Source organism: Bacillus sp. HSf4 (assembly GCF_029537375.1).
Taxonomy (GTDB): Bacteria; Bacillota; Bacilli; order Bacillales; family Bacillaceae; genus Bacillus; species Bacillus sonorensis_A.
In genome coordinates this window covers 628,306-677,500 of sequence record NZ_CP120679.1, presented here as the reverse complement: position 1 = coordinate 677,500, position 49,195 = coordinate 628,306, and the positions used below count along the sequence as shown (strand labels likewise).

Below are 49,195 nucleotides of genomic sequence, written 5' to 3'. Positions count from 1 at the left end.
CGCTGCGGCTCCGTCTTTTCAAACTTAACCTTGCACGGGATCGTAACTCGCCGGTTCATTCTACAAAAGGCACGCCATCACCCGTTAACGGGCTCTGACTACTTGTAGGCACACGGTTTCAGGATCTCTTTCACTCCCCTTCCGGGGTGCTTTTCACCTTTCCCTCACGGTACTGGTTCACTATCGGTCACTAGGGAGTATTTAGCCTTGGGAGATGGTCCTCCCGGATTCCGACGGAATTTCACGTGTTCCGCCGTACTCAGGATCCACTCAGGAGAGAACGAAGTTTTGACTACAGGGCTGTTACCTCCTATGGCGGGCCTTTCCAGACCTCTTCATCTACCTCGTTCTTTTGTAACTCCGTATAGAGTGTCCTACAACCCCAAGAGGCAAGCCTCTTGGTTTGGGCTGTTCCCGTTTCGCTCGCCGCTACTCAGGGAATCGCATTTGCTTTCTCTTCCTCCGGGTACTTAGATGTTTCAGTTCCCCGGGTCTGCCTTCTCATATCCTATGAATTCAGATATGGATACTGCTCCATTACGAGCAGTGGGTTTCCCCATTCGGAAATCTCCGGATCAAAGCTTGCTTACAGCTCCCCGAAGCATATCGGTGTTCGTCCCGTCCTTCATCGGCTCCTAGTGCCAAGGCATCCACCGTGCGCCCTTTCTAACTTAACCGTTAAAAAGAATCACTACAGAAAATTCTTGTGAATGTCTACTTTCGTTATCTAGTTTTCAAAGAACACGCTCTGAAGGAATGATCCTTCAAAACTAAACAAGAGCTTAACGTACCTGTCTATAAGACCGCAAGGTCTTATATTCCGTATAATATCCTTAGAAAGGAGGTGATCCAGCCGCACCTTCCGATACGGCTACCTTGTTACGACTTCACCCCAATCATCTGTCCCACCTTCGGCGGCTGGCTCCAAAAGGTTACCTCACCGACTTCGGGTGTTACAAACTCTCGTGGTGTGACGGGCGGTGTGTACAAGGCCCGGGAACGTATTCACCGCGGCATGCTGATCCGCGATTACTAGCGATTCCAGCTTCACGCAGTCGAGTTGCAGACTGCGATCCGAACTGAGAACAGATTTGTGGGATTGGCTTAGCCTCGCGGCTTCGCTGCCCTTTGTTCTGCCCATTGTAGCACGTGTGTAGCCCAGGTCATAAGGGGCATGATGATTTGACGTCATCCCCACCTTCCTCCGGTTTGTCACCGGCAGTCACCTTAGAGTGCCCAACTGAATGCTGGCAACTAAGATCAAGGGTTGCGCTCGTTGCGGGACTTAACCCAACATCTCACGACACGAGCTGACGACAACCATGCACCACCTGTCACTCTGCCCCCGAAGGGGAAGCCCTATCTCTAGGGGTGTCAGAGGATGTCAAGACCTGGTAAGGTTCTTCGCGTTGCTTCGAATTAAACCACATGCTCCACCGCTTGTGCGGGCCCCCGTCAATTCCTTTGAGTTTCAGTCTTGCGACCGTACTCCCCAGGCGGAGTGCTTAATGCGTTTGCTGCAGCACTAAAGGGCGGAAACCCTCTAACACTTAGCACTCATCGTTTACGGCGTGGACTACCAGGGTATCTAATCCTGTTCGCTCCCCACGCTTTCGCGCCTCAGCGTCAGTTACAGACCAGAGAGTCGCCTTCGCCACTGGTGTTCCTCCACATCTCTACGCATTTCACCGCTACACGTGGAATTCCACTCTCCTCTTCTGCACTCAAGTTCCCCAGTTTCCAATGACCCTCCCCGGTTGAGCCGGGGGCTTTCACATCAGACTTAAGAAACCGCCTGCGCGCGCTTTACGCCCAATAATTCCGGACAACGCTTGCCACCTACGTATTACCGCGGCTGCTGGCACGTAGTTAGCCGTGGCTTTCTGGTTAGGTACCGTCAAGGTACCGCCCTGTTCGAACGGTACTTGTTCTTCCCTAACAACAGAGTTTTACGATCCGAAAACCTTCATCACTCACGCGGCGTTGCTCCGTCAGACTTTCGTCCATTGCGGAAGATTCCCTACTGCTGCCTCCCGTAGGAGTCTGGGCCGTGTCTCAGTCCCAGTGTGGCCGATCACCCTCTCAGGTCGGCTACGCATCGTCGCCTTGGTGAGCCGTTACCTCACCAACTAGCTAATGCGCCGCGGGTCCATCTGTAAGTGATAGCCGAAGCCATCTTTTATGATTGAACCATGCGGTTCAATCAAGCATCCGGTATTAGCCCCGGTTTCCCGGAGTTATCCCAGTCTTACAGGCAGGTTACCCACGTGTTACTCACCCGTCCGCCGCTAACCTCAGGGAGCAAGCTCCCATCGGTCCGCTCGACTTGCATGTATTAGGCACGCCGCCAGCGTTCGTCCTGAGCCAGGATCAAACTCTCCATGAAAAGTTTGATAATGACTACGCACATTCGCATGTGCGATTTATTTAAAAATGAATTAACAGGTACGTTTTGTCTTGTTTAGTTTTCAAAGATCATTTTTCAAAAAATGGAGCGGGTGATGAGAATCGAACTCACGACATCAGCTTGGAAGGCTGAGGTTTTACCACTAAACTACACCCGCATTATTGTTATGGCGCGCCCGAGAGGAGTCGAACCCCTAACCTTTTGATCCGTAGTCAAACGCTCTATCCAATTGAGCTACGGGCGCTTTATCAGCGACTTAACTATAATACTATGAAAATCAGTTAAAGTCAACAGGTTTTTATATTTTTTCGTGTAAGGATCATGGCTTTTGTTTCGGCCTTATCTATTATACACATTTTAATTCATTTGTACACCCTTCAGATGAAAAACATCAACTGTTGTAATCTGAAGAATCATTCCGCTGTCATCAGCGACGAATAATAATATATCATGTACTCAATTCGATAGTCAATACTTTTTTTGATTTTTTTATTCAAAATAAACATGCCCTTCTCCGAGTCTTCATGCTCTAAGTTCAACTTGGCTTTTATTTATATGTTTATTCTCATAAAATGTTCCCTTTTATTATACCGATGTTCCACGTTCTAATCAAAGGCAGCGGCACATCTTATCAATGCATTTAATGAAGCTTTTATTTTGCAGCATCTTTTTCGACAGCTGTTTTCAACTGTGCGCACGCCGCAAAAGCTGGATTGTACCTCCAACTTGCGAACGGAGCTGTTCTGCCAGCTCTTTAAGTTTTCGCCTCTTATTATTGATCGCTTATATACATTGAACAAAAATAGGCGGGAGTACATCTTCTCCCGCCTGCATTCCACCTGCTATTGTTTTACTTGATCTGTTATCCGCTAACTTTCACACTGTTTTGTACATTTTCATCCTGGTAGTTGCGGAAATTATGTTCGAGCTGCTCAAGCGTAAGTCCCTTCGTTTCCGGCAGGAATTTTTTCACGAATGTGATCGAGAGAATTCCCAGTCCAACAAAGATGTAGAATGTCGAAGACAGCCCGATTTTATCAAGAAGAATCGGAAATAAGAGTCCGACAAAGAAATTGGCGATCCATAAACAAAATACGGTAACTCCCATTCCAAGACCGCGCAGGCGCAACGGGAAGATTTCTGAAAGCATCAGCCATGTGACCGGCGAAATAGCTCCCTGTTGAAATGCGAGGAACGTTACGGTTAAAGCAAGCACAACATACGGAAGAGCTGTTGAGCCTTCAAGCACAGTTGAGAAGATTCCAATAAGCAGAAGCGCTGATGTCGTTCCTACTAAACCAGTTAAGAGCATGGGCCGCCGTCCGACTTTGCCGAGCAGCCAAATCCCAACAAATGTTGCCAGAACCGAAATGACACCGTTTGCAATATTTCCGATAAGTGCTGCTTTCGTTTCAAAACCTGAATTTTTAAGGATTTCGGTTCCATAATACATAATGGAGTTTACACCCGTAACCTGCTGAACGATGGCGATTCCGATTCCAAGGAATACGATTCGGCGCACCCAAGGAACCGCAAGATCTTTATATGTTGCCTTCTTGATCTCCGATTCTTTCGTGATAGCGGTTTCAATTTCTGCCAATTCTGAGTTGGCGCGCTTGTCATCACGGATTTTTTTCAAAACGTTTAAGGCAAGTTCATTTTTTCCCTTTGAAACAAGCCAGCGTGGGCTTTCAGGCATTCTTAACATCCCGAAGAACAAAAAGATTGCGGGAACGGCAGCAATGGCCAGCATATAGCGCCAAACATGAGAGCTGTCACCCATTGTCGTGCCGAGAATGGCATTAAATGTAAAGGCAGCAAGCTGTCCGCTTACGATCATTAATTCGTTCTGGGTTACCATCCGCCCCCTTCTTTCTGAAGGAGACATTTCCGCTAAATAAGTCGGCACCGTGACAGACGCTCCCCCTACAGCAAGCCCCAGAAAGAAACGAGAGAGAATCATGACAGTTACATTTGGTGCAAGTGTACAACCGAGCGTTGCGATAAAGAAAAGAACGGCAAGAAAGATAATGTTTTTACGACGGCCGACATAGTCAGACAGCCTGCCTCCAAACACAGCGCCAAGTGCAGCGCCTAAAAGGAGAGAGCTCGCCACAAGCCCTTCGGTAAGTGCGGTTAAATTAAGCTGATCCGGCTCGGCCATGTATGGCAAAGCGCCATTGATAACTCCGGTGTCATATCCGAAAAGCAGCCCGCCGAATGTCGAGACGATAATAATAGTGCGCAAAAATGACTTTTGATTTCCGTGTTCATTCATACTATTTCTCCCGCCTTTGTTTGTCATGTTTATTTGCAAAGGTATCGATAACTCATTCCTTAATCGAGATTTAAGTATCAAATTCAAACCTTGTTCATCGCCTAAGTCATCCCCTCCTCTTTTTAAAACATCCTTTCTTATTAGAAAAAGAAGATACCTGAGTTAACGGAAGAATAAAACGTTCTCTTCCGACATCACACAGCTGAAGAATGATGCCGCCAGTTTTTGGAATCGTTTTCATTTTAACGGTTGAGGCTAATCCATTCATTCTTTTTGATACATTGTTATGTTGTAGTGATGTTTTTGTGATCTTTTTGTGATGTCTGTTATTATCATAATTTTAAAAGCGCTTTCAGTCAACACAAATTTCAGAAAATTATTTTATATTTTCATTATTTTTTCGCCCTAAACAGAGAAATATCAGGCATTAATACCGGTTTTCAACATTTTCTCTTTTATTTTTAGGCATCAATCCCTCATTTTTTATTTTTGTTATGTTGTAGTGATGTTTTTGTCACTTCTTTGTGAATTGTAGAATCACCGCAAATAAAAAAACACCAAGGATTATTTCCCATCCTTGGTGTATGACCACATAGATTCGCGCAGCCTTAAGCGACCAATCCGGTGTCATCCTCCGCTTTAATGATTCGTCCGTACTTATGTTTGATGATCAGCGACTTGTACCAATGTCCCTTTCACAACGAGGCGTCTGTCGGTTCTTTCTGCTTTGTCGCATGTGATCAGTGTAATCTGCTTTTCCTTTGTTTCAAACACTACGGCTGCGTCCATTTCCGACATCACTTTTTTGGAAGTAACAGAGTAGATATAATCTTTTTTAAAATCGGTGATCACGATTCGAGCTCCCTTTTTTATATCAAGCAAAGGTCCAAACAGAAGGCTTTTCTGCCTTATATGATGGCCGGCCAATGGGTAGTTTCCCTCACCCATTTTTTGATCGGGTCGCATGGTCGCCGCTCCGAAGAGGAGGTTTTGATTGGTTGTGCCTTTTAATATCGGAAGACGGATATCGACGCTCTTGATCGTGATTCGGCCGATGACCGCTTTCGGTTTTTGATCGATACCCGTTTTTAATGTTTCCAAAAAAGAAGGCGGCTGAATCGCATCGAAGTCAAACAATGCTTCTTTTTCATTATTTTTTTGCGCCTGCTCCGCGCTCGGCCAATCTTGCTGATGGCTTAGATAGCCAATGATGCTTTCTTTAATGAAGGGCGAACAGATGAGCATCCCCCCTGAAAGAATCAACAGAGCAATCATCATTTTTTTCAGCATGTGAAAAATCCTTTCAGCCGCCAATCCTGGTTCTGGCGGCGCAACTCGTTCTTAAAAAAGCACCTGATCAGTTTTTCAGGTGATCAGGTGCTGTCAAAGCCTATTGCGTGTTTCTTTGTCTCTTTCTTGCGTGCAGGGCCAATGCTCCTCCTGCCAGAAGCAGCAGAATGCCGGTCATGATCTGGATCATGTTGTCTGTATCCCCGGTCTTCGGAAGCGTTTTGTCTGCTTTCATATGACTTGCTGAACCATCGTTGTCAGAACGGGGGTCGTTGCCACCCGCTGTGTTTTTATCGACCGGTTCCGTTTTGACTTTTGTATTAAAAGCCGTTACTTCAGCCGCTTTTGACTGTCCTTTTTTAATCGTAAAGACTAGCGGTGTGTCATCCAGTTCATAGCCGTCTGGCGCCTTTGTTTCGACCAATTGATAGCGGCCCGGCTCAAGGCCTTCGATCATAAATTGACCGTCCTTATCGGTTTTCCAGACTGAAGGCAGGTCTTTGCCGTAGGCGTTTGTTGTCACAGGCTTTCCATCGGCGTCTAAAAGCTTGAATTCGGCACCTTCCAAAACGGTGTGCTTATCGTTTCGATCGACTTTTGTCAGCTTTACGGCGCCCGGCGTCAATTTGTTTGCTGCGATGATTTCAACCGGTTTCGTATCGGTATTTTTGATCTTGAACGAAATTGGCGTTTGATCCAACTCGTAATGTTCAGGCGCTTTTGTTTCGACAAACTGGTATTCGCCCGGTTTGAGACCGTGGACTGTAATCTGTCCTTTGTCATTGGTGGTCAAGCCGGTTAACAGCACTTTGCCGTTTCCGTCAATCAGATTGAACGTCGCCCCTTGGAGAACGGATTGTTTATCATTCTGATCAACTTTTGTCAGCACGACGCTGTTTTTCGCGTTAACGGCCTTCACTTCAACCTGTTCCGGCTTTCCTTGATCTTGCGCCGTGATGGTGAAAGCGACAGGGCTGGTTTGCAAAAGATAGCCGTCTGGTGCGTGTGTTTCAACAAATTGGTAGCGGCCAGGAGCCAAATCGGCGACCTCAATTGTACCGTCTTTTTTAGAAACAAGTCCGTCTTTGATCGTGTTTCCATTGTCATCAATGATTTTGAAAACAGCGCCTTCCAATCCGTTTCCGTCTTGATCTGTTTTGGTTAATCGAACAGAGCCTTTGTAATTGACGGCTGCGCCGGCATCTACCGCTTCCGGTTTTCCTTCAGCCGCTTCGGAGATGGTGAACGCTTTTCTTTCGCTGTTCAACACAAATCCGGACGGTGCTTTTGTTTCAATGAAGGCGTAGCGGCCAGGTGCGAGATCTGAAGCCGTGATCTTTCCATCTTGATCTGAGATCAGATTGTCTTGAACCGTTTTTCCTTCCTCATCAACGATTTTAAATTCGGCTCCTTCAAGTCCATGTCCTTCCGTATCTTCCTTCGTCAATAGAACAGAGCCTTTGTAGTTGACGAAGATACCGGCATCCGCCGCTTCCGGCTTTCCTTCAGCCGCTTCGGTGATGGTGAACGCTTTTCTTTCGCTGTTCAACATAAATCCGGATGGTGCTTTTGTTTCGATGAAGGCGTAGCGGCCAGGTGCGAGGTCTGAAGCCGTGATCTTTCCATCTTGATCTGAGATCAGATTGTCTTGAACCGTTTTTCCTTCCTCATCAACGATTTTAAATTCGGCTCCTTCAAGTCCATGTCCTTCCGTATCTTCCTTCGTCAAAAGAACGGAGCCTTTGTAGTTGACGAAAATACCGGCATCCGCCGCTTTCGGCTTTCCTTCAGCCGCTTCGGAGATGGTGAACGCTTTTCTTTCGCTGTTCAATACAAATCCGGATGGTGCTTTTGTTTCGATGAAGGCGTAGCGGCCAGGCGCGAGACCAGAAACCTTCACTTTCCCGTCCTGATCTGAGACCAGATTTTCCTGAACCGTTTTTCCTTCCTGATCAACAAGCTTGAATACTGCTCCCGCTAACGAATGACCTTCCCCATCTTCCTTCGTTAGCTGCACACTGCCTTTATAATTGATCAGTTGGCCCAAATTAATATCAGGCACTTGATTCTTGTCATTCTTCGTGACTGAGAATTCAATTGCTTTTGTATTTACGATATATCCTGCCGGAGCCTTGGTTTCAGTCAGGCGATAATCGCCAGCCGGCAAACCTTCTATTTCAACTTTTCCGTTTTCATCGCTTGTAATATTCGTCCTGATCGTCGTAAAAGTGCCGTTGCTGAATTTTTTCTCCAGCTTGAATATAGCTCCTTTTAAAGGGTTGTTTTGTTCATCTTTTTTGATAAGCGTCACCTTGTTTTTCTGATTCACGACTTTATACAGCGCCCCGGCACTGGAGGAGTTGCTGTCAATCTCCACAGTGACTCCGTTTGCAAAAGTATCGCTGATGGTGTATCCCTCAGGCGCCTTTACTTCTTTTAATACGTAAGTGCCGTAGCGGATATTACCGAACGTCATCTTTCCTTCGGCATCTGTCGTTCCTGTGCGCAGAAGCTGCTTTTTGTCTTTGGACCACAATTGAAAATCGGCTCCCTGAAGAGGTTTATTGTCCTCTCCTGTTTTAAAGATGGTCAGGCTTCCTTTCTCCCCTGATCCGGACCCGCCGCCGCTTGAAATCACGACAAAGACGGAACTGCCGTTTTCCTGAGTCTGCTCTTGAACATTCGTACCGGAAATCGACACTTTGTTGCCGACATGGCCGCTCGTGCCCGCTATGTTAATCAAGGAGCGATATTGAATGACATAGGCGCGGTCAATCTGTTTGTAGCTTCCTATGAATTTCAGGGTAAATGATTGTTCACCCGTTGCAGGATCGGTTGTGATGTCCAATGTATAGTCTTTGTCTTTCTGAAGCTGAACATCGCCCGCGACAAGATTTCCGCTGCTGTCTTTGACCACTCCGTTTTCATCGTATTTGGCTTGATAAACTTTAAAAGAATCCCCATCCAACATTTGATTTGCATCCGGGGTGTCAGTGACTTTGACATCGTCCAGCGTCGATTGGCTGGCGTTGACATTGATGTTCCAATCGATATAGCTGCCATTCTGCTTTCCGCCTTTAAAAATCAGGCTTCCGCCGTTTGCGATTGAGACAGAGCCTGTCAAAGTCCGGTCTGTATGACCTTCATTATGGTATGTGGCCTTGTTTGTATACGGACTCTGATGAATGACCTTTCCTTTCAGTGATGTTTTAAATTCAATCAGATACGGGGTAGAGTCATCTGTTTTCAGCAGCACGGTCAATGTATGGTCATTGTCGGCTGACGGTTCCTCCACCTCGTATCGGGAAGGATCAAGCGCGTCTCCTTCTGTGATGGAGCCGTTTTTATTGATCGTATACTTCTTCACAGAAAGCGAACCGGGAACATATCGCTGATCGTCTGCGATCACATCTTTTATATAAGGATTTTTTGCGGACTCTCCATTATAGTTGGTTCCGATTTTCCAGGTGATGTCTTTAGACACTGCATTGTACGAACCGTTTTTGAATCCATTATGGGAAGTCTGGTTATTCGGTGTAAAACCGCTTGATTCCTTATTCTTGCGTTTCGTGCCGCTATGATCCGTCCATGTTGACTCAGCGGTATTTTTTGTATTCTCATTGGAAAAATCAGCGTTCATTTTCGTTCTATACGTGATCTTAAACTGGCTGTCCGTCTTCGCATAATCTCCGATGAATGCCAATGTAAAGCCTTGATCATCAGGTTTCTTTGTCAAGGTATAATCTTTGCCTTCCTCAAGTGTTGCGTTCTTTGTTACATCTTGAATGGCGAGTGAACCGTCAATGAGCGCCAGTCCACCGCTGACAAATTGATCATCCAACGTCCAATTGTTCATCATGTAGTTATTCCTATTAATTGTAATCGTCCAATCAACCGTCTTATTCTCATAGTCAACATTCGAATAGCCTTTGATCAGGTTCTGCTGGACGGCGGTTCCTGAAGACTCCTTTGATTCCCCTGTCCCGGCCGTTGCAGTATTGGTGTATTTTGTCGCTTGATCAATGATCACTCCATTGTTGACCCCTGTTTGGTAAGTGATCTTGTATGCGCCATTGATATCTTGTTTAAATTGAACGACAAAGCCGCTTCCATTGTCTGTCAGCGTGTAGTCCTCGCCTTCCACTAACGGGGTTCCGGCTTTCTCGCTGCCGTTTTCACCAAAGGTAATCGGAACGACCTTCAAGGAATCCGAAACAAGGTGCACATCTTCGGAACCAAACGTGTCGGTGATGCTGGCCTTTGATTGCTCTATCGTTTTTTCTCCGTAGTTGTATAAAACTGCCCAGCTGAACGTTTGTGAATCCGCCTTGTAACCGCTCAGGGATTTGTCGATCATTTTTCCATACTTGGCAGTGAGGCTGGCCTCCGCCGAAGCCGGTTCCAAATTGTCCCCGCTGAATGCCGCCTTGTTCGTCAGCGTCACATTTCCGCCTTCACTCGGTTTTGCACTGTTGTCAATGTCTGTCTCATAGACAAGACGATAAGCTGAATCGATCTGCCCGTCGAATGTGATGTTTCCATTTCCATCGACACTGTAGCCTGAAGTGATTTCACTCCCCTGACTGACAGAGCCGTCAATGTTCACATCAAGTTTATAAACTTTAACCGAACGATAGATCAATCCTTCTGGAAGGCTTTCAGTGAGTTTGGCATTTTTGACCTGGTCTAATTTTTTGTTGATATCGACCGTCCATGTCGCTTTGCCAGGGTTGATGCCTTTATCCAAAGCCCCTGATTTATCAATCGTTTTGCTGACATTCGGTTTAAAATAAACCGTTACTTCCGGCGTATCGGAATGAACCGGGAAAACAATTTTTTGCGTAGTTGAACCTTTAATGTTTTGCTGGTTGAACTGTGTGTTGACAAACAAAGTCCCTTTGACATTGGAATCTGTTTTGACCTGGTCGTTAAATGTCATGACGACATGGCCATTTCTATCGATCGAAAATGAACCATATGTGGTGTCGCCGGCATTCAACGGCTGATTTGTAATGTCATTATGCATGATAAATTCCTTAGGCAAATCAAATTCGTAGCGATCGCCAGCGTTTATTGTTTTGCCCAAATCATCCGGGATCGCCCAGGTGATTGTGATCTTGGCCGGAGAATTCGTATTGGCGCGATTGCTTTGATCGTACGGATTGCCATTCTCATCCGTCAACTCAACGCCTGTCAAAATGTTTTGTGTGATTTGATTTTCTGCGGACGCAAGGCTGCTCCCAGCCGATTGATTTGAGAATGTTGCCGCTTTTGCGCTCTCTGTCTCAGAGTCGTCAGATGGTTTTGCTTGCGAAGCTTCTTGATCCTGTGCGCTTGACTCATCTGATTGATCAGCTGCCTGCTTTCCACCTTTAGATTCCGAAGAATCGTTATCAGCTGTTTCTGATCCGGTGTCAGATGTCTCCTCTTTCTTTAATGGGATTATGACCTGCTGGGTCTTGCCGCCGCCTAAATCAAACAACGCTGTTACCGTTTTGGCATCAGCTTTCACATCAGCGGCAAATTTGGCAGGCAGTTTGATAGCCCCTTTTGCCTCATTCAAATCGCCAGCGGTGCTGTTTAATTTGACCGTCAGGGTATGTTCTGCCGCCGACACTTTAAAGCTGCCGAGCACCTGTTGATCCGCTGTTTTCACTTCACCTGCAGCATCCTGGTCGAATGCGAAATGTTTAGGAATCTGCACAATGATATCTTTTCCTAAATCTGATTTCTGATCTTGTTTTAGTGACCACTCGTATGTCAGTGTCACTTCATCCCCCGGTGTTAATGCGGGCTCTTCACTGATTGAGCCGTCAACGGTTTGGCCGCTGCCGTTTTTGACTGTCACAGAATCGACGAATGACCCGCTATTTGTCGGATCGCCGGCTGCCTGTATTTGCATTGAAAAGCCGAGCACCTGGCTGACAATAAAAAACAGCGTAAGACCTGTGAGCAAAAACGGCTTGAGCCTTCTGCTTTTTCCTGGGCCGGACGGCAATGTTCTCGATCTCAAAATAATTATTCCTCCTTTTTCCATAATCGATATACTCTTGGAATCTTTGCTTGCGGCCTCCTTCCTGAAACAAGGCTTAACTGCCGAATGATTTGGTATTTTAAAATCATTGCTGAATGTTAAGCGGTGATATCAGGGTTATCCCGAGGCGTTGTACGTTGTTTTCCCACTTTAGAAATGACTTCATCCGAACCAAACTACATTGTATGAAATCGAACTATACAATATCTGTACATAAAAAAAGACCGGACATTCCGGCCTTTTAGTTCATTTGATCCTTCATTCGTTTGTAGCGCTGGTATTCCTTGATCGCCTCTTCCACTTTCCCTGTTTTATTAAATAATTGAATCTTGTATTGCATCATTTTACTGTCACAAGGTTCTATTTTGTCGATCTGCATACATACATCCATCGCTTGGCTGTACCGCTTTTCATCTATGAGATACTCGATCAGTTCATAAGCCTTTCCAAGCCACAGCTGGGTAAGCCGCGTCTTTTCAGGTTCTGCCCAAAGATAACCGTGCTCCATAAAGTAATGGTTTTCGTATGCCTTTAAAAGCTCCATGTGGCGATTGACTGCAGATGGATTGAGGGGCGGAATTTCTTTAATCGACTTTTCCCATTCAATGACATCGATTTTTGCGTCGGACAACCTCAAGATATATCCTGTCTCGGTCTTATCGATGGATTGGCTGAAAGGAAGCCGGCCGATTAATTTCCTTATTTGATAAATCGTTGAGTAAAGCTGTGTACTGGCTTTGGAAAAATCGAAATTCGGCCAAAATAAGTCGATCAGCGTGTCCTTGCTGACGACACGTCCTTGATGATGCAGCAAGTATGCGTATACTTCACGAGCTTTGGACGTTCTCCATTTGACCGGCATGTATGTTTTGTCACCTTTGATCACTTCGTAAAATTGCAGGCTGCCAAAACATTGAATAAAAAAGTGTGCTCCGGTCTTTTCCGCGGAGTTCCTGCCGTTCGTTTTGATTCGTTCAACCGTCTTCAGCAGCCGGTCGTAATCCACGGGTTTCAGCAAATAATCAACGGCATTCAGTTCGAACGCTTTAATGGCAAATTCATTATAGGCCGTGATAAAAACGACTTGGATGTCGTCATTCATCGATTGAAGCGCTTCTGCCAGCTCAATGCCGCTGATCCCGGGCATTTCAATGTCAAGAAACACCACATCCACATCAAGAACTGAATATTCCAGTACTTCAACCGGATCTTGAAAGGTTGCAATGGATTGAAAGAAATTCGTCCGTTCAAGCATAACTTTAAAATGAAGCAATGCCAGTTCCTCGTCATCAACAATTAACGCTTTCACGAATCATCCACCCCATTTTTATACAAATCACCCAATTATCATTTCATTATATCATGCCTAATGACCTATTAAGTTGGATTGTTTTGTAGAGGATTGAAATTTTTTAACATATGTGACCACAATATGACTGATTAAATAGGATTTTAGAAGGGCTCAGAAGTTAATCAGGATAAGGAGTGCTGCTGTTTGAAAAAGGTATTCATTTTTATTTCAATTATTCTAGGATATGCTGCCTTCTTTTTTATTTTCGTAGCCGTTAATTCGCTGTCGGAGACAAAATATCCCGAAGCCAGTCAAGGAAGGATCAACCTTGAAAACTGGGATTTTCAAAAAGACGGAAACATGGAGCTGAACGGGGAGTGGACATTATACAAAAATCAGCTTCTGTCGCCGAAAGCCATTCACTCAGGAAAAGGCAAAAATCCGGTATTTGTTGATGTCCCCAGCAATGTCAAATTGTTGAAACCGGAAGAAAATGTGGACTACGGCACGTACAAACTGACCATCCGCACAGATCAGGATAAGCAAACGTTCGGACTCAGCACTTCATTTATTTACAATGCAAATCGCATCTATCTCAACGGAACATTAATCGGGCAAAGCGGAACCCCATCCGACCAAGCTGATTTTCCGGCGCAAAACAAACCGTATACAAGCTTTTTCACGATTCACCGGGGCGAAAATGAACTCATTGTGCAATTTTCAAATTTCGCAAAAGTGCCCGGATGGGGAATCGCAAAGCCGTTGACTTTTGGGACCCAAGAACAAATCCTGCGTGAAAGCAAAATTTCTTTCCTGAATGATGCTGTTATGATCACGGCATTTTTCATTACAGGTTTATACTTTTTGGGCTTTTTCCTGCACAGAAGAAAGGATAAGCATCTGCTGTTTTTTTCTGTGATGTGTCTTCTCTTTTCGTTCATCATTTTGCTGATAGGAAAAGAACGGATGATATTTCTCTTCTTTCCGTCCGTTTCAACTTCTGTGTTGAGTCCTTTTCGTGCGATCACAACGGTGTTTGCCAGCATTGCGGTCTTTCTCTATCTCTATTATGGGTACAGGGAGATTGTCTCAAAACGGTTTTTAATCGCTGCGACCGCCTTCTCTCTGTTGGTGCTGGCCAATGATTTGATAACCATCGATTACACCGATCGTCTCTCATATATTTTGCATTCCGTTCTTGCTGTGACGACTCTCATTTATATTACCTATATTTTTGCGATTGCCGCCGTTCGAAAAATGGCAGGAGGCCTGTACCTGACACTCGCTTCTTTATCGATGAGCGCGTATATCATATTAACGACGATTTCCGCATACACCGGCAAAGCGGTCTTTTCATTCAACTCGATTTATTCATTGCCGTCAGTCATTGCTTTAATCATGATTGTTCTCTTGATGGCCCAGCAATTTGCCGGCGCTTTCCGCGATAATGAAAGATTGTCCCGGAAACTGCTTATCGCCGATCGATCAAAGGATGAGTTTATCGCTAAAACATCGCATGAGTTTAAAACACCGCTGAACAGCATTATTAATATATGTCAGACATTATTGGCAGGCAGAAGAAAGAGAACGGTAGAAGAAGAAAAAGACAATGTCCAGCTGGTCATCCGCATGGGCTACCGGCTGTCAAGTCTGGTGAATGATATTCTTGATTTGGAAAAAATGAAACAGGGCGTACTCACGATTCACCCGGTTCCCGTCGACATCGATTCGGCGATTGATACGGAAATGGACTTCTACCGGCTTTTATCCAAAAATAAAAACCTGGATATCATCCGTCATATTCCAGCCGGTCTACCTCCCGTTTATGCTGACGAAAACCGCTTCCGGCAAATCATGACCAATCTGGTCGACAATGCGATTAAATTTACGCCGGAAGGACAAATCACGCTTTCTGCCAATATGTCGCATAACGGCATGATCAAAATAACGGTAGCCGATACCGGTGTCGGCATCCCTGAGAAAGCTCGTCAAACGATATTTGAGTCTTTTCAGCAGAATGAAAAACATCAAAATGACGGGTCCGGACTCGGCTTAAGCATTGTTAAACAGCTGGTGAAACTGCAAAACGGGGACATATGGGTTGAATCGGAAATCGGAAAAGGATCCGCCTTCCATTTCACACTGCCTGTTGCAAAGGATGGCGATTTGCCCGTCAATAAGTCTGAGCCGTCTGAATTACCATCCGTCAGAGCGACTTCAGATGTTGCAATGAATACGCCTTACTATTCCAAGAAAGTTGACGCCGCAACGGTTCTGATTGTCGATGATAACATCGAGAGCTTAAAAATTTTAGCCGATATGCTTGAAGGTGTCCCCTATAATGTGATAGCTGCGAAAAGCGGAAAAGAGGCATTGGAAGTCGTTTCCCGCTCCAAGCTTGATCTCGTGATTTTGGATCTGATGATGCCTGATATGACCGGCTTCGACGTCTGCATGAAAATCCGTGAACGGTTCAGCCTGGTTGATCTCCCCGTCCTCATCATAACGGCGGCGATCATTGATTATGACAAATTCAAGGCCTTTCATTCAGGCGCGAATGACATTTTGCAAAAGCCTTACAATTACTCTGAGTTTACGGCGCGCATCAAAAACCTGATCATGATGAAACATACAGCCAATCAAGCGACAAATATGGAGATGGCGTTTCTCCAGTCGCAGATCAATCCGCACTTTCTTTATAATGTATTAAACACAATCATTTCCCTTACTCACATCAATATTGAAAAAGCGCGTGAGGTAACGGCTGAATTTACAAACTATTTAAGAAAGAGTTTTGACTTTCAAAATACATCTGCCATCAGTTCATTCCGGAATGAACTGTCGATTGTCAGCTCCTATCTTTCTATCGAAAAAACGCGCTATGGTGATCGGCTCGAAGTCATCTTCGATATTGATCAAGACATTGATTTCAATCTCCCGCCTCTCATGGTTCAGCCGCTGGTGGAAAATGCCGTCCATCACGGCATCAGCAAAAAAAGGGGCGGAGGCTGGATGAAGGTGACGGCCAAAAAAGAAAGCGACACCCGGTATTTGATCAAAGTGGAAGACAACGGAATCGGCATGTCTCCGGAAAAGCTGAATGGTCTTTTTGATTCGAATTCAAGCCAAAGCGTCGGCCTGAAAAACATCAATCAGAGACTGAAGCACTTTTGCGGAAGCGAGCTTGAGATTCAAAGCGCTCCGGATGCAGGAACCGTCGTTTCGATGACCATTCATATCAATGAAACGGCAGCAGAACATCGTAAAATAGTAAAATCGATTTAAACAGCCCTACGGAATGATTTTTAAGAAAAACGGTTTTTCCTTACATTTTATATATTTTAGTAGAAAACTGTTCTCAATTGAAAAATGTCAGCTCTTATCATCCAGTGAACAAAGATGACATCCATGCGATTCTCCGCGCATCGCTTTAAACAGACAAAGGACGGAATCAGTTGATTCCGTCCTTCTTTCCATTCTATTAACCTTCATTCACTCCAAGCCGGCTTTGTCCGCGCTTTTCCTTTGTCAAAACAAAGAAAGCAAAAGAACCGATGACCGCGGTGATAAACATGATCGCGCCCATCGGGACGGCGGTCGTCTCATTCATTCCGACAAGCGGTGACACGATTGAGCCGAGCAGCAATGGAAGCATGCCCAGCATGGCGCTCGCACTGCCCGCCCGGTGCCCCTGGTTTTCCATCGCCAGCGTAAAGGTGCTGGTCAAAACCATTCCTATTGTGATCATATAAATAAAGATGGAAACTACCAGTGTCACAAGCGGCCCTTTGATGATCGTCATCACCAGCAGGACGGCTGTGGCGATTAATGCCGTCATGACTGCGATCCGCAGCAGTTTCTTCTCATGAACGATTCCTCCGAAACGGCCGATAATGAAGCTTCCCGTAATTATGGCCAGACCATTAATGCCGAACAGCACACTGAAAACTTGCGGTGACACACCGTAAATATCCTGATAGACAAAAGGTGTTCCCGATACGTAAGCAAAGCTTCCACCGTGAATGAACCCGACAGTCAGCGCATAGCCGATAAAAGAGCGATCTTTCATCAGACTGCCCATCGTCCTCACAGACGAACCGATCGAGCTTGGAATCCGCTTCTCCGGCGGCAATGTTTCTTTCAGCCTCAGGGCAATAATCAGAACGAGAAAAAATCCGATGATTGACAGCGTGTAGAATATCGTGTGCCATGTCGCGAACGGCAGCAGCAAAATCGCGCCCCCTGTCATCGGCGCAGCCATAGGCGCGACTGCGGTAATGACCATCAAAAGCGAAAAGAATTTCGAAAGCTCCCGTCCTGTAAAGACGTCGCGGACGATGGCGCGCGAAAGGACAATCCCGGCGGAAGCCGTAAATCCCTGCAAAAAACGGGCCAGTATCAATACCGCAATATTCGGTGAAAGCGCACAAAACAGTGAAGACAACGCAAACAAGAAAATCGAAATCAACAAGGGTTTCCGTCTTCCCTGAGCATCACTGACCGGCCCGATAATGAGCTGGCCGATGGTCAACCCGATCAAGCAAGCCGTCAAACTGAGCTGCACAAGTGAAGCGCCGCTAGACAAATCGTCAGCGATTTCCGGAAAGCTCGGCAAATACATATCTATGTTAAGCGGGCCGAGTATCGCAAGCATCCCAAGGAGAAAAGCCAAGGCCAAGCGTTCTTTCCCAGTTGGATTATGAAGCATGTCATATCAAAACCTTTCTTTCAACCTAGCAAAATCTTTTTTTCATTGACTGAGTCAACAAAACATTTGTATATTGTACCATATTTTTTGCAAGGTGAAAGCAGGTGTGAAGCATGACATTTTCTTTGACAATCATGAAACGGCGTGAAAGAAATGTCCACGCCGTCTTTTTGCCCGGGTGATGTTTAAACAGACCTTGATCGCGATTTTCCTGTTATTGACCGACCCTTTCGCCTGCTCCGTGCAGCATTTTTAAATATTCGTAAGTTGAAGGAAGTTTCGTTTTAAGCTCTGCCGTTCTTTGTTTCAGGGCGGCGAACATTTCCTCTGATTCCTGAATCGCTTCCGAACGATAATTGAGCTTTGGCAAAGATTGATCCGGGAGCCAGCCCATGCCGGTGAACATACAGTAATAGTTGCTGTTTGTCCAGAAATTGCGAAACTCAGTCTCGAAATTGCTGTAGTAGGAGGATTCATTGGTGGTCAGCGGCGGACAGACAACAAGCCCGGATTGATAGGTCTTGAGTTTTTGCTTCAGCTCATCTGACAGCTTCAAATCGCTTTTGTTGGCGCGCCAAAATTCGGTATCGTCACGGGTGGTTGTGAAATAATGCGTTTGGATAAAATCCCGGCAATCGTCAAACATTCCGTCAATCTCTTCATTGAAATGATCAATCAATGCAGGGTTAAAGGACTTATCCGGAAAATGCTTGACGAGCTGATATATGCCCGAATAGATAAAGTACAGACCGGTAGATTCCAACGGCTCCAGAAAGCATGAAGACAAACCGATTGAAACGCAGTTTTTCACCCAGGCCCGGCGGTTCCGCCCGGTTCGAAAGCGGATTTGATTGAGCTGCACTTTGTTCGGATCTAAATCCCAAAGCTTGATAAACTCTTCGGTCGCCTCATCCTGAGAGACGAACTTGCTTGAGTAAACGTAGCCCGATCCAAAGCGGCCGAGCATCGGTATTTTCCATGTCCAGCCATGCTTCATGGCAATCGCTGATGTATAAGGCTCGATTCCATACTGCTCATCATCGTGAGGGACTGAAGCGGCCACCGCACTGTCGCAGAAAAGCTGGTCGCTCATTTCGATAAACGGCTCACCCAGCGCTTGATTGATCAGCAGACCGCGAAAGCCGGAGCAATCCACAAACAAATCCGCCTCATACCGGCCGCCCTTGCGCGTTTTCAGCGCGGAAATACTGCCGTCAGGCGCCAGCTCAACGTCAACGAGTTCATCCAGGATATGACGGACTCCCCAGCCGGTCGCGAGCTTGCGAAGGTAATCCGCCACCAGATGCGCATCAAAATGCCAGGCATGACTCATCACTTGAGTGCCGTCCATCATCCGGGGCGACAATTTTTCGTCAAGCAGCGGCGCCTGGTGGTAGCACGCATACGCCATCGGCTCTTTGTCGTTTTCCTCAAACCGGCGGCGGAGCCAGTAATGAGTAAGCGGGACATTGTCACAGTTTTGCACTTGTCCAAAGAGGTGGTAAAAATAATCATCTTTGTCCTCTTCAGGCGGTTTGCGCCAATTGACAAACTTGATCCCCGCCTTGAAAGAGGCATTGCATTCCCGCATCCATTCCTCTTCTGGTATCCCCAAAAAGTCGAAAAACACCCGCTGAAGATTGGGGATCGTCGCCTCTCCGACGCCGATCTTTGGAATCGTTTCGGCCTCGATCAGTGTAATATTCATTTGACTCCCGAACGCTTTTGACAGATAAGAGGCGGTCATCCAACCTGCAGATCCCCCGCCTAGAATCACGACATCCCGAATCGCTTCTCCCATTATTAACGCCTCCAATCATTTTTAACACATAGTGAATTCACGACATCTCTGTTGAACCTCATTTCAGTACACTTTCGCTTTGAACATAGCTGCTGCAAGGGGCCCACTCGCTGACCGGACAACCGTCGCAATGTTCAGGAGCCATGACCGCTTTATTCATTCTGTATTCTTCTTTAATGAACAAACACTCCGGATCAGACGCCCGCCCGCAATGAAACGTACTGTTGGCATTGCCGCGGCATCCTCCCTCACAGCCGATTAAGTGATATAATTCACAAACGGAACAAGGCCCCGCTATATATGTTTCTTGCTCACTAAAGATGCGCGATTGGATTTTCTGATTGACGATTTCCTGCAAACTGTTCTTTTGCATGTTTCCATGCGGAATCGACTGGCCGACGCAAGACAGCGCTTCACCAAAGCCATTTTGGTTATATTTTACATGGATTCCCGTCTGTGTCATGGAACAGGCGTTGGCGGAAGCAGGGGTAATCAAATATTCGATTCTTTTCAGCAAGACGTCCTCTTCCTGAACATCGTCCGATTTAAAGATCAGATGCGGATAATGGGTCTTATCATACTCAAAGATTTGATTCAGCAGTTCTTTTATTTCGTCACGGCCGGGAGCAAGATGGTGATTTCTTTGATCATCGGAAATCCTCATCCGTTCGAAAAATGGGTTAATCCCATTCTTTCTGCAAAATTTGTGCACTTCAAACGCATACGGAAGTGTTTGCTTGCTTAACACAAAGTCGCCGACAAATTCAAAATCCTGACCGACGGCATTCAGCTCTTTTCTGATCGTCAACATATTTTGGATCGCTGTCTCCAATGTTTTCGTGTAGCCCGGAAATCTGGTGATTTTATCATGTTCCTTATCCCCTTCTTCATCAAGATAAGGCAGGTGGGTGACAATAACCGTTCCGGGGAGACACACCTTTCTTGCATAATCGATTTTTGCCAGCTTGACTGCGTTGGTGATCAGTATCGGTGTCAATCCTTTGCTTAAGGTATATTCCAAGAGACTTGGCAAATGGCGGTGCAAAGTCGGTTCTCCGCCGATGAATCCAATTTGGCCAAAAAGCGTTTTCCCTGTGGCTTCATCAATTTCTGCCGCTTGATCAATGATGCTCATAATGTCTTCAACCGGGACCGGTTTAATCGACTCGCTTTTCGTATCCAAAGCGATATAACAGTATTCACATTTCAATTGACAGTGCAGCTGATGAACGATTTCAATCCCTAAGCATTCAAATAAAGCCGTTCCTTTCTCCCTAAAATTGTCGGCGTAGTAAGATTCCTTTCTGCGCACATGCCCCTTGTAATCACGCAATATGGAAACATACTTGTAATAGTCATCCGTAAAATAATCGATATTTCTCTCTTGAAAGGATTTCTTTATATCTAACATTGTTCTCACTCCCCATGATTTTAAGAGCTTTGTCGCAAAGTCTAAAACTAAGAAGTGGATGTTAAACTCTTATTTGATAGATCACCTAAACGCATTTCACAATTAGCCCGCTTTTTGTCACAGAGGAATTAATTCATCTACAAACCCCCTTATACGATGTAATCCGTCGGAGTAGGTGTTTGAATGCTGCAGCAAAGCAAGGTTTTTCTCAATCGTATGAACGATCGCGCTGCCCACCACGACCCCGTCACAATGAGATGAAAGCTTTTTGAACTGCTCGGCATTGGAAACGCCGAAGCCCACGACTAAAGGCAAAGCAGTCGCCTTTTTGACGGCGGCTAAAAACCCTTCGATATCATTGTGAAAGTTTTGCCGTTCACCGGTAACTCCCAAAGAAGAAACACAGTAAACGAATCCGGAAGCCTGATTGACGATTGATTCAATCCGCCCCTCGGAAGTAGGAGCCACCAAGGGAATGTAATGGATGTTCTTCTCTGTGCAAATACAACGTATTTCCTCAACCTCCTCTACCGGAAGATCCGGAATGATGATTCCGTTTATGCCCGAGTCCTCCATCATCGAAAACGCCTTTTCAATCCCAAGCTGCAAAAGCGGATTAAAATAAGTAAACAACACGAGCGGCGTATGGATTTGTTCTTGCCTGGCCAGTTTCGCAAGGCTGATGACATCCGATATGCTGATATCGTTTTTTAAAGCTCGCAAGGTTGCTCTTTGAATAACCGGGCCGTCAGCCAAAGGGTCTGAAAAAGGCACGCCTAATTCAATGACGCTGGCACCGGCGGTTTGCAGTTCTTTCAAAATATCAAGGGACGTGCGAATATCAGGGTCGCCGACTGTCACATACGGAATAAAGGCCGGCTTGCCTTCCCGTTTTAATCTTGCAAAGGTCTGATCGATCGGATTCAATGAACCTCACCTCCGGAATGTTTCATGATCGTATCCATGTCTTTATCCCCTCTTCCGGAGATATTGACGACCATCAGATGGTCTTGGGAAAGCTTTGGCGACAGCTTCATACATTGCGCCAAGGCATGAGCGCTTTCCAAGGCCGGTATAATTCCCTCAATACGGCTCAGTAAATGAAGCGCATCAATCGCTTCTTTGTCTGTGACAGCCTTATATTCCACTCTGCCTGAATCCTTCAAATAAGCGTGCTCAGGTCCGACCGCCGGATAATCCAACCCGGCTGAAATCGAATGCGCCGGCTGCACTTGGCCGGAAGCGCTTTGCAGAAGATAGCTCATCGATCCTTGAAAAACGCCTGGCGAGCCCTTGGACAAAGTGGCGGCGTGCTCATTCGTATCCAGTCCTTTCCCCCCCGCCTCGGCGCCGATTAAACGAACTTGCGAGTCGCTTAAGAACGGGAAGAAAATTCCTATCGCATTGCTGCCTCCGCCTACGCACGCAATAATGGAATCGGGCAAACGCCCTTCTTTCGCCAAAATCTGCTCCCGGGTTTCATCACCGATGATTCTTTGAAAGTCCCTTACCATCATCGGATACGGATGCGGACCTGCGGCTGTTCCAAACAGGAAAAAAGAATCTTCCACATTGGCAACCCAGTAGCGGAGCGTCTCATTGCCGGCATCCTTCAAGGTTTTGGAACCTGAATAAACGGGCACGACCTCGGCCCCGAGCAGCTTCATCCGGTAGACATTCAGCTGCTGCCGATGGATATCCTCTTCTCCCATAAAGATCTTGCATTCCATTCCTAAAAGCGCGGCAACTGTGGCGGTGGCTACCCCATGCTGTCCGGCTCCGGTCTCGGCGATGATTTTTTTCTTTCCCATCCGCTTGGCCAAAACAGCCTGTGCAATCGCGTTGTTAATCTTATGAGCCCCGGTATGATTGAGATCCTCGCGTTTCAGATAAATTTTCGCTCCGCCCAAATGCCGGGTGAGCCTTTCCGCGTAATAAAGCGGGGTCGGCCTGCCGGAATAACCTTTAAGCAGCTGACTGACTTCCTTTACGAAATCAGGGTCTTCCCTGTACCGCAAATAAGCCTCTTCCAGCTCCACCAGGGCGCTCATCAGCGTTTCAGGGACAAACCTGCCCCCGTACTTTCCAAACTTCCCTGCAACTTGAGTTTTCATGATATATCCCCCCGTCTTTCTGCAAGAATTTCTTTGATAAAAAAAAGAAATCCTCTACAATGAAGTAGAGGAATAGAGCAGAAAAACGAACGACCCGAAGGTGCGGCTGAAGTGTTTCACGACCAATCGGCGCCTTTCGGTATTGCTTGATTATTTACTCTGCTCTGCTCAATTCCACTCTACTCTGCTCAACTAGAAAAATTTTCTTGCACGTTTATTATATCTCCTCATCGAACATAATTTCAAGGGTGAACATTTGTTCAAGGGAAAGAGAGGTTCAAAATGCCGGACATCAATGAAGAAAAAATTCGTCAACTTGTCAAAATCAGCACATTTTACTATCTTGATGGATTGAGCCAGCAGGAAATCGCCGAGCAGCTTTCTGTTTCCCGTTCACAGGTCAGCAGGATGCTGAGCGCGGCCAAATCGGAAGGAATCGTCCAAATTACAATTAAAAATCCTTATGGCGACGAACAGCAATACGAACGACGGCTGAAGGAAACTTTCGGTATAAAAAACGCGGTCGTCATCAATATGCCGGACGCCGAACAGCAGATGATCGACCTGCACCTTGCTAGAGCCGGTGCTGTATTGCTGGAATCCATCATCAAACATCACGACATTATTGGGATTATGGCTGGAAAGAGCGTCAATCTGCTCGCCCAGGAACTGCCTTTTTTTTCGCGGAAAAATCTGCGATTTGTTCCCCTTGTCGGCGGCTGGGGCGCCGAAGGGGCGACATGGCATGCCAACTCAAATACAAGATTATTCGGTGAAAAATTAAAATCAAAATACTTTTTGATCAACGCACCCGCCGTTGTCGTCTCCAAACAGGCGAGGGATATCATCACGGCTGAACGGGAAATCGCTGACGTCATTGAACTTGCCCGTCAAGCCGCAGTTTCTGTGGTGGGGATCGGAACCGTATCAGAAGAAGATACGATTGTCACTTCGGGATATTTCAGCAAGGAGGACCTTCATCGCTTAAGGGACAAAGGCGCTGAAGCGGTTGTGTGCACATCATTTTTAGATCGAAACGGAAACGTGATCAAGTGTGAAGAGGCATCCAGAATGATCGGTTTATCGGTCCATGAATTAAAAAACACCCAAAATGTAGTGGCCGTCGCAAGCGGCCAAAAAAAAGCGGCGGCGATCGGGGCGGCACTGCGCGGGGGATGGATCGATTTTCTCGTAACGGATATGGCTACCGCAAAGGAAGTATTATCGCTGCATCACTCTGGTTCACATTCTTAAACATGAAAAAGAGGCGCTGTCAGGCAGGCCTCTTTTTTTATTTCACCGCTCGAACGATGAGGTTTGTTAAAGCTTCGGCTCCTTCAGGCACAAGGTGAACGCCGTCAGAGGTGAAGTATTCGGGATGTTGAAGAGCTTCGCTGTGCCAATCGATCAAGGTCACGTTTTTCCGTTTTTTCGCCTGGCTGCGCAATGATTCGTTCACCTTGCTTTCCCATTGGCGGGGTACACGGGTATTGACGAGAAAAACATTTGCGTTTGAAAAGGCGTCAAGCAATTCGTCCATTTGGCTGTCCGTAAAATATCCATTTGTGCCGAGCTCAATGATCACAGCTTTATCCGGCTGATTATATGATGCATACGCTGAGGTCAATTGAAGCGCTTGCGACACCTGGCGGCCGACCTTTCCGTCGATCGTGATCCCGGTCATGCGCTTCTTTAGATTTGAAGCGATGTCAAGCATGACGGAATCGCCGATTGCCAAGACATCTTTTACAGAATGAGCCGGTGTCTGATCCGTTGTTTGCTCTTCTTTCTGTTCTTGATTTTCTCCGCTTGATTTCGACTGCTCATCATCTTTCGTTTCATCTGTTTTCGCCTTTTCCTCTTGTTGATCCTGTTCTTGTTCAGAAGACTGTTCAACTGCAGCACTTGTTTTCACATGAGACTCGGCATAAGGCCATTCCCGCTTTTTCTTTTCGTCCGCCAGTCCGGACAATCCGCCCATAAAGACAAGTAGGGCTGCTGCCATGAGTCCCACCGACAGTTTATTGAAAACGGACGATGTTTTCCATTCCAGCATCCTGTTCAGAAAAACGCGGCGGAAAAATCGGCGAAACCCGTTCTCTCTGATCGGCTTCTCAATGAAGCGATACGAAGCCTCGGCGATGATCAAAGTAACGACGACTTTGACTGCAGCATGCCAATACACCGGATTTCCAATTTCATGTACGGGTGTGCTCAAGACGATCACGGGATAATGCCATAGGTAAATGCCGTAAGACCTTGTTCCAATCCAGCGCAAAGGTTTCCACGACAGCAAATGGCCGATAAAGCTGCTCGGATGACTCACACAGCCAATAAAAATGGCTGCACAAATGCTGATCAAAAGCATTCCGCCCTGATAGAGAAAGGGTTCGTATTCATCAACCAAATAAATGCAGAGGATTAAAAAAAGAAAAGCGGTGAGTTCCGTTCCGTGCAATGCTTGCTTCAATTTTTTCGGCAATCGGTTTGAAGAAAGTCTTTTCATTGGCCACACAAGAGCTAAAGCACAGCCGGCCAAAAGTTCAAATGAGCGTGTGTCCGTTCCGTAGTAGACGCGGCTGGGATCTGCGCCGGGAACATACAGAACGGTCATCAGAATAGCTGAACAAAACGCAAGCACGACAACCGCGGCCGCCAGCCGGTCCCGCTTTTTCCATATGTACATTCCCAAAAGTAAAAGGATGGGCCAAACGATATAAAACTGCTCTTCAATCGCCAGTGACCACAGGTTTTTTAAAGGTGACGGCGCTCCGAAACTATCAAAATAAGATTGATTGTGAAAAATAAACCACCAGTTGCTGGCATATAAAAGAGAGGAGACCGCATCTCCCCGCACGGTATGAATCAGCTCTCTGTTAAACAGGACGGTCCAGATGACGGTGATGATAATCATGAGCGTTGCCGCAGGAAGCAGCCGTCTGACCCGGCGCAGCCAAAATTCGCGAAAATTCAGGGCAATGTCATTTCCATAGGCAGGCAATATGATGGATGTAATGAGGTAGCCGGACAACACAAAAAAGATGTCAACCCCAATAAAACCCCCGTTTGCCCAATGAAAGTCGAGGTGGTAGGCAATGACCGCCAAAACGGCAAAAGCCCGGAGCCCGTCCAACCCCGGTATATAGCGTTGATGGTGTGTCTGATCTTGCATGGTATTCCTCCAATGATATGTACGGTTATCTTGCTGTATACGGTACGGCGACCGCCAAATCAATAGACGTAATCGGGACCGCTTTTTGTTTCAAAAATATCAATTCTTTTAGAATGCACTCTCTTTAGTATAAAAGTTTCCAGACGAATCTGCAGTTACAAATTTATAAAAAAGGAAGAAAAAAAGCAAAATCCATGATTTCAAGGAATTTGTCTAATGAATATAGCGGATCCCGGCCGGAAAATCCGCAATGACCCCAGTCGGTTTTTCAAACGCTACGGTCCCCATGTACCCCGGTTTGATCATCCACAACCTTCAGTTTTTTCTGTTTCCGCAAAAAATCGATAGCCGTGCGTTATAAAACCAGCTTTTGATCGTATCCGGGTTGCGGACAGATCCCACGGAAGCGAGCGCTTTTTTGACGGATTCCTGGACAATATCGAGCGCGTCGTCTTGGTTTTTCACATAACTGTAGGCCAGCCGTCTTGTCTGTGTTGCAAGCGACAAGCGCCGCTTTGGCTGTTGCAATATAGAGCTCCTTTTATGGAAATCCGAGATATAGAGATGTTTACAATAGGATAGACAGTTTGCGGAAGTCGGGCTTTTTTAAAGAAAGATAAACTGCAAGATGGCTTGATTTATTCTATAATCCGTTTTAGGGAGGTGAAGAAAATGGCAGTCATCAGAATGCCGGATAGCGCAGCGTCTCATGCAAAGCCTGTTATCGGAATGGCGATACTTTGCATGGGGTGGACACCTTCAATCGCCTTAACCTTCTGATATACGGCTTTGCCCCTTATCCCATCAAAAGAATAAGGAGCTGGCAAACATGGGTTATGTCAAAGCAGACGCTGTTTTACCCGAAAAGCTGATATCAGAAATTCAAAAGTATGTTCAAGGGGAGACCATCTATATTCCAAAGCCTGATTCCGCCCGGCAAAAATGGGGTGTGCGGTCCGGGGCTAGAAAGCTGATTGATGAACGCAACGCTTCAATTAAAAAAGCTTTCAAAAACGGCGATTCGGTCGAACGGCTTGCCGGGGAATATCACCTCTCCATTGAAACGATCAAAAAAATTGTTTACACAACATAAAAAACAGAGCACTGGTCATACAGGATCAGTGCTTTTCGATATGGCAAGTTTGTTTCTTAAGCGATTTCTGCATTTCTTATCTTCTGCGGCTGCTTTAATCTAAAAGAGAGGAGATGATTTTTATGACTTCAATAAAGAGCAGCATGATCCAAGTTTCAGGAACGAGCCTTTACTATGAAGTGCGCGGAGCCGGACCGTTGCTGCTGATGATTCACGGAGGAAACGGGGATGCTGATTCATACCCGATGGCAGATCTGCTTGCCGAGCATTACACTGTCGTCACCTATGACCGCAGGGGACACTCGCGCAGCAAACTTGAGGATATAAACGAAAACTACCGGATTTCCGCACACAGCGATGACGCGCACCGCCTGTTGGCCGGCCTGACCGATGAACCCGCCTATGTGTTCGGCTGTAGCTCAGGCGCGGTCATCGGCCTTGACCTGGCGATCCGTCACCCTGAACAAATCCGCGTACTGGCAGCGCACGAACCCCCGATACCGGAACTGCTGTCAGATGAAGACCGCACATTTGGCATAGAGAGCCTGGCGAAGCTTGAACGCGATTATCGACAAAACGGCTTATCCGCATTAGGAGAATTCGCAGAAGCGATGGGCATCACCGCATCCGCCCAGCCCCGACAGCCGAAAGAGCGGATGGAGCGGCTGATGGCCAACATCGACTATTTTATCTTATCCGAAGTGCCCGCTCTGAGAGAATACAAACCGGACACAAGCAGGCTGAAAGCTTCATCGGCGGTCGTTGTGCCTGCCGGCGGCATTGAATCCAAAGGCTTTCTCCCATACCGGTATGCGGAGGCTTTAGCAGATAAACTGGGAACGAAAGTTGTTGATTTTCCCGGAAATCATGTCGGCGCCTCCGTATATCCGAAGGCATTCGCTGAGAAGCTGCTTGAGATTTTTTCCTATATTAAATAAATCCGCCATTCACGCGAATCGTCTGGCCGGTGATCCACTGCGATTGTTCGCTGACCAAAAATTCGATGACATTCGCGATGTCCTCCGGTTCACCGATGCGGCCGAGAGCCGTCGACTTTTTCAGCCCTTCGATCTGCTGTTCCGATTTTCCCGCCGTAAAAAGTTCAGTGTCGACCGGTCCCGGTGCGACCGCGTTAATTGTGATCTGCTTTGCGGCGAATTCCTTTGCAAGCTGGCGGGTGAACTGCTCTACAGCCCCTTTTGTTCCGGCATATACGCTGTATGTCGGAAACATTTGCCCGATGACAGATGTGGAGAAGTTAATGATCCTCCCATTCGCCTCCATATCTTTCATGGCCTGCTTGCATGCAAAATATGTGCCTTTTACATTCAGGTTGAATTGCTGATCAAAGTCTTCTTCCGTGACATCTTGAATCGGTTTGTAAATACTCATGCCGGCATTATTGATCAGGATATCGATTTTCCCGAACGCCTCTTTTGTTTTAGCAAATAAAGATTCCACACCGGCAACTGTGCTGAGGTCGGCTTGAATAGCCGCAGCTTCCCCTCCTGCCTGCTGGATCTCATTGACGACTTCTTCCGCCTTTTGCCGGCTGCTTGAGTAATTGACGGCCACTTTGGCTCCAAGGTCTCCAAGCTGCGTTGCGATCGCGCGCCCGATTCCGCGGGAAGCTCCCGTTACGATCGCTGTCTTACCTTTTAAATCGTGCATGTTTTTAACCTCCGCCCTCTCCATGTTTCAAATACCCTTTTTCCAAAAGACCCCAAACAATATCAAATTCCTGTTCAATCGTATCTCTTTTCCATTCATTCGCATGCGCCGGATGGTGGAAACGTTCCGTCGCGTAAAAAATGCCTTTTGCCACTTCAACAGGATCATTTGCACAAACAGAACAGCGGTCGATGAGCCCGCTCAATTGCTCGACGATATTGGAAATGCTTTCATCGACAAGCTCTGGAGATTCATTGGTGACTTTGGCATACATCGCAAACAATTCTTCATCCTTCATGGCATAATACCGTTTGAGCTCAAACAATTTCTTTATATAAGCCTTGACATGCGCCGGACCTTCGCGGGAAGAATCGTGATAAACACCGGTAAGCGGCTTGAAAATCTTTTCACCCAGCCACATTTGGGTAGCTGCCTCGAAAATCTCTTTTTTGCTTTTAAAATGGCGGTAAATCGTACCGTGACTGACGTTCAATGCTTTGGCCACATCCGTGATCGATGTTTTCGCTGCACCGTACCGCCTTAACGTTTCTTCTGTTGCTTCAAGGATTTGTTTTTTCGTCAATGCTTCTGAAACATTCTTCATGATGCTGCGTGTTCCACCTCCTTTAGGATGATCATAGCAAGAAAAGTAACAAATGACAAATAATTTATTTTGTCATTCGTCATAAAATGAAAAACGACTATCAAGATAGCCGTTTCAAATCCTTTACTTAGGATGTGTAAGCTTTAAAATGCGTTCGTAAGCATTCATATAAAGAACAGGGTCGGGATCCACACCTTTTTTCTTTGGCACATCAAAATCAGAAAGTACAAAATGATGTTTTGGCTGAACGTCATGCTTGGCTAAACAGCTTTTGCAGCAGCACAAAGGACAGCCGTCGATGGCAATGATATCCCGTCCGGATTTTGCCGTTTTGACAAGCGGCTTGACATCACCGCCAACCCCGGCAATACAGGACATTTCAGCTATTTTTTCGCGATCCATTTTGATGGCGATCATGTTGGCCGTTTGCGCGGCCGAAGAACATCCAGAGCATGAATACACAAGCGGTAAATCTTTTCGTTTCATTTGTTCATTCTCCCCTTTTTGTCTTTTCGCAGCAAAACTATTAACTCACTTTACATGATGTGTATTTTTAAGACTGTGAGTTAGATCACTTTTTGACATTGGGGGCTATCCGAAGCGAGGGATATAGCGAAAAAAGAGCAAACCATCATCTAAAAAGGTTTGCTCTAGCAAGATACATATCCAGTTCGTCAGTATACTTCCATCAAACGGCTGTTGTTTTTGGGTGGGGTTTGGCATTGATTATTGGTATTAATCGGTCTTAGAAAAACCACCTTTCATTTCAAAAATACCAGTCGTTTTTCTCCGTGTAAACCGAATAATACACTCAGCCGCGGCCACGTTCAGGGCAATCGCCCCATAAACGCCGATCGTATAGCTGAGATCGTATGCCAAGCCGAATCCGCTGCGGCCCACAAAGGTGATGACATGAATAAACAGATTGGTAAAACAGAATAAATAACTGCGGATCATCCACTTTTGATGCTTGTCAAACCGCTTTCGCCGCGCTTGCCATACGGAAATCACCGTAGCCGCCGGCCAATACATGTTCACCAGATTAAAGGCGATGCTCACGATTCTTCCTCCCGTGGAGTGCGGCGCCATATAGCCTGACGTCAGCGTCACAATCAGCACGCAAACGACATAGACATAGCCGTTCAAGCGGTGGAGCTTGCGGCTTCTCACAGAAAAGTTAACAGCTCCCGCCAGCATGGCCAGACAGGCGGCAACCACGTGGACATACATCACCTTCAGCCAGACCGGGAGCTGAAAAGAAGCGCGCAGATGAGTTTTCTGGCTTAAAAAGGCTGTCGAATGCCGATCATGAAGCAAATTTTCAAACAAGGTATACAGAACATAGATCGCGATCAGCGTCAACATGACTGCGAACACCGAGCGTTGGAATGTCTTTCTGTTCAGCTTTTGTTCCTCCTAAAATATCATGCTATTTTTTTAATCAAGGTAGTCTCTTTTTAGCATACACCAATTATGCCGCGTTTAAAAATCGTTTCCAGCAGTTAACTGCATGTTGATTTTGAAGACGACAGACAGCCAACACCAGGTTCGCCATGATAAAATCTTCCCCATTAAAAACATCAAGTATATTCTTTTTACTATTCGCTTCGATATGTTCAAGTATCTTCTGCAAGAAACTGTCCAAACAAACGAATAGAGGGTTCACTTTCACACCTCTTTTCGGATCATGTTTTAAGAAAAATATACCAATAATCCTCGAATTTCGAATAAAAATAAGCTAAAATGTCATCATCGAAAAGGATTTTTAGGACTGTTACAAGACATTGGATATGTACAAGAACGAAACATTCTTTCAACAATCAAACCTTTTAAATTTTAGTGTTATAATAGAACATAAAAAAATACGGGAGCCAGGAGTTAAAACAATTATTGGAGGCAGTACAAAGTGACAGACGATATAACCGGAGACAATAACAGACATGAACAAACATTATCAAGGGGCCTGAAAAACAGGCACATTCAGCTGATCGCCATCGGTGGAGCCATCGGGACGGGATTGTTTCTCGGCTCGGGGAAATCGATCCATTTTGCAGGACCGTCGATTTTATTTGCTTATATGATCACCGGGATCATTTGCTTTTTTATTATGCGTTCTCTTGGAGAATTGCTGTTAAGCAATCTGGAGTACCACTCTTTTGTTGATTTTGTCAGAGACTATTTGGGCGATATGGCAGCCTTTATCACCGGCTGGACCTACTGGTTTTGCTGGATTTCGCTCGCCATGGCCGATTTGACCGCGGTCGGACTCTACACCCAATACTGGTTTCCCGGTGTACCGCAGTGGACACCGGGCTTTATCGCGTTGATTATTTTGCTGATCATGAACCTGGCGACTGTAAAGCTTTTTGGAGAGCTTGAATTCTGGTTTGCATTAATCAAGGTGATCGCGATTCTGGCGCTGATTGTGATTGGTTTATTCATGATCGCAACAGGTTTTTCCACCGCTTCAGGCCAAGCGAGCTTCACGAATCTGTGGAGCCACGGCGGCATGTTCCCAAATGGGCTGCATGGATTTCTTCTCTCATTCCAGATGGTGGTGTTTGCATTTGTAGGCATCGAACTTGTGGGACTGACGGCAGGCGAAACAAAGGATCCGGCAAACGTGATTCCGAAAGCCATCAACAATATCCCTGTCAGGATTTTGCTTTTCTATATCGGCGCTCTTCTTGTGATTATGAGCATCTATCCGTGGAATATCATCAATCCTGATGAAAGTCCATTCGTTCAAGTTTTTGCAGCAGTCGGGATCATTGCGGCAGCCAGCATCATCAATTTTGTCGTTCTGACATCAGCGGCTTCGGCAAGCAACAGCGCGATCTTCAGCACAAGCCGGATGGTTTACTCGCTTGCCAAAGAACAAAATGCGCCTGAAGCAATGAAAAAGCTGACTTCCCGCAAAGTACCGAGCAATGCGCTGTTCTTTTCAGCCGTCGTGATTCTCATCGGCGTGACGCTGAACTATATCATGCCGGAAGAAGTGTTCACGCTGATCACAAGCATTTCCACGATATGCTTCATCTTTATATGGGGAATCACGGTGATCTGCCATTTGAAATACCGCAGAACAAGACCGGATTTAGCGAAAACAAACACATTTAAAATGCCGTTTTATCCATTTTCAAATTATGTGGTTCTTATCTTTCTTGCGTTTATTCTCGTTGTGCTCGGATTGGCGCAGGATACCCGTGTTTCCTTATTTGTCACACCGGTTTGGTTTTTGTTGCTGATCGTTATTTTTAAAATGAGGAAACCGAAGGAACAAGTCTAGAAAGCGAAGATGTGACTCAGCCTGCAGAACATGCTCTGCAGGCTTTTTGTTTTGGAGCGGATGGCACCTCATGTAGAATGAAACTTAAGAAAACGGATACAAGGAGAGGAGAGATGAAAAAACAGAAAAAATGCCGGCTGGTCGCACTGTCTATCATGTTTTAAAAAATCACATGACAGAAAAAGGAGAATAAACTTATGAAAATCGTAGATTTATCAGTGACCTTAAGGGACGATATTCCATCTGACCCTCCTGGTTTTATTCCCGAAATTGAATATGTGGATCATAAGCAAGGGGCCAAGCAAATGGTCCAAATCTTCCCCGGGCTTTCTTCAGACGACCTTCCCGGCGGTGAAGGCTGGTCGCTTGAAAAAGTGAAGATGTCGACACATGCCGGAACTCATATAGACGCCCCTTACCATTATCGTTCGGTTACGGATGACGGCAAGCGGATGGCGACGATTGATGAAGTTCCTCTTGAGTGGTTTCACGGCCCTGGCGTCAAGCTGGATTTCAGACATTTTGAAGATGGACGAATCGTCACTCCGGATGACATCGAGAAAGAACTTCAACGAATCAATCATACGCTTGCTCCCGGCGACATTGTCCTTGTCAATACATCGGCCGGCGCCAAATACGGACAGAAAGATTACTTGAACAGCGGCTGCGGCATGGGGCGCGAAGCCACGCTCTCTTTAACCGAGCGCGGCGTGCGCCTTGTCGGTACTGACGCTTGGAGCTGGGATGCTCCGTTCAGTGTAACCGCCAGGCGCTTTGAGACGGAAAAAGACCCGGCGATTATTTGGGAAGGACATTACTCCGGAAGCAAAATCCCTTACTGCCAAATTGAAAAACTCGCCAATCTTGAGCAATTGCCTTCCACCGGTTTTTATGTGATGGCTTTTCCCGTAAAAGTTGAAAAAGCCTCAGCCGGATGGGCGCGTCCTGTCGCCATTCTTCACGCTGAACGTGAAATAAAGGATGAAATGGTCAATGGCAAGAATACAATTAGCTGATATTGATCGGGTACATAATGAACAAAAAGCGTAATACCAGCGGTTTCCGGCAAATTTAACGCGGGCTTTGCTGCGTTTGATTGATGAATGTGCGTACCCGCGTAAAAGTAACCGATTTAACATTTGAAAATACGAAACAAATATTCAGTGAACAGGAAAGAGCCGAATTCACTCTTTTGAATGTCGCACGTTTTTTGGAAACATTGGCTGTCGATCTGGATGAAGCGCCGCCCTCTTGGGATGGTGTAGAGCGAGCATGAAAGACTGACAAATACAGAAGAACCGAGGGAATACCCCTTGGTTCTTTTGGTCATACAACCTGGGTAAATAGGCAATAAAATGAATATAAGACGGCTAAAACTCCCGCTATTAAATTGAATTCGTTGTGTTTATGTTCCTGTTTTATCAACGTGAAGAAGAAAAGACCTGAAAAGAAAAATCCAATGAACCATCCAATGGAGATTTGCAGAAAAGTTAAAACAAAGCCGGTAACCCCCATCATTTGAAACACTCTAGGTAATTTGCCCACCAATAATACCCTCCTTTATTCATCACGATAACTCAACGCCTTTCGGAATTCATTGAGTAAAGTTTTATCGTTCAAAAAAATCTGGAACGTTCGGACATTACCTAGATAGTAAATTCAGATTCTTCTTTGTCAGCTTCATAAACCGAACGTAAGACAAGCTTAACAAAAGCCTCAACAGCCGGAAATTGCCATTTTTTCTTCTTAGTCAGCATGTGGGAATAAAGCGGGGCGAGTTTTTCAGAATGGGTCAGAATGTTTTAGCTAGCCGCAATCCACTTCATCTTTCACTGTCATATAAGGTAAAGCAGAAAACCCGAGTCCGCTCATGACCATTTGTTTAATCGCTTCTATATTCCATCGTTTGAAAGTAGTGGAGATCATGTTTTAAAAGGTATCTTTCAAACATTGTCCGATAACTGCAGCCTTCTTCATTCGTTATAAAAAAATGGTTTTGATCATCTTCCAAATGATCCGGCCCTTCACTGCTGCCGACAAGGACGATCCTCTCCTCAGCCAGTGTATGATGAACGCATTTTTCTTTCAAGTTATGGACTCCATTCAGAAAAGTGATTCTTCACAAACTGCTTAAATTTCTCCACTGCCGGTGATAAATATCTTCCTTCTATCCAGGCGATGCCAATCAGACGTTGGCATTCCGGCCAGCTGATCCGGACTTTGGAGATATGGCTCTGATCCAGTCCTTTTAGGTCGGGCAGGATTGAAATACCGAGTCCTGAGGCGACAAAGCCTGCTGCGGTGGCCACTTCCTCACCTTCAAAGAGGATCTCCGGTTGAATTTGCGCTTTTTCAAAAAGTTCATCTACTGTGTATCGGAGTGCATAACCATTTTTTAATACGATAAAAGGCTCTTTGGCGACTTCATCCAATGTCACACTTTCACAATCGGCTAATCGGTGTCCTTTTGGCACAAACAAAAAAAGCTCTTCACTCCATAATTGCACCCAATGAATGGACTTTTCGGGCTTGATGGATTGCAGTAAGCAAAGATCCAGTTCACCGGACTTCAGTTTATCGAGAAGCCAGTAAGAGTGATTTTGTCTCAGGTGAAACTGAATTCCCGGATGCTGACGTTTAAAAGATCCGATTAAATCCGGAACGATCGTTGTCCCAAGCGTATGCAAAAAGCCGAGTGATACTTCCCCATGGTCCGGATCCAATAACTGTTTGATTTCTTCTTTGCCGTCATGAAACTCTTTCATCATCACATCCACCCGTCTTAAAAAAATCTCTCCATACTTGTTCAGCCTGATTGTGCGTCCTTGTCTGTCAAACAGCTGAACACCTAAATAGACCTCTAAACGATGGATAGAACGTGAAAGTGCAGGCTGAGAGATCGATAAACATTCTGCAGCTTTTGTGACGTGCTGTATCCGGGCAAGAGCTTGAAAATACTCAAGTTGTTCCCATTCCATAGGTTCCGTCTCCTTCCCATCTCATGACACTAAAACATTAAAAACATATTTATAATGCATTATATAATATAAATGAATAGTGCTACCATCATTGATAACGGGGCCGAGAAGATGTGCAGAAGACAAGGCAAAGCGTTTCAACTATTCTTGATGTTGTAAAATAAATATCTTCATTGGGAGGAATTGATTGTGATCAAACGGCTTGATCATTTTGTTTTAACTGTAAAAGACCTTCAAGAGACAATCAGCTTTTATACGCGGGTTTTGGGAATGAAAGAAGAAACGTTTGGCTCAGGCAGAAAAGCGTTGCGTTTTGGCAATCAAAAAATAAATTTGCACGAGGCTGGCAATGAATTCACTCCCAAAGCAAAACATCCGCTTCCCGGCTCTGCAGATCTCTGTTTTATCGCGGAAGAAACAATAGACGATATAATCGAACATCTACGTCAAAACAATGTGAACATTGAGGAGGGACCTGTCAGAAGAACCGGTGCGCTTGGTCCGATTGTATCTGTATATATTAGGGATCCTGATCAAAACCTGATTGAAATATCACAGGATCTAGACCCTTTAAAAAGCTGAAAAAGAAGGGATGAGTTTCCTCTCCCTTCTTTTTAGGACTCACTTTATTCGCCGCCACTTGTGTTAGCACGTTTTAACCTTGGCAGTTAATTGCTTTTCTCAGCGGAAGCCGGAAATGAGCTTAGATTAACGTCCTGCTTCATGCTTATCTCATTCATGCCAAGATTCGTTTACACCTCTTGAACTTGAATAAGGATTTTGGTGATTTGATTTTCAAATCCATCGACCATCACTTCATCAAGCATGAATTCCTCATATGTATACTCACCTATCTGCATCCCATTCTTTTCAATGAATTGAATGATTCTGCTGTAGGCATCTTCAACTTCTTCGCCTTTTTGGTAGCCGATTGCATACAGCCCTTTTCGTCTCACATGCTCGTTTGCCGTATCGATTCCTTCTTTTACTTTTACATAAAAGTGAATGTAATTATAGAAGTCTTTATTTAAGATTTGTTCCCGTGCCAATATACCGCCGACAGGATACCCCTCATCTAATCCACGAGACTCAACATCGTGAATGAGCTCTGAAATGGCTGCAACGTATTTTCGTTCTGGTAAATGTAAAGTATTTTTGCCGATCATAAATGTTTCTTCATTTAAATATTGGAAAGAAACCGAAGAGAAGTCTGTTTTTAACGCTTGTTCTGTTAACGACACTTTCGTCTCGATGATCTTTTGCAAATGCTTGAGCTTTTTCACTTTGTCCTCAATTTCAACAGACTTTTCTTTCAGAAGCGGTAAGATTCGGCCCGGTGTTTTACCTTTGATGAGGGACTTGATTTCTTTTAACGGTAAACCAACCTCTTTAAACAAGTTGATCACTTGAAAAAGCTCAAATTGATGATAAGAATAATACCTATAACCATTCTCTTTTTTGATCTCCGGAGAAATCAAACCGATCTCATCATAGTGAAACAGCGTTTGTTTTTTGATGTTGCAGAGCTTGGCAAACTCACCCGTTGTGAAATATTTTTTTAAATCTTCGCACATAAAAAATCTCCTTGACTATACGGTAACCATATACTTTATGATTTTATTGTACTTGAACACAGCTTCGATCCAAAAAGAAAAGGATCATAAAAAAACGGAAAAACTCTCCGCTGGAAACGATTACGCTTTGCCTTGATTAATGTAAGAGGAGTTTTATAGATGAAAAAATCAATAAGAGAACAAAAAACGGTGCTTATTATATTATTAAGCAACATTTTCATAGCATTTCTTGGCATCGGTTTAATTATTCCAGTTATGCCTTCCTTTATGAATATCATGCATTTATCCGGCAGTACAATGGGGTATCTTGTTGCGGTTTTCGCCATTTCCCAATTAATCACTTCCCCTTTTGCGGGAAGATGGGCTGACCGTTTTGGAAGAAAAAAAATGATTGTCATCGGATTGCTTGTATTCAGTATATCAGAGTTGATTTTTGGATTGGGAACCCATGTTTCCATGTTTTATTTATCGAGGATATTGGGCGGAGTCAGCGCCGCCTTTATCATGCCTGCCGTTACAGCGTATGTAGCTGATATAACAACCCTGCAGGAAAGGTCAAAGGCGATGGGCTATGTTTCGGCAGCGATTAGCACCGGCTTTATTATTGGACCTGGTGCCGGAGGATTTATAGCCGAATATGGGATTCGGATGCCATTTTTCTTCGCTGCCGCCTTGGCATTTACAGCAGCTGTCTCTTCCGTTTTTATATTAAAAGAATCCTTGTCAAAAGAAGAACGGGAACAACTCTCGTCTCAAACAAAGGAATCCAATTTCTTTAACGACTTGAAGAGGTCGATTCATCCTGTCTATTTCATTGCATTTGTGATCGTTTTTGTGCTGGCTTTCGGCTTGTCAGCCTACGAAACGGTATTCAGCTTGTTTTCTGATCATAAGTTCGGCTTCACACCAAAGGATATCGCAATCATTGTTACGATCAGTTCGATCGTTGCCGTCATTATTCAAGTTTTACTATTCGGGAAATTGGTCAATAAACTTGGAGAGAAAAGGATGATTCAGCTTTGCCTCATCACCGGCGCGGTCTTGGCTTTCGTGTCAACTGTCATGTCAGGGTTTTTAGCTGTTTTGCTTGTCACTTGTTTTATTTTTCTGGCGTTTGATTTGCTGCGCCCGGCCCTGACGACTTTCTTATCCAAAGTCGCCGGTAACCAGCAGGGTTTTGTTGCAGGGATGAACTCCACTTACACGAGCTTAGGAAATATCTTTGGTCCGGCTCTGGGCGGTATTCTCTTTGATCTTAACATTCATTATCCTTTCCTTTTTGCAGGCATCGTGATGATTATCGGCTTGGGTCTTACAATGGTGTGGAAAGAAAAAGCAAATGAAGTTCAATCTTGAATGAGGCCGGAATCACAATACAGTTGCGTTAAAAGAAAAACATACCAAATCATATTGGGATGTTTCAGATTGTTGACAAAATCCTTTCAGCGTGACCCTCAACCTTTGCAGTCTAGAAAGGCCGAGCATCGGAGCGGACTTTCACAGGATGTGATGACGGCGGCGTTCAGGCAGTAGGCCTGCGCAATTAGCCGCCGATCCTCGTTATCATTCGTGAGCACCGACTGAGCAGACCTGACAACGAATGCGAGGGTTTGTCGACACGCTGGCGCCCCTGTTTCAGGGGTTTTGATTTTAAAGAAAGTGTTAAGAACATGGTTCAATTTTTGACAGAAGTTTTATTAAACATTGCCAATATTATTCCTGATGCTGCTAGACTTATCATTAAGGAGGAGATATCTAATCTAAATATATTGTTTATTCCATCAATGAAAAGTGTCCATAAAACATATATGGTAATCGCATTTAGTGCAAACATTTTAAACCATCTAGGTATCGCCAGCCAAGCTTTTAAAAGATCGGTAGAAAATTTGCCCATTTTGTTTCTCCTTATTATTTTTCTGATCTTTTATCAAAATAACATAGTTAAATTTTCAACGCTACATGCTCTGCCTTTTGATTTCTCACTTGGTATGTTTTTCAATCCAAAAAAACATAAATGTGCGGAAATAAAAAAATACCAAGGCGTCTAACCCTTGATATTTCTTTTGACTAATCCTTTAATCCCTTTCCATCGAGAATGTTCTGCACATATTTTTCAACCCTTGACTCTCGGGTTTTGGATTGTTTGGCTTGAGAAAAATAAAGAATATATGCTCTTTGCCGTCCCGGGGTTAATCCTTCAAAAGCAGCTTTCAAGCCAGGGATTTCTTCGAATTTTTTTTGAAGTTCTTCAGGAATTTGATATTCTGTATTCTTTTTAAAATCGACTTCCAAACCGGCTTTTTCAACTTCAATCGCTTCATGAATATAGGCTTTCAGGATGGTTTCCAGTTCAATGATTTCCTCAACATTTTTGAAGCGAATCTGCCGCGCCGCTTGTATATTCTCCGTTTGTTGAACAAGAATCCCATGCGGGTCCTTTAACAAGGCACCTTTATGAAACAGAAGCGCACAATATTCTTTAAATCCATGGATTAAAACGATGTTTTTGTTATTAAACGTGTAACAAGGATGCATCCACTTAAATTCTTCGGTCAGCTCACAGTCAAGAACGATATGTCTTAACTTCTCAAATTCTTTCTTCCACTTTGTAGCCCTGCTTAAAAATTCTTCGACCTTGGGATTTATTTGACTATTTGTCATCAAGGAACACCCTCTTTCCGAGCAGTTTGCTTTTTCCTATACTCTTTCTTACATTTCTTCTAACAATTTTTTAAGATCTTCGCCCATTTTCGCCCAACCGAATTTTGCACCATTGAACGCTTGATCTTCTTTTTCGAAACCTGTGTGTTCGAGATGCAGGGAGGTTTTTCCCTCCTCATGCTTTAATGTCCATGTGACTGTAGTGTTTATTCCGCCGCCGACCCAAGTGTAAGATAGCTTGTAAGGCTCGTCTATTTCAAGAACTTCGGAATCAATTATTAAATTCCACTGCTCATTGCGAAACTGAAATTGATGTCCGACGACAGGCTTAAAATCATTAGGCATGATCCATTTTGCAAGAGTATCTGCATCCGTTAAAGCGAGCCATACCTTCTCGATCGGGCTCTCAAAAGTAAAATCATGTGATACTGTTAAATCCATGTTTTGTTCCTCCTTTAATATTTGGTCTAAAAGCAACATTCTTTCACTCCAGAATTTCCTGTAAAACGATACCCAATCCTCTATTTCTTTCAATGGGGCAGCATTCAGCCGATAACGCGTTTCCCTGCCGGCCTTTCTGCTCATGACGAGACCGGCCTCTTTAAGGATTGCCAAATGCTTTGAAATAGCGGTACGGCCCATGTCAAAATGAGCGGTCAACTCTTTGAGCGGCAATTCTTCCACATCCGCTAACAAGCGCATCAATTGACGTCTTGTTGGGTCGGCAACAGCTGCATAAATATCACGATCTTGATTTTTCTCGTTCAAAATCCTCCTCCCCTTAATTGGACACCAATTGGTGTCTTAATTATATGACACTAATTGGTGTCATGTCAATTTTATCTTAGACATGACGGTTTCGGTTTTATTCTCCCAGCATTTAATTTGCCGGTTACGGAACAATAAAAGAAAGCTTGAGCATGAGACGACTTTAGCTTAATAAACGGGTTGTTCACCGCCTAGTTGAAAAAACCCGGCACAAAATGGGCACTGTTATAAATCAATGAATTAAAATAAACAAAAAAAAGAATAGCCTTTCGACTATCCTTTTATTTATCTTTGTACCTTTCCCTGCGGAACCAAATGACAATCAGTATAATTCCTTGTACCGCCGGACGATTTGAATGATCTATCAAATCAACAATTTGAGCAATGCACTAACTGCTCCGGTTCCATCCTTTCATTCTCACAGCAAAGGGTTTAATAAAAGTAGGCTTATATTTGATTTTTCATTCTCTTTTCCATCTGTTCTGCCACTTGTTTCGAATTTGGATTTTCTTCATTTTGCAATTGATCAATGATGTTCGTATAATCCGTTTCATTGCGATTTTGACTTAATTTATATGCAGCCTGAATGTCTTCCACCTTAATCTTAAACCCGACAATCGCTTTCAGTTGGCTTTCTAAAAGTTGAGGAGAAAGCCCATCCCATAAAATGGGGTTTTTTCGATGTTTTTCGTATTTTTCCATCATAATTGTTAATTCTTCTATTAATTCATCTCTCTCTAGCATGCTTGCTTTACCGTATATATGGACGGCTTGATAATTCCAAGTTGGAACATCTTCATGCCCATACCAAGAAGAAGAAATGTAAGCGTGCGGTCCCTGAAACATAACAAGCACATCATCACAGGTTTCAAATGTTCTCCACTGAGGATTTCCATAAGCGATATGCCCAGTGATATAGTAATCATCACCTTTTTTATTGAAGCCTAAAGGCAAATGAGTGGCAATAGGTTTTCCTTGTTCTGTCGTGACGATTGTGCCAAAAGCGTTTTTTTGGACAAAATCCCAAATTTCATCAACATTTTCGACCTTAAAATATTTTGGAATATACATCGTCATCCTCCTTTTAAAAAAGTTATAGGAGTGTTTTGGTCATGATCAAGTCCGTTTGTTCTTCATCCCCCATATAAAAAGAGTGGGCGCCGGTTTGGACAAACCCCATTTTCTTATAAAAATCAATGGCATTTTCGTTTTTTTCCCATACGCCCAGCCAGATTTTCTTTTTATTCCGTTCCTTCGCAATTTCCACAGCTTTATTGAACAGATATTTACCAAGCCCGTGTTTTTGAAAGTTGTTCTTGATATAAATTCTCTCGATTTCAAGTGAATCATCACCCATTTTTTCAGACTGGTCCTCATCGGTGTTGACCTTTAAATATCCAGCGACTTCATTGTTAAAATAAACAAAAAAGAATTGCGAAGAGCTATTGGATAATTCTTTTTCTAATTGTTTTAAGTTAAATGCCTTGTCCAAGTAGGCTTTCATATTTTCTGGCGAGTTCTGATGCTTAAATGTCTCATTAAATGTTTCATAACCAATTTCCTGAAGCTTGTGTAAGTCTTCAAGGGTACACCTTTTTATATTTACTGTCATTCAATCTGCCGCTCCTTTACGCTGTCAATAATTTCTTTTGTTCCCCTTTTTCACGAATTCCCAGTCCTTTTCTACATTTTTTCTTACTCTTTGAAGAAGATTGAAGATAGTCTCCGCTTCCCCCTCGGAAAATCCCGCTAATGCCACACGATTCGAATGATCATTTTCTCTTTTGATAAAAGGAAATACCTCATTTCCCTTTTCCGTCGGAAAGAGTTTTTTTATTTTTTTGTTATGTTCATCATCTTTCTTTTCAATAAAGCCCTTCATTTCAAGTTTTTTTATTGCCCGGGCTGCGGTTGTCCGGTCTACTTTAATCATCTCAGCCAGCTTCTCCTGAATGATTCCCGGGTTTTCGCATATTCGGACAAGGTACAAATACTGCCCTTTTGTCAGATCATGTTCTTTAAATTCGATATTGCTTATAGAATCCAATGCTCGGGCAATCATTCCAATTTCACGAAGGATTTCTTTCATCGCTGCCTCCTGCGCACATATTTTTGTTGTAAATGCAATAAAATTGTTGTACATTCAATATAGCCGATTTTTGTTGCATTTGCAAGGAAAAATAACAATAAAGAGGTCGAGTAAAGTGAAGTTTATTTTTTATGTATTAGGCATTTTAATATTAACCCTCGGTATTGCTTTCACGATCCAATCAGACCTTGGAGTTTCACCTTTTGATGCACTTTTGGTGGGACTGTCCGTAAATGTCGGGCTAACTGTGGGAAGTTGGGAAGTCATCATGGCTCTAATATTAATAGGCTGCAATTCGTTTTTAAAAAGACAAAGACCGGAAGTTTCGGGGATGCTAACGGCGTTTATAACCGGTATCGGCATTGACATGTGGCTTTTTTTGCTGCATTTTTTTGTGACACCAGAACAATGGTACAGCAAAGCGATTTGTTTTGGAATCGGCTTGGTTGTTACAGGGTTAGGAACCGCGACATACTTATACACAAATTTTGCTTCGATGCCAATTGACCGTTTAACATTCATCATAAAAGAATTAACGAGAACCAATATATTTTTTTCGAGAACGTTCATTTACCTCGCCTTCTTGATACTGGCCATGATTTTGAATGGACCAATCGGCATTGGAACTTTATTAACCGTTTGTTTAGGGGGGCTGATCCTTAATGGCTTTATGCCGTTTACTGAAAAAGCATTGAACCGTATATTGACAAAATCCAATATATCAGCAGATGATGTAAAACATTCGATATAGAATGGATGTTAAGTAAGAGGCAAAAAACAGATGAATATAAAAAATACCAAGGGCGTCAAAACCCTTGGTATCTCTGGTATGCGGCCGAGAGGACTTGAACATTTGCCTAGTAGAAAACGACCTTTAACCATTACTAACGATTTTAATAATCATTTACCATACCCGAGGCATATATTGGAATTCCAACTAAAAGACCGTCGCCTCTTAGTAACTCACAATAACAATGATTATAAAATTTCTCAAGGAACGACCAGCAGCCCGTTAGCTACCCTGATTAAAGGTAATCTGTTACCACACTGTTACGTTAGAACTTCCACTACTTTGATATCCCTCTGTCGCTAAGACTTGGTAAGACCAATTACTACCCAGATTCATTCCATGACTCTTCCATGCTTTAACATGATTGCTGAAAGTGATTTTAGCGTTGCTTCCAGTTGGTCTCTTGGACTGGCGAACACTCCAGTACTGCGTGAAAGTAGTTTTTTCGCCATCAATGGAAGGTGCGTTATAACGTGTAGTTGTATATATGTCATATGTACCCCCATCACTTTTTACAGTACCTTTATACGTTCCAGTAGGTCTATAAGTACCCCATGAATCCACTACATAATATTCTATGAGAGGTGATCTCGTCCAACCATATAAAGCCAAATATCCATTGCCATTCGGCGCCCAAACTCCGGCATTATAGTTTATTGTCCTAGATGGCGAACCTGTAGTCCAACCTTTACCAACAACGAAATTTCCGGTATTAGACCAATTCACACTGTAATTCCCTCCAGGCCCATTAACAGCGTTTACTGTTCCGCCGCCATCAGTCCAATTTTGCCAGTAATCTGTGCTAGCTGCAGAGGCGGTTGCCGAAAACAAGCTAATACTCATTAAAGCTGCCGTTAATCCAACTAAGAAATTCCTTTTAAACTTAAACATATGTTACCTCCTATATATTTTTTCTGACTTTGACATGAGGTAGCACTCGTATATATTTAAAACATTATTAATTACTAACGCCAAAGCGTTTGATCGTCCCCTTCAATATAATATCACGAATTCATGAGTGAATATTAATAATATATGTAAAATAATTACAAAGACCTAAAAAATTACATTATAAGTGTTCTTGTATCACCATAGCCTTATCCTCTTTTCGCAGAATCACAATTCTTGTTTCTAAATCTGATGGAGTAATATCTGTAATTAATCCCGATTCGACCCATTTTGTATAAAGGAGATATGCATTAGAGATTCATTATAATAAGATCGGAAAGTTAGAAGAGTCGGTCGAACTTTATCGAAAAGTAATTAAGGCAATGAGTATCAACAAAAAGGGAGGAATCGGCCATTTTTTACCGAAAAGCAATTAAAGTAATGAAAATTGATGAAAAAGGGAGTTGTATTAAATGATGAAGAAATTTTCATTAGGAATGATTACTGTATTATGTCTAGCTTCTTTTGTAACGATCTCAAGCAATTTCGCTCATGCGTCCGAATCACACCAGATTGCAGGCAGAATGATTACATCATCAGTGAGCATAGATGAAAGCACATTAACGTAAAAAAGCAGGCATATGCCTGCTTTAATTTTGGACTTTACCAGTCTACTGTACCCTCATCGTAATTGTAACCACCCAGGTAATTATTTTTTTGCTTTACAAGTAACTGTTCCGACGGGTGCAAACATGGGCCCTACAAATTCACCTTTAAGATAAAAGCCCTTTTTATATTTATTACAGGAATTAATAGTTTTCATTCCTAGAGTAGCAACAGCTATTATCAGCATAGTATAAGCTGTAGGTGATAAACCTAGTTTTAATTTAATAAGAGCAGCAGCCACTCCAAATATTCCGCCACTCCAGCCAGCGACGTCGTTTAACTTTTCTACAATCTTATTAGAAATATAAATACCACTAGCCTTAGCCGCAGTTGTGAACTTTCCAGAACTCACCACATCTGATCCAACTAATAATGAAACGTCTCCTATAGTTTCTTCTATTCCTTTATTTTGAATCTCAGATTCATATTTCAGGTACAAAGCTTTTGCAGAAGAACTCAATGATTCAATTTGTTCGGGTTTATTATTTTCTAAATTAATAATATCTATCCCTTTAGAATCCATTTCTTTTAACAAAACAATTAATTGATCAAGTTCTTTGCTTAAAGAATCTTCATCCATTCCTATAGTAGAATAAAATTCATTATTCTTATTTTGAATACCATCTAACGACTGTGCATGTACTTCCGTCGTAGAAATAGATAACACAGAAAATAAGAATATAGCACTTAAAACTAAAACCACAAACTTTTTCATAATATGTATACTCCTATCTTTTTTTAAATTAACATTTTCTATTTATTAGTGATTTTATTAAATATAAAATCACTAATAAAAAATACTATTAAACCAATTATTAAAATCATAAATGAAATGTTAAATCCAGATTCTACAAAAAAAGAATATATAGAACTTACCGATAAAGCAAGCATATAAAAAACAAATCCCACTTTTACTGCTTTTTCAGTATTTTCTCTTTCTTTTTTAGTCATTTTCTTAAAAAACAAACTTTCCCCTCCTAAAAATAGTTTTCGGGGTTCGAGGATTTTTTACCCGACAATTTTGAATAGTGTCCCGAGTAATTTACTCATGAACTTTAGACGACTTCTTAAGTAATCACTCCTTTTGAAAGTTTTACACATGATCTATTTTTACCATTTATGTACTTCTTTGTAAACAGTCTATTATATCATAAAAAAATCCGAGTTGAAAGACCTATATTAAAAGCAGGCATATGCCTGCTTTTAATTCTTTTCAGCTCTTATTCTCTAATTTTGCTTCTTTCCCTTTCACTTCTTCATAATCCGGTTTTTTTCCATCAAGACTCAAACGATCCCCTGTGCCTTCTCCGGGCATGCGTTCAAGTTTCTGATATGAATCACCGACTTTTTCGTAATATCTAAATGTGGATAGTTCACGAATGTGATTTTTCATATAGAAAGCAAATTGAATATATCTCCCTCCGTCATAAACCCAAATCACTAGTAAAGTCCTCATTATCAGCATCTATTTCCTTTAAGGATTTCTTTTCTTGATTTATTACTTTATCAATTGCTTCATCATACTTATTTCCACCACAAGCAGTTAATTCAAACAGCATAATTACTTTTTTCAATGTAGTCTGAACAATTAATGTTTGATTTGTAATAACAGAATTTGCTGTAGTAGCCAATTCCACAACATTCAAAAACAATTCATACGATTCATCAATTGTCTTTGAATAACTTTCTAAAGAAAGCAATTCGGTTTGTACACTGACTGTATGATTTTCATTTACTTGCTTGAGCCTATTAGATTGGACAATTTAAGACATTCTCATGTGGCTTTACTGATACATCAAGGTGAAGATTATACAACAATAAAAGAACGGCTTGGACATGTATCTATAAAGACAACAATAGATGTTTACGGACACCTTTTTCCAAACAAACAGAGAGATACTGCCGACCGTTTAGATGACTTACTTTAAGTAACTGGAGTAAATGTGGAGTAAAAAAATTAAATTAAAAAGAAACAAAAAAATACCAAGGTCCTCAAAACCCTTGGTATCTCTGGTATGCGGCCGAGAGGACTTGAACCTCCACGGGGTTGCCCCCACTAGGCCCTCAACCTAGCGCGTCTGCCATTCCGCCACGACCGCATGATATGTTGTTTTTAAAGTGCGGGTGAAGGGACTCGAACCCCCACGCCGTAAAGACACTAGATCCTAAGTCTAGCGCGTCTGCCAATTCCGCCACACCCGCGTGAAAAAACAATGGTGAGCCATGAAGGACTCGAACCTTCGACCCTCTGATTAAAAGTCAGATGCTCTACCAACTGAGCTAATGGCTCAAATAAAGATGGCTGGGCTAGCTGGATTCGAACCAACGCATGACGGAGTCAAAGTCCGTTGCCTTACCGCTTGGCTATAGCCCAACAGCTATGAGAAATGACCCGTACGGGATTCGAACCCGTGTTACCGCCGTGAAAGGGCGGTGTCTTAACCACTTGACCAACGGGCCATATGATGTCAATATCGCATTTTAAATGGCGGAGAAGGAGGGATTTGAACCCTCGCGCCGCTTACGCGACCTACACCCTTAGCAGGGGCGCCTCTTCAGCCACTTGAGTACTTCTCCATATGGCTCCACAGGCAGGATTCGAACCTGCGACCGATCGGTTAACAGCCGATAGCTCTACCACTGAGCTACTGTGGAATGATCAGACTCATTCATTATACCTATATCGACAAATTGTGTCAAGAACAACAATTTGTTTTTGATGCCCTGTCTTGCGACGGCTTTTATAATTTAACATAGGCAAGTCTGATCAGTCAACCCTTTTTCGCAATTTCTTTTATTTTCCCTCCGCACTTTCCGCAAACATAGCGGCTTGTATCCATGGCGCGCTTGCGCACAAAGGTTTGTCCGCATGCTGCACACTTGTATGTGCGCACTTTTCTCGGCTGTTTTTTCGCATCGGCGAGCGGTGTGCAGAACCTTGGGGCTCCGACTTCCTTTAGGAGCGTTCTAAAATCTCTGTCGCGGTGTTTGTAGCCTTTTCCTTCAAGATGAAGGTGGTAATGGCAGAGCTCATGCTTGATGATGCCTTCAAGCTCTTGTCGGCCGTGCTCTGCCAAATATTTTTTGTTCAGCTCGATATCGTGCGAGTGCAATAAATATCTGCCTCCGGTCGTCTTCAGGCGGCTGTTGAAATAAGCCTTGTGCCGGAACGGCTTTTTAAAATAGGTCAAAGACAGCTGTTCTGTCAGCTGCTGCAATTGCTGATCGTCCATTGAATCCACCTCATTTTCAAAAACATCGAACAGGACAAATTCCCGTCGGCATAAACTAAAACAAAACCCACACTCTATCTTCAGAGCCTTCAGGAGGGATTGTCAATGCCGAATTGGCTCAAAAACCAGATGCAAAGAGCTTTTTACGAAAAGGATCATTACCAGATTAAACTGCTGAATCAGTGCTGGTATTTTTACAGAAAAAAACACTGCTGATGAGCAGTGCTATTTTTCTTTGACCATCGATAACGACACCCTTCCTTTCGCCGCATCTGCATGCTCTACCCAAACTGTCACGATATCGCCGACCGATACGACGTCAAGCGGATGTTTGACAAAGGAACGGCTGAGCTTGGAAATGTGCACAAGCCCGTCCTGTTTGACA

At 44.0% G+C, this 49,195-nt stretch carries 39 protein-coding genes, 9 tRNA genes, 2 rRNA genes and 7 pseudogenes (2 of these 57 running past the window's edge); 14 read left to right on the top strand and 43 right to left on the bottom strand.

The window, feature by feature from the left end; translation table 11 throughout:
- From P3X63_RS03400 to P3X63_RS03365, 8 genes are all read right to left on the bottom strand, one after another.
- Positions 1-677: ribosomal RNA gene (locus P3X63_RS03400) — 23S ribosomal RNA — on the bottom strand (it extends 2,255 nt beyond the left edge of the window).
- 160 nt (positions 678-837) lie between these two features.
- Positions 838-2,386: ribosomal RNA gene (locus P3X63_RS03395) — 16S ribosomal RNA — on the bottom strand.
- The 16S and 23S rRNA genes sit together here with 2 tRNA genes alongside, the layout of an rRNA operon.
- Before the next feature lie 104 nt (positions 2,387-2,490).
- Positions 2,491-2,564: transfer RNA gene (locus tag P3X63_RS03390), tRNA-Gly, on the bottom strand.
- Positions 2,565-2,574: 10 nt separating this feature from the next.
- Positions 2,575-2,651 (bottom strand) — tRNA-Arg (locus P3X63_RS03385).
- A 618-nt stretch (positions 2,652-3,269) separates the two neighbouring features.
- Positions 3,270-4,685: a sugar porter family MFS transporter gene (locus tag P3X63_RS03380; RefSeq protein ID WP_077735614.1), complete on the bottom strand. Its 1,416-nt coding sequence runs from the start codon at positions 4,683-4,685 to the stop codon at positions 3,270-3,272.
- Between the two features lie 657 nt (positions 4,686-5,342).
- Complete coding sequence (locus P3X63_RS03375; protein ID WP_026586035.1) at positions 5,343-5,975, bottom strand: class A sortase; 633 nt, start codon at positions 5,973-5,975, stop codon at positions 5,343-5,345.
- A 100-nt stretch (positions 5,976-6,075) separates the two neighbouring features.
- Positions 6,076-11,988, bottom strand: a complete 5,913-nt coding sequence (locus tag P3X63_RS03370; RefSeq protein ID WP_277692458.1) for a SpaA isopeptide-forming pilin-related protein — start codon at positions 11,986-11,988, stop codon at positions 6,076-6,078.
- A 262-nt stretch (positions 11,989-12,250) separates the two neighbouring features.
- On the bottom strand, positions 12,251-13,318 hold the full coding sequence (locus P3X63_RS03365) for a response regulator (protein ID WP_026586033.1): 1,068 nt from the start codon (positions 13,316-13,318) through the stop codon (positions 12,251-12,253).
- A gap of 342 nt (positions 13,319-13,660) precedes the next feature.
- Here P3X63_RS03365 and P3X63_RS22735 point away from each other — a divergent pair.
- Positions 13,661-15,394: pseudogene (locus P3X63_RS22735) on the top strand (sensor histidine kinase); the annotation flags it as partial.
- A gap of 135 nt (positions 15,395-15,529) precedes the next feature.
- Entirely contained in the window at positions 15,530-16,585 is a 1,056-nt protein-coding gene (locus P3X63_RS03355; RefSeq protein ID WP_256860239.1) for a response regulator, read from the top strand.
- A gap of 196 nt (positions 16,586-16,781) precedes the next feature.
- Here the strand turns inward: P3X63_RS03355 and P3X63_RS03350 are convergent, their stop codons facing one another.
- From P3X63_RS03350 to trpB, 5 genes are all read right to left on the bottom strand, one after another.
- Positions 16,782-18,008: a Bcr/CflA family efflux MFS transporter gene (locus P3X63_RS03350; protein WP_026586031.1), complete on the bottom strand. Its 1,227-nt coding sequence runs from the start codon at positions 18,006-18,008 to the stop codon at positions 16,782-16,784.
- Between the two features lie 214 nt (positions 18,009-18,222).
- Complete coding sequence (locus tag P3X63_RS03345; protein WP_026586030.1) at positions 18,223-19,809, bottom strand: tryptophan halogenase family protein; 1,587 nt, start codon at positions 19,807-19,809, stop codon at positions 18,223-18,225.
- Positions 19,810-19,867: 58 nt separating this feature from the next.
- Positions 19,868-21,220 (bottom strand): radical SAM protein, encoded by a 1,353-nt coding sequence (locus P3X63_RS03340; RefSeq protein ID WP_026586029.1) that lies wholly within the window; start codon positions 21,218-21,220, stop codon positions 19,868-19,870.
- Between the two features lie 117 nt (positions 21,221-21,337).
- A complete protein-coding gene (gene trpA / locus P3X63_RS03335; protein ID WP_026586028.1) occupies positions 21,338-22,147 on the bottom strand; it encodes a tryptophan synthase subunit alpha in 810 nt (269 codons plus the stop codon).
- Entirely contained in the window at positions 22,144-23,334 is a 1,191-nt protein-coding gene (gene trpB / locus P3X63_RS03330) for a tryptophan synthase subunit beta (protein ID WP_026586027.1), read from the bottom strand. The genes trpA and trpB overlap by 4 nt, the downstream gene beginning before the upstream one ends.
- Positions 23,335-23,616: 282 nt before the next feature.
- Between trpB and P3X63_RS03325 the strand changes: the two genes are divergently transcribed.
- The gene (locus P3X63_RS03325; RefSeq protein ID WP_077735619.1) at positions 23,617-24,588 is read left to right on the top strand and encodes a sugar-binding transcriptional regulator; all 972 of its coding nucleotides are present in this window, start codon (positions 23,617-23,619) and stop codon (positions 24,586-24,588) included.
- 37 nt (positions 24,589-24,625) lie between these two features.
- Here the strand turns inward: P3X63_RS03325 and P3X63_RS03320 are convergent, their stop codons facing one another.
- Positions 24,626-26,506, bottom strand: a complete 1,881-nt coding sequence (locus tag P3X63_RS03320) for an acyltransferase family protein (protein ID WP_077735620.1) — start codon at positions 26,504-26,506, stop codon at positions 24,626-24,628.
- A gap of 295 nt (positions 26,507-26,801) precedes the next feature.
- Positions 26,802-27,035, bottom strand: a pseudogene (locus P3X63_RS03315) (RNA polymerase sigma factor); the annotation flags it as partial.
- 291 nt (positions 27,036-27,326) lie between these two features.
- Here P3X63_RS03315 and P3X63_RS03310 point away from each other — a divergent pair.
- A complete protein-coding gene (locus P3X63_RS03310) occupies positions 27,327-27,599 on the top strand; it encodes a CD3324 family protein (RefSeq protein ID WP_142246051.1) in 273 nt (90 codons plus the stop codon).
- 122 nt (positions 27,600-27,721) lie between these two features.
- Complete coding sequence (locus P3X63_RS03305; RefSeq protein ID WP_277692457.1) at positions 27,722-28,537, top strand: alpha/beta fold hydrolase; 816 nt, start codon at positions 27,722-27,724, stop codon at positions 28,535-28,537.
- Here the strand turns inward: P3X63_RS03305 and P3X63_RS03300 are convergent.
- From P3X63_RS03300 to P3X63_RS03285, 4 genes are all read right to left on the bottom strand, one after another.
- A complete protein-coding gene (locus P3X63_RS03300) occupies positions 28,530-29,270 on the bottom strand; it encodes an SDR family oxidoreductase (RefSeq protein ID WP_026586021.1) in 741 nt (246 codons plus the stop codon). The genes P3X63_RS03305 and P3X63_RS03300 overlap by 8 nt on opposite strands.
- Before the next feature lie 4 nt (positions 29,271-29,274).
- Entirely contained in the window at positions 29,275-29,874 is a 600-nt protein-coding gene (locus P3X63_RS03295; protein ID WP_277692456.1) for a TetR/AcrR family transcriptional regulator, read from the bottom strand.
- 123 nt (positions 29,875-29,997) lie between these two features.
- Complete coding sequence (locus tag P3X63_RS03290; protein ID WP_026586019.1) at positions 29,998-30,360, bottom strand: putative zinc-binding protein; 363 nt, start codon at positions 30,358-30,360, stop codon at positions 29,998-30,000.
- A 249-nt stretch (positions 30,361-30,609) separates the two neighbouring features.
- A complete protein-coding gene (locus tag P3X63_RS03285; RefSeq protein ID WP_077735664.1) occupies positions 30,610-31,239 on the bottom strand; it encodes a DUF2306 domain-containing protein in 630 nt (209 codons plus the stop codon).
- Positions 31,240-31,780: 541 nt separating this feature from the next.
- Here P3X63_RS03285 and P3X63_RS03280 point away from each other — a divergent pair.
- From P3X63_RS03280 to P3X63_RS03270, 3 genes are all read left to right on the top strand, one after another.
- Positions 31,781-33,163, top strand: a complete 1,383-nt coding sequence (locus P3X63_RS03280; protein WP_026586017.1) for an amino acid permease — start codon at positions 31,781-31,783, stop codon at positions 33,161-33,163.
- 197 nt (positions 33,164-33,360) lie between these two features.
- Complete coding sequence (locus P3X63_RS03275; RefSeq protein ID WP_277692455.1) at positions 33,361-34,179, top strand: cyclase family protein; 819 nt, start codon at positions 33,361-33,363, stop codon at positions 34,177-34,179.
- Between the two features lie 83 nt (positions 34,180-34,262).
- Positions 34,263-34,439: a hypothetical protein gene (locus tag P3X63_RS03270; RefSeq protein ID WP_163170572.1), complete on the top strand. Its 177-nt coding sequence runs from the start codon at positions 34,263-34,265 to the stop codon at positions 34,437-34,439.
- Positions 34,440-34,809: 370 nt separating this feature from the next.
- Here P3X63_RS03270 and P3X63_RS03265 read toward each other — a convergent pair.
- Together P3X63_RS03265 and P3X63_RS03260 are read right to left on the bottom strand one after the other, a co-directional pair.
- A pseudogene (locus P3X63_RS03265) lies at positions 34,810-35,246 on the bottom strand (substrate-binding domain-containing protein); the annotation flags it as partial.
- A gap of 7 nt (positions 35,247-35,253) precedes the next feature.
- A complete protein-coding gene (locus P3X63_RS03260; protein ID WP_026586014.1) occupies positions 35,254-36,141 on the bottom strand; it encodes a LysR family transcriptional regulator in 888 nt (295 codons plus the stop codon).
- Positions 36,142-36,330: 189 nt separating this feature from the next.
- Between P3X63_RS03260 and P3X63_RS03255 the strand changes: the two genes are divergently transcribed.
- Positions 36,331-36,723 carry a VOC family protein gene (locus P3X63_RS03255; protein ID WP_026586013.1) on the top strand — a complete coding sequence of 131 codons (393 nt, stop codon included), beginning with the start codon at positions 36,331-36,333 and terminating at the stop codon, positions 36,721-36,723.
- A gap of 170 nt (positions 36,724-36,893) precedes the next feature.
- Here the strand turns inward: P3X63_RS03255 and P3X63_RS03250 are convergent, their stop codons facing one another.
- Positions 36,894-37,715 (bottom strand): MerR family transcriptional regulator, encoded by an 822-nt coding sequence (locus P3X63_RS03250; protein ID WP_277692454.1) that lies wholly within the window; start codon positions 37,713-37,715, stop codon positions 36,894-36,896.
- Between the two features lie 159 nt (positions 37,716-37,874).
- Between P3X63_RS03250 and P3X63_RS03245 the strand changes: the two genes are divergently transcribed.
- Together P3X63_RS03245 and P3X63_RS03240 are read left to right on the top strand one after the other, a co-directional pair.
- Positions 37,875-39,071, top strand: coding sequence for an MFS transporter (locus P3X63_RS03245; RefSeq protein WP_026586011.1), 1,197 nt, complete (start codon positions 37,875-37,877; stop codon positions 39,069-39,071).
- 314 nt (positions 39,072-39,385) lie between these two features.
- Positions 39,386-39,763, top strand: a complete 378-nt coding sequence (locus P3X63_RS03240; protein ID WP_277692453.1) for a hypothetical protein — start codon at positions 39,386-39,388, stop codon at positions 39,761-39,763.
- Positions 39,764-39,782: 19 nt separating this feature from the next.
- Here P3X63_RS03240 and P3X63_RS03235 read toward each other — a convergent pair whose 3' ends face one another.
- From P3X63_RS03235 to P3X63_RS03210, 6 genes and pseudogenes are all read right to left on the bottom strand, one after another.
- On the bottom strand, positions 39,783-40,376 hold the full coding sequence (locus P3X63_RS03235) for a YdeI/OmpD-associated family protein (RefSeq protein WP_277692452.1): 594 nt from the start codon (positions 40,374-40,376) through the stop codon (positions 39,783-39,785).
- 48 nt (positions 40,377-40,424) lie between these two features.
- Positions 40,425-40,817 carry an SRPBCC family protein gene (locus tag P3X63_RS03230; RefSeq protein WP_236251288.1) on the bottom strand — a complete coding sequence of 131 codons (393 nt, stop codon included), beginning with the start codon at positions 40,815-40,817 and terminating at the stop codon, positions 40,425-40,427.
- A 93-nt stretch (positions 40,818-40,910) separates the two neighbouring features.
- Positions 40,911-41,144: pseudogene (locus tag P3X63_RS03225) on the bottom strand (ArsR/SmtB family transcription factor); the annotation flags it as partial.
- A 447-nt stretch (positions 41,145-41,591) separates the two neighbouring features.
- Entirely contained in the window at positions 41,592-42,215 is a 624-nt protein-coding gene (locus P3X63_RS03220) for an FMN-binding negative transcriptional regulator (RefSeq protein ID WP_026586008.1), read from the bottom strand.
- A 22-nt stretch (positions 42,216-42,237) separates the two neighbouring features.
- Positions 42,238-42,756 carry a spermidine/spermine N(1)-acetyltransferase gene (paiA, locus tag P3X63_RS03215; protein WP_277692451.1) on the bottom strand — a complete coding sequence of 173 codons (519 nt, stop codon included), beginning with the start codon at positions 42,754-42,756 and terminating at the stop codon, positions 42,238-42,240.
- 24 nt (positions 42,757-42,780) lie between these two features.
- Positions 42,781-43,233, bottom strand: a complete 453-nt coding sequence (locus tag P3X63_RS03210) for a MarR family winged helix-turn-helix transcriptional regulator (protein WP_077735670.1) — start codon at positions 43,231-43,233, stop codon at positions 42,781-42,783.
- Positions 43,234-43,348: 115 nt separating this feature from the next.
- On the opposite strand from P3X63_RS03210, the gene P3X63_RS03205 reads away from it, so the two are divergent.
- A complete protein-coding gene (locus P3X63_RS03205; protein WP_026586005.1) occupies positions 43,349-43,984 on the top strand; it encodes a YczE/YyaS/YitT family protein in 636 nt (211 codons plus the stop codon).
- Positions 43,985-44,272: 288 nt separating this feature from the next.
- Here P3X63_RS03205 and xynA read toward each other — a convergent pair whose 3' ends face one another.
- The 6 genes and pseudogenes from xynA to P3X63_RS03180 form a co-directional block, all read right to left on the bottom strand.
- Entirely contained in the window at positions 44,273-44,914 is a 642-nt protein-coding gene (gene xynA / locus P3X63_RS03200) for an endo-1,4-beta-xylanase XynA (protein WP_026586004.1), read from the bottom strand.
- 202 nt (positions 44,915-45,116) lie between these two features.
- A pseudogene (locus tag P3X63_RS22785) lies at positions 45,117-45,194 on the bottom strand (hypothetical protein); the annotation flags it as partial.
- A 426-nt stretch (positions 45,195-45,620) separates the two neighbouring features.
- Positions 45,621-46,292 (bottom strand): hypothetical protein, encoded by a 672-nt coding sequence (locus tag P3X63_RS03195; RefSeq protein ID WP_077735671.1) that lies wholly within the window; start codon positions 46,290-46,292, stop codon positions 45,621-45,623.
- A 38-nt stretch (positions 46,293-46,330) separates the two neighbouring features.
- A complete protein-coding gene (locus P3X63_RS03190; protein ID WP_077735672.1) occupies positions 46,331-46,543 on the bottom strand; it encodes a hypothetical protein in 213 nt (70 codons plus the stop codon).
- Positions 46,544-46,790: 247 nt separating this feature from the next.
- Positions 46,791-47,018 (bottom strand): cystatin-like fold lipoprotein, encoded by a 228-nt coding sequence (locus P3X63_RS03185; protein ID WP_372708725.1) that lies wholly within the window; start codon positions 47,016-47,018, stop codon positions 46,791-46,793.
- A 124-nt stretch (positions 47,019-47,142) separates the two neighbouring features.
- Positions 47,143-47,310 (bottom strand): annotated as a pseudogene (locus P3X63_RS03180) (hypothetical protein); the annotation flags it as partial.
- A 6-nt stretch (positions 47,311-47,316) separates the two neighbouring features.
- Here P3X63_RS03180 and P3X63_RS03175 point away from each other — a divergent pair.
- A pseudogene (locus tag P3X63_RS03175) lies at positions 47,317-47,505 on the top strand (tyrosine-type recombinase/integrase); the annotation flags it as partial.
- A gap of 88 nt (positions 47,506-47,593) precedes the next feature.
- Here P3X63_RS03175 and P3X63_RS03170 read toward each other — a convergent pair.
- The 8 genes from P3X63_RS03170 to P3X63_RS03135 form a co-directional block, all read right to left on the bottom strand.
- Positions 47,594-47,676, bottom strand: a tRNA-Leu gene (locus tag P3X63_RS03170).
- A 20-nt stretch (positions 47,677-47,696) separates the two neighbouring features.
- Positions 47,697-47,779 (bottom strand) — tRNA-Leu (locus P3X63_RS03165).
- Positions 47,780-47,791: 12 nt separating this feature from the next.
- Positions 47,792-47,867 (bottom strand) — tRNA-Lys (locus P3X63_RS03160).
- 9 nt (positions 47,868-47,876) lie between these two features.
- Positions 47,877-47,951 (bottom strand) — tRNA-Gln (locus tag P3X63_RS03155).
- A gap of 14 nt (positions 47,952-47,965) precedes the next feature.
- Positions 47,966-48,037 (bottom strand) — tRNA-Glu (locus P3X63_RS03150).
- Between the two features lie 26 nt (positions 48,038-48,063).
- Positions 48,064-48,154 (bottom strand) — tRNA-Ser (locus P3X63_RS03145).
- A gap of 3 nt (positions 48,155-48,157) precedes the next feature.
- Positions 48,158-48,232 (bottom strand) — tRNA-Asn (locus P3X63_RS03140).
- A 116-nt stretch (positions 48,233-48,348) separates the two neighbouring features.
- Entirely contained in the window at positions 48,349-48,810 is a 462-nt protein-coding gene (locus P3X63_RS03135) for a SprT family protein (protein ID WP_077735673.1), read from the bottom strand.
- Positions 48,811-48,915: 105 nt separating this feature from the next.
- On the opposite strand from P3X63_RS03135, the gene cmpA reads away from it, so the two are divergent.
- Complete coding sequence (cmpA, locus tag P3X63_RS03130; protein ID WP_003179153.1) at positions 48,916-49,026, top strand: cortex morphogenetic protein CmpA; 111 nt, start codon at positions 48,916-48,918, stop codon at positions 49,024-49,026.
- Between the two features lie 9 nt (positions 49,027-49,035).
- Here the strand turns inward: cmpA and P3X63_RS03125 are convergent, their stop codons facing one another.
- Positions 49,036-49,195 carry the 3' portion of a Tex family protein gene (locus tag P3X63_RS03125; RefSeq protein WP_077735674.1) on the bottom strand. The gene runs 2,003 nt beyond the window's last position, so 160 of the gene's 2,163 nt are visible here — the last part of the coding sequence; its start codon lies beyond the right edge, outside the window; it ends in the stop codon at positions 49,036-49,038.

Coding starts and splice junctions, on each gene's coding strand:
- P3X63_RS03380 (WP_077735614.1), bottom strand. CDS start 4,685: ATGAATGAACACGGAAATCAAAAGTCATTTTTGCGCACTATTATTATC.
- P3X63_RS03375 (WP_026586035.1), bottom strand. CDS start 5,975: ATGCTGAAAAAAATGATGATTGCTCTGTTGATTCTTTCAGGGGGGATG.
- P3X63_RS03355 (WP_256860239.1), top strand. CDS start 15,530: ATGAATACGCCTTACTATTCCAAGAAAGTTGACGCCGCAACGGTTCTG.
- P3X63_RS03350 (WP_026586031.1), bottom strand. CDS start 18,008: ATGCTTCATAATCCAACTGGGAAAGAACGCTTGGCCTTGGCTTTTCTC.
- P3X63_RS03345 (WP_026586030.1), bottom strand. CDS start 19,809: ATGGGAGAAGCGATTCGGGATGTCGTGATTCTAGGCGGGGGATCTGCA.
- P3X63_RS03340 (WP_026586029.1), bottom strand. CDS start 21,220: ATGTTAGATATAAAGAAATCCTTTCAAGAGAGAAATATCGATTATTTT.
- trpB (WP_026586027.1), bottom strand. CDS start 23,334: ATGAAAACTCAAGTTGCAGGGAAGTTTGGAAAGTACGGGGGCAGGTTT.
- P3X63_RS03325 (WP_077735619.1), top strand. CDS start 23,617: ATGCCGGACATCAATGAAGAAAAAATTCGTCAACTTGTCAAAATCAGC.
- P3X63_RS03320 (WP_077735620.1), bottom strand. CDS start 26,506: ATGCAAGATCAGACACACCATCAACGCTATATACCGGGGTTGGACGGG.
- P3X63_RS03305 (WP_277692457.1), top strand. CDS start 27,722: ATGACTTCAATAAAGAGCAGCATGATCCAAGTTTCAGGAACGAGCCTT.
- P3X63_RS03300 (WP_026586021.1), bottom strand. CDS start 29,270: ATGCACGATTTAAAAGGTAAGACAGCGATCGTAACGGGAGCTTCCCGC.
- P3X63_RS03295 (WP_277692456.1), bottom strand. CDS start 29,874: ATGAAGAATGTTTCAGAAGCATTGACGAAAAAACAAATCCTTGAAGCA.
- P3X63_RS03290 (WP_026586019.1), bottom strand. CDS start 30,360: ATGAAACGAAAAGATTTACCGCTTGTGTATTCATGCTCTGGATGTTCT.
- P3X63_RS03285 (WP_077735664.1), bottom strand. CDS start 31,239: ATGTTGACGCTGATCGCGATCTATGTTCTGTATACCTTGTTTGAAAAT.
- P3X63_RS03275 (WP_277692455.1), top strand. CDS start 33,361: ATGAAAATCGTAGATTTATCAGTGACCTTAAGGGACGATATTCCATCT.
- P3X63_RS03270 (WP_163170572.1), top strand. CDS start 34,263: ATGAATGTGCGTACCCGCGTAAAAGTAACCGATTTAACATTTGAAAAT.
- P3X63_RS03260 (WP_026586014.1), bottom strand. CDS start 36,141: ATGGAATGGGAACAACTTGAGTATTTTCAAGCTCTTGCCCGGATACAG.
- P3X63_RS03250 (WP_277692454.1), bottom strand. CDS start 37,715: ATGTGCGAAGATTTAAAAAAATATTTCACAACGGGTGAGTTTGCCAAG.
- P3X63_RS03245 (WP_026586011.1), top strand. CDS start 37,875: ATGAAAAAATCAATAAGAGAACAAAAAACGGTGCTTATTATATTATTA.
- P3X63_RS03240 (WP_277692453.1), top strand. CDS start 39,386: ATGGTTCAATTTTTGACAGAAGTTTTATTAAACATTGCCAATATTATT.
- P3X63_RS03235 (WP_277692452.1), bottom strand. CDS start 40,376: ATGACAAATAGTCAAATAAATCCCAAGGTCGAAGAATTTTTAAGCAGG.
- P3X63_RS03230 (WP_236251288.1), bottom strand. CDS start 40,817: ATGGATTTAACAGTATCACATGATTTTACTTTTGAGAGCCCGATCGAG.
- P3X63_RS03220 (WP_026586008.1), bottom strand. CDS start 42,215: ATGTATATTCCAAAATATTTTAAGGTCGAAAATGTTGATGAAATTTGG.
- paiA (WP_277692451.1), bottom strand. CDS start 42,756: ATGACAGTAAATATAAAAAGGTGTACCCTTGAAGACTTACACAAGCTT.
- P3X63_RS03210 (WP_077735670.1), bottom strand. CDS start 43,233: ATGAAAGAAATCCTTCGTGAAATTGGAATGATTGCCCGAGCATTGGAT.
- xynA (WP_026586004.1), bottom strand. CDS start 44,914: ATGTTTAAGTTTAAAAGGAATTTCTTAGTTGGATTAACGGCAGCTTTA.
- P3X63_RS03195 (WP_077735671.1), bottom strand. CDS start 46,292: ATGAAAAAGTTTGTGGTTTTAGTTTTAAGTGCTATATTCTTATTTTCT.
- P3X63_RS03135 (WP_077735673.1), bottom strand. CDS start 48,810: ATGGACGATCAGCAATTGCAGCAGCTGACAGAACAGCTGTCTTTGACC.
- cmpA (WP_003179153.1), top strand. CDS start 48,916: ATGCCGAATTGGCTCAAAAACCAGATGCAAAGAGCTTTTTACGAAAAG.